Origin of the sequence: Dyadobacter koreensis (genome assembly GCF_900108855.1) — a bacterium.
Taxonomy (GTDB): Bacteria; Bacteroidota; Bacteroidia; order Cytophagales; family Spirosomataceae; genus Dyadobacter; species Dyadobacter koreensis.
Genome location: NZ_FNXY01000003.1, coordinates 807,402 through 865,072, shown reverse-complemented (window position 1 = coordinate 865,072; position 57,671 = coordinate 807,402). Strand labels below are relative to the sequence as shown.

The 57,671-nt window shown below is 40.5% G+C and carries 48 protein-coding genes (2 of these 48 cut by a window edge); 26 read left to right on the top strand and 22 right to left on the bottom strand.

Features of this window, described 5'->3' with window-relative positions:
* A protein-coding gene (locus BMY70_RS12255; protein ID WP_090335441.1) for a DUF5723 family protein crosses the window boundary here: on the bottom strand, positions 1–973 show its 5' portion. Its footprint begins 584 nt before the window's first position; the window shows 973 of its 1,557 coding nt (coding positions 1–973); it begins with the start codon at positions 971–973; the stop codon falls past the left edge of the window.
* A 355-nt stretch (positions 974–1,328) separates the two neighbouring features.
* Here BMY70_RS12255 and BMY70_RS12250 point away from each other — a divergent pair, with 355 nt between their 5' ends.
* On the top strand, positions 1,329–2,759 hold the full coding sequence (locus BMY70_RS12250; RefSeq protein WP_090335440.1) for a circularly permuted type 2 ATP-grasp protein: 1,431 nt from the start codon (positions 1,329–1,331) through the stop codon (positions 2,757–2,759).
* A 142-nt stretch (positions 2,760–2,901) separates the two neighbouring features.
* Positions 2,902–3,633, top strand: a complete 732-nt coding sequence (locus tag BMY70_RS12245) for an esterase family protein (protein ID WP_090335439.1) — start codon at positions 2,902–2,904, stop codon at positions 3,631–3,633.
* Positions 3,634–3,719: 86 nt separating this feature from the next.
* Here BMY70_RS12245 and pheS read toward each other — a convergent pair whose 3' ends face one another.
* Positions 3,720–4,760, bottom strand: a complete 1,041-nt coding sequence (pheS, locus tag BMY70_RS12240; protein ID WP_090335523.1) for a phenylalanine--tRNA ligase subunit alpha — start codon at positions 4,758–4,760, stop codon at positions 3,720–3,722.
* 401 nt (positions 4,761–5,161) lie between these two features.
* Here pheS and BMY70_RS12235 point away from each other — a divergent pair, with 401 nt between their 5' ends.
* Positions 5,162–5,560 carry a LytR/AlgR family response regulator transcription factor gene (locus BMY70_RS12235; protein WP_229209580.1) on the top strand — a complete coding sequence of 133 codons (399 nt, stop codon included), beginning with the start codon at positions 5,162–5,164 and terminating at the stop codon, positions 5,558–5,560.
* A gap of 108 nt (positions 5,561–5,668) precedes the next feature.
* Here BMY70_RS12235 and BMY70_RS12230 read toward each other — a convergent pair whose 3' ends face one another.
* A complete protein-coding gene (locus BMY70_RS12230) occupies positions 5,669–6,382 on the bottom strand; it encodes a porin family protein (protein WP_090335521.1) in 714 nt (237 codons plus the stop codon).
* 166 nt (positions 6,383–6,548) lie between these two features.
* Here BMY70_RS12230 and radA point away from each other — a divergent pair, with 166 nt between their 5' ends.
* Both radA and BMY70_RS12220 read left to right on the top strand, forming a co-directional pair.
* On the top strand, positions 6,549–7,922 hold the full coding sequence (gene radA / locus BMY70_RS12225; RefSeq protein ID WP_090335438.1) for a DNA repair protein RadA: 1,374 nt from the start codon (positions 6,549–6,551) through the stop codon (positions 7,920–7,922).
* Positions 7,923–8,289: 367 nt separating this feature from the next.
* Positions 8,290–9,105, top strand: coding sequence for a glycosyltransferase family 2 protein (locus BMY70_RS12220; RefSeq protein ID WP_090335437.1), 816 nt, complete (start codon positions 8,290–8,292; stop codon positions 9,103–9,105).
* Here BMY70_RS12220 and BMY70_RS12215 read toward each other — a convergent pair.
* Genes BMY70_RS12215 through BMY70_RS12205 form a run of 3 tightly spaced genes read right to left on the bottom strand, consistent with a single transcriptional unit; the run spans position 9,044 to position 11,626 of the window.
* Positions 9,044–10,189, bottom strand: coding sequence for a hypothetical protein (locus tag BMY70_RS12215; protein WP_090335436.1), 1,146 nt, complete (start codon positions 10,187–10,189; stop codon positions 9,044–9,046). The genes BMY70_RS12220 and BMY70_RS12215 overlap by 62 nt on opposite strands.
* 54 nt (positions 10,190–10,243) lie before the next feature.
* Positions 10,244–11,158, bottom strand: a complete 915-nt coding sequence (locus tag BMY70_RS12210) for a DUF58 domain-containing protein (RefSeq protein WP_090335435.1) — start codon at positions 11,156–11,158, stop codon at positions 10,244–10,246.
* A gap of 15 nt (positions 11,159–11,173) precedes the next feature.
* Positions 11,174–11,626, bottom strand: a complete 453-nt coding sequence (locus tag BMY70_RS12205; protein ID WP_090335434.1) for a septal ring lytic transglycosylase RlpA family protein — start codon at positions 11,624–11,626, stop codon at positions 11,174–11,176.
* Positions 11,627–11,896: 270 nt separating this feature from the next.
* Here BMY70_RS12205 and BMY70_RS12200 point away from each other — a divergent pair, with 270 nt between their 5' ends.
* Complete coding sequence (locus tag BMY70_RS12200; RefSeq protein ID WP_090335433.1) at positions 11,897–12,217, top strand: DUF3276 family protein; 321 nt, start codon at positions 11,897–11,899, stop codon at positions 12,215–12,217.
* Between the two features lie 185 nt (positions 12,218–12,402).
* A complete protein-coding gene (ychF, locus tag BMY70_RS12195) occupies positions 12,403–13,506 on the top strand; it encodes a redox-regulated ATPase YchF (RefSeq protein ID WP_090335432.1) in 1,104 nt (367 codons plus the stop codon).
* Between the two features lie 69 nt (positions 13,507–13,575).
* On the opposite strand, the gene BMY70_RS12190 is transcribed toward ychF, so the two are convergent.
* Both BMY70_RS12190 and BMY70_RS12185 read right to left on the bottom strand, forming a co-directional pair.
* Positions 13,576–13,968, bottom strand: coding sequence for a hypothetical protein (locus BMY70_RS12190; RefSeq protein ID WP_090335431.1), 393 nt, complete (start codon positions 13,966–13,968; stop codon positions 13,576–13,578).
* Between the two features lie 76 nt (positions 13,969–14,044).
* A complete protein-coding gene (locus BMY70_RS12185; protein ID WP_090335430.1) occupies positions 14,045–15,328 on the bottom strand; it encodes a type IX secretion system plug protein in 1,284 nt (427 codons plus the stop codon).
* A gap of 106 nt (positions 15,329–15,434) precedes the next feature.
* Here BMY70_RS12185 and BMY70_RS12180 point away from each other — a divergent pair, with 106 nt between their 5' ends.
* The gene (locus tag BMY70_RS12180; protein WP_090335429.1) at positions 15,435–15,656 is read left to right on the top strand and encodes a PDDEXK family nuclease; all 222 of its coding nucleotides are present in this window, start codon (positions 15,435–15,437) and stop codon (positions 15,654–15,656) included.
* A gap of 280 nt (positions 15,657–15,936) precedes the next feature.
* On the opposite strand, the gene BMY70_RS12175 is transcribed toward BMY70_RS12180, so the two are convergent.
* Positions 15,937–17,889: an ABC-F family ATP-binding cassette domain-containing protein gene (locus BMY70_RS12175; protein ID WP_090335428.1), complete on the bottom strand. Its 1,953-nt coding sequence runs from the start codon at positions 17,887–17,889 to the stop codon at positions 15,937–15,939.
* Positions 17,890–18,134: 245 nt separating this feature from the next.
* On the opposite strand from BMY70_RS12175, the gene BMY70_RS12170 reads away from it, so the two are divergent.
* From BMY70_RS12170 to BMY70_RS12160, 3 genes are read left to right on the top strand one after another with little or no spacing between them, the layout of a single operon-like run.
* Positions 18,135–18,359, top strand: a complete 225-nt coding sequence (locus BMY70_RS12170) for a type II toxin-antitoxin system HicB family antitoxin (RefSeq protein ID WP_090335427.1) — start codon at positions 18,135–18,137, stop codon at positions 18,357–18,359.
* A 20-nt stretch (positions 18,360–18,379) separates the two neighbouring features.
* Positions 18,380–18,556, top strand: coding sequence for a type II toxin-antitoxin system HicA family toxin (locus tag BMY70_RS12165; protein ID WP_262485743.1), 177 nt, complete (start codon positions 18,380–18,382; stop codon positions 18,554–18,556).
* A gap of 11 nt (positions 18,557–18,567) precedes the next feature.
* Positions 18,568–19,155 (top strand): precorrin-2 dehydrogenase/sirohydrochlorin ferrochelatase family protein, encoded by a 588-nt coding sequence (locus tag BMY70_RS12160; protein ID WP_090335426.1) that lies wholly within the window; start codon positions 18,568–18,570, stop codon positions 19,153–19,155.
* A 9-nt stretch (positions 19,156–19,164) separates the two neighbouring features.
* Here the strand turns inward: BMY70_RS12160 and BMY70_RS12155 are convergent, their stop codons facing one another.
* The 6 genes from BMY70_RS12155 to cobA form a co-directional block, all read right to left on the bottom strand.
* Positions 19,165–19,635 carry a nitrate reductase associated protein gene (locus tag BMY70_RS12155; RefSeq protein WP_090335425.1) on the bottom strand — a complete coding sequence of 157 codons (471 nt, stop codon included), beginning with the start codon at positions 19,633–19,635 and terminating at the stop codon, positions 19,165–19,167.
* Positions 19,636–19,646: 11 nt separating this feature from the next.
* Positions 19,647–21,107 (bottom strand): rubredoxin, encoded by a 1,461-nt coding sequence (locus BMY70_RS12150; protein WP_090335424.1) that lies wholly within the window; start codon positions 21,105–21,107, stop codon positions 19,647–19,649.
* 346 nt (positions 21,108–21,453) lie between these two features.
* Positions 21,454–25,020 (bottom strand): nitrate reductase, encoded by a 3,567-nt coding sequence (locus tag BMY70_RS12145; RefSeq protein ID WP_090335423.1) that lies wholly within the window; start codon positions 25,018–25,020, stop codon positions 21,454–21,456.
* A 22-nt stretch (positions 25,021–25,042) separates the two neighbouring features.
* Positions 25,043–26,356, bottom strand: a complete 1,314-nt coding sequence (locus BMY70_RS12140) for an MFS transporter (RefSeq protein WP_090335422.1) — start codon at positions 26,354–26,356, stop codon at positions 25,043–25,045.
* 66 nt (positions 26,357–26,422) lie between these two features.
* Entirely contained in the window at positions 26,423–27,784 is a 1,362-nt protein-coding gene (locus tag BMY70_RS12135) for an alginate export family protein (RefSeq protein WP_090335421.1), read from the bottom strand.
* A gap of 229 nt (positions 27,785–28,013) precedes the next feature.
* Entirely contained in the window at positions 28,014–28,772 is a 759-nt protein-coding gene (gene cobA, locus BMY70_RS12130) for a uroporphyrinogen-III C-methyltransferase (RefSeq protein WP_090335420.1), read from the bottom strand.
* 279 nt (positions 28,773–29,051) lie between these two features.
* Between cobA and nirB the strand changes: the two genes are divergently transcribed.
* The 8 genes from nirB (at position 29,052) to BMY70_RS12090 (ending at position 41,599) form a co-directional block, all read left to right on the top strand.
* Positions 29,052–31,568 carry a nitrite reductase large subunit NirB gene (gene nirB / locus BMY70_RS12125; RefSeq protein ID WP_090335419.1) on the top strand — a complete coding sequence of 839 codons (2,517 nt, stop codon included), beginning with the start codon at positions 29,052–29,054 and terminating at the stop codon, positions 31,566–31,568.
* Positions 31,569–31,668: 100 nt separating this feature from the next.
* Positions 31,669–32,022 (top strand): nitrite reductase small subunit NirD, encoded by a 354-nt coding sequence (gene nirD / locus BMY70_RS12120; RefSeq protein WP_090335418.1) that lies wholly within the window; start codon positions 31,669–31,671, stop codon positions 32,020–32,022.
* A gap of 3 nt (positions 32,023–32,025) precedes the next feature.
* Positions 32,026–33,453, top strand: a complete 1,428-nt coding sequence (locus BMY70_RS12115; protein ID WP_090335417.1) for an ATP-binding protein — start codon at positions 32,026–32,028, stop codon at positions 33,451–33,453.
* A 17-nt stretch (positions 33,454–33,470) separates the two neighbouring features.
* Positions 33,471–34,145 (top strand): response regulator transcription factor, encoded by a 675-nt coding sequence (locus BMY70_RS12110; RefSeq protein ID WP_090335416.1) that lies wholly within the window; start codon positions 33,471–33,473, stop codon positions 34,143–34,145.
* A gap of 282 nt (positions 34,146–34,427) precedes the next feature.
* Positions 34,428–37,799, top strand: coding sequence for a SusC/RagA family TonB-linked outer membrane protein (locus BMY70_RS12105; protein ID WP_090335415.1), 3,372 nt, complete (start codon positions 34,428–34,430; stop codon positions 37,797–37,799).
* A gap of 15 nt (positions 37,800–37,814) precedes the next feature.
* On the top strand, positions 37,815–39,296 hold the full coding sequence (locus tag BMY70_RS12100) for a RagB/SusD family nutrient uptake outer membrane protein (protein WP_090335414.1): 1,482 nt from the start codon (positions 37,815–37,817) through the stop codon (positions 39,294–39,296).
* A 57-nt stretch (positions 39,297–39,353) separates the two neighbouring features.
* Entirely contained in the window at positions 39,354–40,277 is a 924-nt protein-coding gene (locus BMY70_RS12095) for a zinc-binding metallopeptidase (RefSeq protein ID WP_090335413.1), read from the top strand.
* 26 nt (positions 40,278–40,303) lie between these two features.
* A complete protein-coding gene (locus tag BMY70_RS12090) occupies positions 40,304–41,599 on the top strand; it encodes a DUF4302 domain-containing protein (RefSeq protein ID WP_090335412.1) in 1,296 nt (431 codons plus the stop codon).
* 700 nt (positions 41,600–42,299) lie between these two features.
* Here BMY70_RS12090 and BMY70_RS12080 read toward each other — a convergent pair.
* From BMY70_RS12080 to BMY70_RS12060, 5 genes are all read right to left on the bottom strand, one after another.
* A complete protein-coding gene (locus BMY70_RS12080) occupies positions 42,300–43,067 on the bottom strand; it encodes a glycosyltransferase family 2 protein (RefSeq protein WP_090335410.1) in 768 nt (255 codons plus the stop codon).
* 25 nt (positions 43,068–43,092) lie between these two features.
* On the bottom strand, positions 43,093–44,430 hold the full coding sequence (locus BMY70_RS12075) for an RNA-binding domain-containing protein (RefSeq protein ID WP_177197009.1): 1,338 nt from the start codon (positions 44,428–44,430) through the stop codon (positions 43,093–43,095).
* Positions 44,431–44,456: 26 nt separating this feature from the next.
* On the bottom strand, positions 44,457–45,728 hold the full coding sequence (locus tag BMY70_RS12070) for a glycosyltransferase family 4 protein (RefSeq protein ID WP_090335408.1): 1,272 nt from the start codon (positions 45,726–45,728) through the stop codon (positions 44,457–44,459).
* On the bottom strand, positions 45,725–46,468 hold the full coding sequence (locus BMY70_RS12065; RefSeq protein WP_090335407.1) for a class I SAM-dependent methyltransferase: 744 nt from the start codon (positions 46,466–46,468) through the stop codon (positions 45,725–45,727). The genes BMY70_RS12070 and BMY70_RS12065 overlap by 4 nt, the downstream gene beginning before the upstream one ends.
* 139 nt (positions 46,469–46,607) lie before the next feature.
* Positions 46,608–47,105 (bottom strand): ORF6N domain-containing protein, encoded by a 498-nt coding sequence (locus BMY70_RS12060; protein WP_090335406.1) that lies wholly within the window; start codon positions 47,103–47,105, stop codon positions 46,608–46,610.
* Between the two features lie 669 nt (positions 47,106–47,774).
* Between BMY70_RS12060 and BMY70_RS12055 the strand changes: the two genes are divergently transcribed.
* From BMY70_RS12055 to BMY70_RS12040, 4 genes are all read left to right on the top strand, one after another.
* A complete protein-coding gene (locus BMY70_RS12055) occupies positions 47,775–49,043 on the top strand; it encodes a nucleotide sugar dehydrogenase (RefSeq protein ID WP_090335405.1) in 1,269 nt (422 codons plus the stop codon).
* A 180-nt stretch (positions 49,044–49,223) separates the two neighbouring features.
* Positions 49,224–50,435, top strand: coding sequence for a glycosyltransferase family 4 protein (locus BMY70_RS12050; protein ID WP_090335404.1), 1,212 nt, complete (start codon positions 49,224–49,226; stop codon positions 50,433–50,435).
* A 27-nt stretch (positions 50,436–50,462) separates the two neighbouring features.
* Positions 50,463–51,563, top strand: a complete 1,101-nt coding sequence (gene wecB, locus BMY70_RS12045; protein WP_090335403.1) for a non-hydrolyzing UDP-N-acetylglucosamine 2-epimerase — start codon at positions 50,463–50,465, stop codon at positions 51,561–51,563.
* Between the two features lie 9 nt (positions 51,564–51,572).
* The gene (locus BMY70_RS12040; RefSeq protein WP_229209579.1) at positions 51,573–53,072 is read left to right on the top strand and encodes a lipopolysaccharide biosynthesis protein; all 1,500 of its coding nucleotides are present in this window, start codon (positions 51,573–51,575) and stop codon (positions 53,070–53,072) included.
* Positions 53,073–53,075: 3 nt separating this feature from the next.
* Here the strand turns inward: BMY70_RS12040 and BMY70_RS12035 are convergent, their stop codons facing one another.
* Positions 53,076–53,957, bottom strand: a complete 882-nt coding sequence (locus BMY70_RS12035; protein ID WP_090335402.1) for an FkbM family methyltransferase — start codon at positions 53,955–53,957, stop codon at positions 53,076–53,078.
* Positions 53,958–54,132: 175 nt separating this feature from the next.
* Between BMY70_RS12035 and BMY70_RS12030 the strand changes: the two genes are divergently transcribed.
* Positions 54,133–54,777, top strand: a complete 645-nt coding sequence (locus BMY70_RS12030) for an FkbM family methyltransferase (protein WP_090335401.1) — start codon at positions 54,133–54,135, stop codon at positions 54,775–54,777.
* A gap of 2 nt (positions 54,778–54,779) precedes the next feature.
* Here the strand turns inward: BMY70_RS12030 and BMY70_RS12025 are convergent, their stop codons facing one another.
* Positions 54,780–55,577, bottom strand: a complete 798-nt coding sequence (locus tag BMY70_RS12025) for a hypothetical protein (RefSeq protein ID WP_090335400.1) — start codon at positions 55,575–55,577, stop codon at positions 54,780–54,782.
* Between the two features lie 832 nt (positions 55,578–56,409).
* Here BMY70_RS12025 and BMY70_RS12020 point away from each other — a divergent pair.
* Together BMY70_RS12020 and BMY70_RS12015 are read left to right on the top strand one after the other, a co-directional pair.
* On the top strand, positions 56,410–57,042 hold the full coding sequence (locus tag BMY70_RS12020; protein ID WP_090335399.1) for a response regulator: 633 nt from the start codon (positions 56,410–56,412) through the stop codon (positions 57,040–57,042).
* A 185-nt stretch (positions 57,043–57,227) separates the two neighbouring features.
* A protein-coding gene (locus BMY70_RS12015) for a response regulator (protein ID WP_090335398.1) crosses the window boundary here: on the top strand, positions 57,228–57,671 show its 5' portion. 204 nt of this gene lie beyond the right edge of the window; 444 of the gene's 648 nt are visible here — the first part of the coding sequence; its start codon is at positions 57,228–57,230; the stop codon falls past the right edge of the window.

Here is a 57,671-nt window from a genome sequence, read left to right as displayed (position 1 = left end):
CCAGGTCAGTCAGCGATACCGCAATGCGATATAAATATTTGTTCTTGCTCGCATCGTGCATTCGTATCCCTTTTTCGGTATATGAATATTTGTTAATGTCGGGCCGGTATTCGTAAACAGCACCAAGATCCAAACCCCAGCCGCTACCCGCTGGGCTATTACCCAAAAGCCAGGAAACACTTGGTCTGAAATCTTGAAAAGCTTCGTCTTTTGTGATTCCGTATTTAACGTCAATGTTTCCGGCATCGATCAGATAACGCCTGTTTGCCCAGGCAGGATCCGGTTGTATCGAATAAGATGAGTTTCTTACCTCAGCATTTGCATTGTATAACCCGACAAGTCTTTTTATGGTAACGCCAACTTTCAAAAAATCGGATTCGTTGTCAATTACAACACCGCCGATGGTCATAGCGACTTCTGCCAGTGCATTTACATTCAGTTTTCCGGACTGATCGGTAAAAGTTTGCCCCTGCAAATCAGTTTCTCTGGTTGTTTTGCTCAACAGGCGGGCAAGCGGTTCTGTAATTCCCGAACCATTTACATAATATCGTACTCTCGTGGAAAGCCCTACACCAATTTTATTTTTGAACAGCCCAAACATAATGGATGGAAGCCGGGTATCTCCGCCGGCATTTAACCATTTATCACGTCCGTTCAACCGTTCTTTAAGATAGGCTCTTGGAAACAAAACTGCTCCCTTTTCGCTTCGGTATTCGTTCGATACCTGATTTGTTATTAAACTAAGAAAAGAATAAGGTGCATTGTAGCGGACTCCGCTGTTCGCTGTGTAAAGCTGAGATCCGACCAAGTTTACATAAACGCTGTAACGCGAGTCTGAAACAAAGGCGGGATTATGATATAAAGCCTGTGTACCGGAATAGTTGCCCATCGCAATGCCTTGAAGGTGTTGTGATATAGCGCTATTCGTGATTCCCAGTAATATTCCTCCAATAAGCAACAAGTTTTTAGGCATGTGGTTAAAACGGTAAACCTTATGTTTCATTATTCCCTCTACAAATAAAACATGAAGTGGACTGACATGCAATGTTTGTTTATCTATCTATGTAATAATAACGATTGGCTAATATTCTGCCGTATTTATTTGAGGATATCTCGATTATCGTTTAAATCTTATTTTACGGAAAATTGTATTATTCTTTTTTGTAAGCATTTAAGAACTAAACTATTGCTAACTTAAAAGCTGTATTTTACAAATGGCATTATCAGATTTTGATTTCAGGTATTATATAAATGTTTTGCAAATTGAAAGATAGGCCATATATTGTTCTGTTAATAGTAGAAGTATACTTATTCAAATTTTGTATTGTATGAATTTTTCATTCTCTGATTATCAATGCGAGGATTTCTTCGATGAGATGTTTACTCCCGATGGACAAATCCGTCCGGGGTATGAACATTTAAAAAATAAATTTGAAAATTTAACTAACGAAGACCTCACAAACAGGCAGTTAGCTACGGAGCGGGCGTTGCTTTCAATGGGTATAACGTTCAATGTATATTCGGAAGGTGAAGGCACAGAGCGGATTATGCCAATCGATATTATCCCGCGTGTGCTGCCAAATGCAGAATGGGAATGGTTGGAAAAAGGTTTGAAGCAGCGTATCAAGGCGCTGAATATGTTTATACACGATGTTTATAATGAACAGAATATATTGAACGACGGCGTTGTCCCGAGAGATCTTATAGAATCCAGTAAATGTTTTCTGAAACCGTGCATTGGTTTGAATCCTCCGAAGGGAATCTGGTGCCATATAACAGGTACAGATTTGATCAAAGGGGATGACGGAACCTTTATGGTTCTGGAAGACAATCTGCGGTGTCCGTCAGGTGTTTCTTATATGATAGAAAACAGGGAGCTGTCAAAACAAATTTTCCCGGATGTGCTCGCGCGTACCGGAGTCCGTCCTGTTTCGGATTATCCGACCAGGCTTTTGCAAATGCTGCAGCACTTAGCGGACCGGCCAAACCCAACCGTGGCAGTTCTGACGCCGGGAATTTATAACTCTGCTTATTTTGAGCACTCTTATCTGGCTCAGCAAATGGGTGTGGAGCTGGTAGATGCCCGCGATCTTGTAGTTTCTGATGGTTATGTGAAGATGCGCACGACAAGCGGACTTCAGATTGTTGATGTTATCTATCGTCGTATTGACGATACATTCCTGGATCCGGAAGCCTTTAATCTGGATTCATTAATCGGTATTCCGGGAATATTTGAGGTTTACAAGAAGGGTCGGGTGGCCCTGGCCAATGCGCCCGGAACCGGCGTTGCCGATGATAAGGTTGTTTATGCCTATGTACCCCGCATCATCGAATATTATTTGAAGGAAGAGGCAATTATACCGAATGTAAAAACATATATCTGCCGGGAACCTGATGATTTCGAATACGTGCTTGCCAATATTCAGGATCTCGTTGTGAAAGAAGCGAACGAGGCGGGTGGTTATGGTATGATGATCGGTCCGAAAGCTACCGAGGAAGAACACGAAATTTTCAGACAAAAAATACGGGATAATCCGCGTAACTACGTTGCCCAGCCAACAATTTCTCTTTCACGGGTTCCCTGTATGGTCGATGGGCATGCAGAGGGGCGCCACGTTGACCTTCGCCCGTATATTTTATATGGGGATGAAATCAATGTGATACCGGGTGGGCTTACCCGTGTAGCATTAAGAAAAGGTTCACTTGTTGTCAATTCTTCACAAGGAGGCGGTGGTAAGGATACCTGGGTATTGTACTAAGTCGAGAATAAAAAGTTTTTAGAGAAGAATTTTGGAGAAATTAATGCCAGTGTCTGTTTTCCGGGCACTGGCATTAATTTTTTAATGTTGGACACCTAACAAGATCTGTTTCTAAAACTTTATTAACTTAAATGGAAACGAAATGCAACGTGAAGTAACCGGCTGGTATAGTCCGTCGCTGAATAAACAAATGGATATTGCCGTGTACGGGCATTACGGATTTGCTTTGTTATTAATTCCCACAGCAGCGTCAGATTACCTGGAATATGAAAAGAATGGATTGATAGAAAGTATTGCCCCATACATAAATTCAGGCAAGGTCAAGGTATATTGTATTAACAGTATCAATGGCGAAAGCTGGCTAAATCCACACATGCACGGATACGACAAGGCCGTTCGGCATCAACATTTTAACGACTACGTAATTAAGGAAGTTGTTCCGTTTATAAAGGATACAACAAGCCAAAAAAATGAAATTATCACCGCAGGAGCATCACTCGGGGCATTTCACGCTGCGAACTTATTTTTTCGCTATCCGGATTTTATTCATGGCGTAATTGGTATGAGCGGATGTTATGATTTGACTGAATATACGAATGGTTATTATGATGATAACGTATACTTCAATTCTCCAACTCATTACCTCTCACAATTAAAAGCTGAGTGGCAATTATCTTTATATCGCGAGAGCAGACATATTCACTTTGTTACGGGTTCGGGAGCGTATGAGCATCCGGAATGCTCTCAGCGGATTTCTTCTATTCTGGCTGCTAAAAATGTTCCGCATGAGCTTGATATCTGGGGAGAAGATATTCCGCATGAATGGTGGACCTGGAAAAGAATGTTGCCTTATTATCTGGAAACACGTTTTTAAAAAGAAATCCGATTTTCATGCTCGCCAGATAAACTGATCTGCAACACGAAAATCGGAATTATTTTAAACGAAATCTGTAAGACTTTTCACGCCCCTTCGAACTGCCGTAAGAAACGGACGTCGTTTTCAGTGAACAATCTTAAATCGCTGATCCCGTAGCGTAGCATTGTAATCCGTTCGATTCCCATTCCGAACGCAAAACCCGTAAATTCTTCACTATCAATTCCTGCATTTTCAAGAACAGCAGGATCAACCATGCCAGAACCTGCGATTTCTACCCATCCGGTATGTTTACATATGTTGCAGCCTTTTCCTTTACAGATAAAGCAGGTAACATCTATTTCAGCGCTTGGTTCCGTAAACGGGAAGTAGGATGGGCGGAGACGAATTTGGGAATCCTTGCCAAACATTTCCTTGGAGAAATGAAGCAAAGTATCTTTTAAGTCTTTAAAACTTACGTTACGATCAATATACAAACCTTCTACCTGATGAAATACGCAGTGCGCACGCGCCGAAATGGCTTCGTTCCGGAATACGCGCCCAGGCATAATCGAGCGGATAGGCGGCTTTTGTCTTTCCATCAAACGAATCTGAACGTTGGAAGTATGCGTTCTTAATAATACGTCATCTTTAACGGCACCCTCTCCTTTTGAAATGAAGAATGTATCCTGCATTTCACGTGCCGGATGATTATCCGCGAAATTTAATGCGCCGAAGTTATACCAGTCCGTCTCTATTTCAGGCCCGTAGGAAACATTGAATCCCATACGTTCGAAAATCTCGATAATACGACGACGAACGATTGTTAACGGGTGAATACTTCCCTGGAGGTTCGGAGCAACCGGCAGCGTCAGGTCGAGCTGCGCGTCTTCGTTATTTTCTGCAGCATTTTCCAGGTTTGCGGTAAAATCCTGAAAACGGGTCTGAGCAAGATTTTTTAAAGTATTTAATTCCTGTCCAACGGCACGGCGATCTTCCTGGGGAATATTTTTAAGTCCTTCAAACAATTCGGTAACAACGCCCTTCTTGCTTATATACCGTAAACGAAATGCTTCAAGTTGTTCTTTATTTTCAACCTGGCTTATTTCAATTTCTTGGAGTAATTCCTTAACCCGATCAGTAATCATAAATTTTATTGGTTGTAAAAGAAACGTAATCGGGTCCAGATCACTGGTTGCCAACTGCCGTATTCCGGTATTTTCTATTTATTCTAAACGGGCTGCCAAGCAGGTTGGTTCCGCATTGAAATCTGCTGCAAAGATAGATAAAGTTATGAGGCGTTAGAGGAGATTTTTTGAAGGCAAGCAAAAATATCCTTGAATAGAGCCTGAAAATGCCAATTCGGGCACTAAGTAAAATTACGTGTTTTGGTAAGTTCAGTTACGTCTTTTCAATTGGGTGTGCTTTGTTAATATATTGACTGACAGAAATTTAGCAAAAAATACCTATTTGTGGGTACTTTACTTGTCGGAATATTCCATTTAAATTTGAATCAGAAACAACGTCAGAAAAACCAGCCCCAAGCATCATGAAAACATTAGGAACTTTTACTCATCAAACATTGTCGGACAATTCCTCTGCCGACAGAACAGTTAACATCTCTGTTCAATCTATGGGCAGAACAATTTTTCTTACTCCTGACATTATTACATTCTTGGAAGGAGAGGGGAACTACACTTTTATATATACAAATGCAGGGAAAAGATTTCTGGTTTCCAAAACATTAAAATCCCTTGCCGAAATTCTTGCGAACAATTTCATCCGCGTTCATAAATCATATCTTGTTAATTCGGACTATGTTGTTGAACGTATGGAAGACGACCGTATGCTGAAAATGTCTTGTGGTAAAGAAGTGATTGTTTCCAGAAGAAAAATCAAAGAAATCAGCGGCATCCTGAATCACACCAACCGTCGTATCAGTGCTTAAAAGAAACTCTATCGGAAAAAATTTACTAGGTATTAAATTAGTGGGTTATTCAAAAGGACAGCAGCCATCGCCAGATCGACGGCTGCATGTTTTGTTTGCCTGTGGGTTCTAAAATAATTTCAGTCCGAGCGTAACTTGCCAGGAAGTAATTTTTTGGCGGACAGTTGCGCTGTTGCCTTCTATTGGCTTACCATTTAGTTTGAAAGTAGCCAAATCTGTGAATGTCCCTTCCTTGCGGACATCTAGACTAAAACTTCCGAGGTCAAGGCCAGCACCAAACTGATAGCCGACTACGGCGTTGGACAATGAATTATCGCGGTTTGAAGAGTATTGTTTGAAAGCATCACTCAACTTCTGATTGTCGCCTACACGGAAAGAAAATAACGGTCCCGCCAGAATTCTGATCGGACCGCCTTTTAATCCGATCAGGATCGGGACATCGATATTGCTATATTTAATTCTGACATTCTGCGCAGTTGTCGAGCCGTCAGGAATTATCTGGAATGTCCCGCCTTTGGTAGAAACCAAAACCTCCGGCTGGACAAATATGGTACGTCCGAAACGCATATACACCCCGCCAACCCAGCCGGTTTTTGTGTCAAAACTCTGTTTGATGTTATCTTTCACTTCTGAGCCGTCGTATTTCAAATACGCATTTCCATTGTCGTCATAACGGGTTGTAAAAACATTACCCATTGTCAGTCGTGATAAATTCACGCCTCCCTTCAAACCGATAGCGAAACCTTTGGTCTGCGCCTGAGCAGAAATAATGGTTGTCAGGAATAAAAGGCTTGTATAAATTGTTCTCTTAATTACGTTCATACCGAAAAATTGTTGATGACTAAAACCGATTGATAACGTCAGGATATAAAAAACGGTACGCAAACCTACTATTTTTTGATTTAACGGGAAAAACGGTTGCATATTTGACAAATTTAAAGACGTTTTTGTAACATCATATACGACAACAAACTAAGAAAGGACCCTTATGGCCAAAGCCAAAACAGCATATTTTTGTCAGGAATGCGGATATAATTCACCCAAATGGGTTGGCAGATGTCCTTCTTGCGGCGAGTGGAACACCATGGTGCAGGAGGTAATCGAAAAAGAAGATAAAAAGACAACGGTGTCCTGGAAGGCAATCAATTTAGCCAGCCGGCCCAAAGCGATCTCGGAAATCGAATATGCAAACGAACCCAGGATTGTAACGGACGACGGTGAGTTAAATCGTGTTTTGGGTGGTGGAATTGTGAAAGGTTCGCTGGTTTTGATAGGAGGAGAGCCTGGAATTGGGAAATCAACTCTAATGCTTCAGATCGCGCTGACGCTAACCAAGAAAAAAGTTCTTTATGTTTCGGGTGAAGAATCAGAACAGCAGATCAAAATGCGTGCGGAGAGGATGTCTTCGAAAAGCGAGAATTGTTTTATTTTAACAGAAACACATACGACAAATATTTTCAGACAAATAGAAGACTTTCAACCGGAAATTTTGATTATTGATTCTATTCAGACCATGCAGTCTGCTTACATAGAATCCGGTGCCGGAAGTGTATCGCAAGTACGGGAATGTACCGCGGAATTTATGAAGTACGCCAAGGAAACCGGCGTTCCGGTTTTTTTAATCGGACATATTACAAAAGACGGCTCATTAGCGGGCCCGAAGGTTTTGGAACACATGGTGGATACGGTGTTGCAATTTGAAGGCGACCGTCATACAACATACCGGATTTTGCGAACAGTAAAAAACCGTTTTGGAAGTACTTCTGAGCTTGGTATTTATGAAATGCACGCTGCTGGATTGAGGCAGGTGAGCAATCCTTCTGAAATACTTATTTCCCAACGCGATGAGCCTATCAGCGGAATTTCAATTGGTTCGATGATGGAGGGAAATCGTCCTTTATTAATTGAAATTCAGTCGCTGGTGAGTGTTTCTACATATGGAACGCCACAACGAAGCGGGACCGGTTTTGATGCTAAAAGGCTACAAATGCTGTTAGCAGTTCTGGAAAAACGCGGCGGTTTCAGGCTTGGTGTTCAGGATGTATTTCTAAATGTCGCCGGTGGTTTACGTGTAGAGGATCCCGCAATCGATCTATCGGTAGTGGCCTCTATTGTTTCGTCTTATGAGGATTCTTTTATCCCGCCCTCTGTATGTTTTGCGGCGGAGGTTGGACTGGGAGGCGAGGTCCGGGCAGTAAATAGAATAGAAAGCCGTATTTCAGAAGCTGCTAAACTGGGTTTTAAGAAAATTTACATATCAAAGTATAATGGTAAAGGTCTGGATTTTAAAGATGCTAAAATAGAGGTTGTAACAGTAGCGCATTTGGATCAGCTTTTTATGGAATTGTTTTTAAATAAGTAATAGTTATTTGAAACAAATTGCTGTTGTTTGTCGTATACAACTAAAAGGAATAATAATAAATCATTCTTTTTGCTCAACTATTTAATTCTACGTTATAAATCAGTCATTTCGGTCGTATGGAGGAAATATTAGTTGGCCATTCTATTACATAACGTAGAAATAGTTGGCTAAATTTGCAAATTGTGGTATATTGCACTAGTCAACTTATGTTTACATATATTTACGTATATATCCAGAGCAGATATCGCGTGAATTTGCTTTAAGCAATCACAATTGAGATTTATCCTAACGTTGTGAAAATTAAATCAATTCGAATAAGAGGTTTTAACACACATAAAACCACATTTTTAAGTTAACTCATCTCACTATGGTTTCAGTTATAATGCCTTGTTATAATTCCCAGAAATATATTTCTTCCAGCATCGAATCTGTTTTGGCGCAGTCGGTTACAGAATGGGAACTATTGATCATTAACGATGCATCAACTGATAACACGAAAGATATAATTAACGATTTTTCGAAACGAGATCCTCGAATAAAAGTATTTCATTTGGAAAAGAATAGCAGTGCTGCTGTTGCCAGAAATATTGGAATTGACAATGCGCAATATAAGCACATTGCGTTTTTGGATAGTGACGATCTCTGGCTTCCTGAAAAGTTAGATAAGCAGCTTTCTCTGATGGAAAAAAGAAATATGCCCTTTTCCTTCACTTCCTATTATGTAATCAATCATGAAGGCAAGGTATTGGAACTTCGGAAAGCACCTGAGATTGTAAACTATGATAAACTATTAAACCATGGAAATGAAATTGGCTGTCTAACGGTTATGTACAACCGTGAAAGATTTCAAAATTATCGCTTCAATGAGGAGATACGTATACACGAAGATTATAAGATGTGGCTTGATATGTTTGAAAATGTAGATACCGCCTACGCAATTGAAGAACCTCTTGCATTATACCGTGTTCATGCCGGCTCAAAAAATCTTAATAAATTCAGATCTTTGAAATGGAACTGGCTTTTATGGCGCAATTATCAAAAACAAAGTGTAATTTCTTCTTTAATAATTTCCCTTAGATGGATAAAAAATAAAGTTGTTCAGCGGTTAACGGTAAAGAAGCTTAATACTTCGCGTAATAATTCTTTAACCTTTCCGTCAGTCGATCAAAAATCGGTTTACTAAATTCAATAAAAAGCTGTTGAGGGTCGGGAGGTAACAGTTCCTGGCTTTTGCACATTCTTAGTTGAGCTGGGGTAAGTGCCCGCTCGTCTCCGTTAAAATTGGCCCACTCGCAAACCCAGTTGTATTCTCCTCCGAATTTTTCCTGGTTAACCTGCTGATTCGTTTTGAAATCCACGATTCGCATATCAAGCAAGCCGCTCGAATGTATGGTTTTTCGGTTTTTAGTGAGTTTCGCTGTCACTTTATCATAAAATTCTACCTTTCTCCTGTTAACGGTTTTTTCTCCAATTTTTACACTGTCCTTACTTACAACAGTTTCCGTATTTTTTTCAAGGAGTGTTTGCCCGACAATAAAATCGTCAAATTGAAGTGTGATAATATGATCAGGTTTTACTTTACTTTTTGTCGCTTCGGCAGGCGTATAAAACCTTACGAATTTATTCAGCCGTTGATTTGTTTGCAGAAACTCATAAATACGGTCCTGGAAATACGCATTGCTAAGCTGGTATACCTTCGAGGTTACCAAAACTTGCTCAACGACAACTTTGAACGAAGCTAGGTTATAAGAGGTTTCCAATCTGCGCTCGATATCATTATAATTTGGAGACAGCGCGCTCACCCGCTCGAAATGTTCGTAAGCAACTCTGGCATTACTGCGGTCTCCGGCAGCTATCATCTTTATTCCCTCAGAATAGTGAGATTCAACGGCTTTTTGCTTGCTATTTCTTTCTTCTTCATAGTAACTTCTTGCCTCCACAGTTTTCATACAGACCGGACAAGTTTTTACAGCTTCGTAAAGCTGATTTAGCTTTTGATAAGAAGCCAGCAGTTGTTCCCATTTAGGCAAGTCCGGTCCTGATTCATTTTTCTGAATATCATCAAGATGTTGAGCAACGGCGCTTGGAAAGGCTTGTCTTAAAATATCTAACGAAGAGCCATGTGTAGGATTATTGCGTAATTTGTCAGCCGCACGAAATACAGAATCGTCGAAATCTCCTCGTTTGAGGGATTTTTTAGCAGAATGGCAACCTCCTGCTACAATAAGAAAGATAATAAAAAGATAAAGAGAGGAAAATCTATTCATAAAATAGTTAGGCAAATCGGATACGGAGATTTGCGTAACAAATTTCTATAAAAATTATTTCATTTTCGAATGCTTTACTAAATACGCCATCAAAACCGGATCGAAACCTTTGGCAATATCGGCTTCAATAAAATCGATTTTATATTGTCCGCATTTTAGTTTTAGCTTTTGATAAAAATCACCAACGAATTTTTGATAAGATTCTCTGACCTGATCTGGCTGAACTTTTATTTTTTCTCCTGATTCAAGATCTATAAATTCATAAGGACGGTTTTCAAACGAAAATGTTTCTTCCGTTTTTTTATCCGTTACATGAAAAAGCAGCACCTCGTGAAGATTGTGTTTCAAATGTTGCAAGGCAGCAAAAATCAGCTCTGCTTCTTCAATATTCTCAAACATATCGCTGAAAATAACGACAAGAGAGCGTTTGTGAATTTTTTCGGCCAGGTGATGTAGAACTGTGGCAACAGAAGTTTTTTGCAAAGGACGCGTTTTTTGTAAAAGCGCGTTTAATTCCTGCATAATCTTGTGCACATGTGAAGGGGTAGATTTTACAGGTGTCTGCACTTCAATGGCATCCGAGAAAGTGCACAAACTGACAGCATCCTTCTGTCTTTGTAGCAAATAAGTCAGACTTGCCGCAGCCATCAGGCTGAACGTCATTTTGCCATAATTTTCTTCGGGGTAATACATCGAGGAGGAGGTGTCCAGTAATATGTGACACCGAAGATTGGTTTCCTCCTCGTAACGTTTTACATATAACCTGTCCGATTTGGCAAAAACTTTCCAATCAATATTTCTTGTTGATTCACCGGTATTGTACAACTGGTGTTCAGCAAATTCCACAGAAAATCCATGGAAAGGAGATTTATGAAGTCCGGTAATAAAACCTTCAACCAGCTGTTTGGCCAGAAATTCAAGATTCCCAAATTCTCTGATTTTTGCTAAATCCAGTTGTCTGTTATTCATACAGATAAAAACAAATTAATCTTTTGTACGCATGGAAATAATTTTACCTGCCTTGTGATCAACTTCCTCATTGGAGTCCAGCATTACCATTCCTTCCATACCTACAATGCGCATGGAAACGCTGGCTACACCACTGGAAATGATTCCGATTAAGCGGGCAGCTTCTTTACTAACATCGACCATCCTGTTTTTGGAATAAGGGCCGCGATCATTTACTCGAACTATAACTCTTTGATTCGTAGCCAGATTTGTGATTTCCAGCATCGTGTTAAGCGGTAATGTGCGGTGCGCAGCGGAAAGTTCCGTACTCTTGTGAATTTCTCCTGAGGAGGTTTTTCGCCCGTGAAAGCGTGATGAATAAAATGAAGCGCGACCAACTTCTGTTTTGCCTAGGCTTATCTGTGCTTCTGCATCAGGGAGTGCCGCCAGGGACAAAAATAATAGAATCAGAATCCGATGATAAGTCATATCTGAGCGTTTAGGTGGAACATAACAAGACTCCAAGAAGCCTTATCTTTTACCATAATTACGGAGTAGGGCAGACCCACATTCCCGCATATTATTCAAATGTAACGGAATAAACATAGAAATACATGTGTCATGTTGATAAAGTGCAACATAAATCGCAAAAGTTTTAATTTTTGGTGGCAAGGTATTTGCTAATATATGCCGGTTTTTTTGTTCGCAGCAATAAACTTTCTATTTTAGCGTTTGCAAACCTATTAAAAACTAAACATAGTGGAAGACAGAGAGCAAATCTACTCCAAAAGGGTCAGGGCGGGAAAACGGACTTACTTCTTCGATGTTCGCTCTACGCGATCCAACGACTATTACCTAACCATTACCGAAAGTCGCCGTCATCCGCAGGGAGAAGGCTTTACATACGAAAAACACAAGATGTTTTTGTACAAAGAAGACTTTGATAAGTTTGTAGAGGCTTTGAAGGATGCGGTAGATCACGTGAAAACGGAATTGATGCCAGAAGTTGATTTTTCTCAGTATGAGGCCAAAGCGGATGAAGTAGACGCGATCGGCGAGTCAGATCTGAAGTGGGAATAAAAAACTTTACTTTTTTAGAAGAGCCTTCGCAAATCATTGACGAAGGCTTTTAGTTTTTCTGTCAGGTAATTGGTAATTTTGCATGAAATTATCAAGGCTTGCTATTTAAGTGTGGCCATTTACCATTTTAATATGATGAGGACATTGGCTGAATATGCCTTCCCATCTCATTTGTCTTAGTTTTTATGAGCCTTCAATGTGGAATTGTTGGATTACCGAACGTTGGGAAATCCACTTTATTTAATGCTATTTCTACCGGTAAAGCCGAAGCAGCCAACTATCCTTTTTGTACTATCGAACCAAATGTCGGCGTCGTAACGGTGCCTGATGAGCGTATTGATGTACTGATCGGACTGGTTAAGCCTCAGAAAGTGATACCAACGATTATGGAATTTGTTGATATCGCAGGTTTGGTAAAAGGCGCAAGTCAGGGTGCTGGTCTGGGAAATAAATTCCTTGCCAATATCCGTGAAGTAGATGCAATCGTTCACGTCGTGCGTTGTTTTCAGGATGAAAATGTTGTACACGTTGAAGGAAGAGTTGATCCGGTATTTGATAAAGAAATTATCGATATAGAATTGCAATTGAAAGATTTGGAATCTATCGAGAAAAAAATGCAAAAAACGGAAAAAGGAGCGAGGGCAGGCGATGCAAAAGCAAAGGCCGAACTCGAACTTTTGAAAAAATATAAAGAAACGCTCGAAGCAGGAAAAAATGCACGGAGCCTTGTCGTTTCAGATCCTGATCTGAAAGAGTCCGCAGTTGGGGATTTGAAATTACTTACGGATAAACCGGTTCTTTACGTTGCAAACGTTGACGAAGGTTCCATGCTAACGGGTAATGAGTATTCCGAGAAGCTAAGAGAGGCAGTAGCGCACGAAGGTGCTGACGTTATTGTTCTTTGTGCTGCTATCGAATCACAGATTTCTGAAATCGAAGATGAGGAAGAGCATGAAATGTTCCTTGGAGAATACGGTTTGAAAGAATCGGGTTTGAGCAAGCTTATCAAAGCTTCTTATGCGCTCTTGAATCTTATTACTTATTTTACAGCCGGTGTTAAAGAAGTTCGTGCCTGGACAATCGTGAAAGGCTGGAAAGCGCCGCAGGCTGCCGGTGTTATTCACAGTGATTTCGAAAAGGGTTTTATTCGTGCTGAGGTTATCAAACTTGCAGACTACGAACAATACAAATCAGAAGCCGGTGTAAAAGAAGTTGGCAAAATGGCTGTTGAAGGGAAAGAATATGTTGTTGTGGATGGTGATATTATGCACTTTCGTTTCAACGTTTAATTTACATTGGTTAATAAAAAACGGGCTGCTTCTCATTCGAAAGGCAGCCCGTTTTTTATAATTATCTCGTTATTCAAAAAAATTGGGTTCATCTTTATGAATCATCGCCCGAAAGGTGTCCGTCATGAAAATAATATCATCAATCTGATTTTGGGCCTTACTTAAAATGTGTATACTAAGGCCGTCACTGATCAGTTTCGCAAACAACTGATGCAGCAAAATTAAATCTTCAACATTTACAGAAAAATCACGGACAACATACATATGAAATCCTCTGTCCTGCAACTGGGAAAAGTATAATACCAGGTGGAAATCCTGACCGTTGTAAAAAGATATTACGTGGTTTTCTTCAAATTTCGCCGGCATTTCACGATGATCTACCAGGCAATCAATAATCTCAACTTCATTTTTAGTGAGAAATAAATTGGGTGTCAGTGCCCAATCAGACGTAAACTCTCTCATACGGTCCGCTTTTAATTTGCAATCTAGCTAATCTACTATTCGAATATAAAACTATTTCTACAAAAATCAAGCCAGCCTATCTTCTTCTGTTCCATTCGATCGTTTTATAGCCAATTAGCAGATCAGAGCGGCTTGTTGGTGGGCGATGATAGATAAGAATGTCGTAGTCATTTTCTGTTGTCGCATAATTTCCTTCCACATAGCCGTCATCAACTTTTGGAGGATTCCCTTTTACAACGGTATATTCATAGTTAACGACGCCTTGTTTGATCAATATATCAGCCTGATAAGCTTTGGTGTCCTGATTGAATTCCATTCTGTTCCGGTCATTAAGCTGCCATAAATTAAAGGCACCATTTACATAAATCGTCGCATCAGGATCTTCTTCAATTTTAAGGGTAAATAAGGTAGGTGTGTAATCTGCTTCCACACTTCCACGTCCTGATTCTTTTTGATCAACGATATACTGACCATTTAAATCTTCTATTTGAATGTATCCATTATCTGCGCGCGATCGGTCTGGTGTGATTGTCAGGCTTGTATTCTCACCTGAACGCTCCAATGCGTAGACGCCATAACCTCGTCCCGATAAGGTTCTGCTATCGAAATATCTGAATTCATTACCACCGGGAAAAGTATTTTCCAGATCGAAAAAGGTGTATTCCAGTATCGAATCAAAGGGCCGGACATTGGTTGGTTTAAAATTAGATTTTGCCTGATCAAACCGGAAATTTTTGCGAAGTACGACTTTGAGATCCTGCTGTGGCGAGATCAGGTTATAGCCTTTGTAATCTATACTGAAATCAATCTGCTGATCAGAAAATTGTTGTTTGATTCCTTGAGAAAAGCGTGCTTCCGCCGTGATAGCAACTCTCGTCTCATAAATCATGAACCGTCTTGTCAGAAGTGTCCTTCTGCCCCGATCCGATGAAACAATAAGCACATAATTTCCTGAAAGTTTCAATTTTGGCACCTCAAACCGGTAATGTGTATAGGCGACCTTAGTACTGAAAGATTGCTCGTAATTAGTCAGCGGATAGTCGTTGTATTCGTAAGTGAATTCTATATCATTGAGGTTAGATTTTGTCCAATCAGCATTACAGTGAATAATTTTGGCACGAAGTCCGGTCATACTGGTTGTCATATCATCAAATTCGAGGACAAGCGGCAGACTGCTTTGTATCGGAATGATCGGAGGTGATATCAGACGCGTAGGGTTTTCTTTATCTTCGATACCGGGATAGAGTAATACGGTTTTTATATCGTCTGTATAAACGTAATCTTCCAACCGGATATCCGGATTTTGAGCCCGGCACAGAAAAAATGATAAACTGAAAAGAGTAAAAATAATATAGCGCATAAATTTATTTTGTTGCAAAAAATGTAAAGATCAAAAAGAAACAACGTATGAATGGCGACGATGTTTTTTGACATAATTAACTATTTTAGTTTAGAAGATAAACTTTATGTCTACTCCACCCAGAAAATATTATTCAATAGCAGAATATCTGGATATCGAACGTGACACCGATTATAAAAGTGAATATCATAAAGGCGAAATTTTTACAATGGCCTGGGCAGGTCATAACCAAAATCGGATTGTAGAAAATCTTTCAATTGAAATCGGAGGAGTTTTTAAGGAAGCCGTGAAGGACATATTCCAGCGACCAACGTATTCATATTTCTGAAACAGGTCTTTAAACTTATCCGGGGGATATGTTTAAATTAATTCGAGATCTTTTGTGGCAGAAGTTTCTAGGAAAAATGAAAAGGATTTTGGGGTTAGTCTCGGAAGCATATAACCTGAATGATCGGTTGGAAATGAGGAGTGTCGGTTTGACGTTGGCAATAACAGATATTGATGCTTAGACGGAAGATTTGATCTCAGAAGTTAATGAATAGAAAAAAAATGGTCATTTCAGTTTAAACCGAAGTGACCATTTTTTTAATTCTGTTAAAAAAATTATATCAACCTAATTCTTCAACCTCCATCATAGCAGTTTCCCATGATTCGGTTGCCTGGTCAAGCTTTTTCTTCACGTCAGCATAAAAACGATTTAATTCAGCAAGTTTTGCAGAATCATTATATATCGCCGGCTGAGCCAGTTTTGCTTCGGTTTCAGATTTTTTAGCTTCCAGATTGCTGATGGTTGCTTCAAGTTCTTCAACCTGTTTCTTCGCTTTTTTCAATTTCTGAACATCTTCGGAAGAAGTTGCTTTATTCGTATTCTTTTGCGCGTTTCCGTTATTATTGGCAGCCTGATTGCTTTTTACCTGCGGCGGTGCACTGCTCACGGTTGCTTTTTCACTTACCGCTGACTGTAATCCGCGCTCTTCAATCCATCTTTCGTACTCAACATAGGTACCAGGATATTCCTTGATCTGATGATCTTCGATATACCAGATTTTATTAGCGATGGATTCAACAAAATACCTGTCGTGGGAAACGACGATATAACTTCCTTCATATTGCTGCAAAGCCTGGATCAGAATGTTCACTGACTGCATGTCCAAGTGGTTGGTAGGCTCATCTAGCAGCAGGAAATTTGCTTGTGAAAGCAGAACTTTTGCCAAGGCAACACGCGATTTTTCTCCCCCTGAAAGTACTTTGATCTTTTTAAATACATCGTCTCCCGAGAAAAGGAAACAACCCAAAACTGTACGTAATTCCGTTTCAGTTTTTGTTGAATTTGCGTATTTAAGTTCTTCTAAAAGATTGTGGTTAATGTTTAGAGATTCGAGCTGATGCTGGGCGTAGAACGTAAACATCACATTATGACCTAATCTTCTTTTTCCTTCAATCGGTTCGGTACCGGCAACAACACGTAAAGCCGTAGATTTACCGCGTCCGTTTGCTCCGATCAACGCAATTTTATCACCGCGTTCCATGGTGATACTGGTATGGTCCAGAATTACTTTATCTCCATAGGCTTTCGAGGCATCTTCCAATTGGAAAACATGACGGCCAGGCTGCGTTGTAAATTGGAAACGGAAATGGACTTTTGCATTTTCGTCCACAACGGCATCCACAACTTCCATTTTATCAAGTGCCTTTACACGGCTTTGTACCTGCTTGGATTTTGTCGCTTTGGCTTTGAAACGTTCAATAAAACGTTCTGTTTGCTTAATTTTGGCTTGCTGGTTTTCGAAAGCTCCGCGTTGGATATCGTTACGCAAGGCTTTTTCTTCCAGATAGTAAGAATAATTTCCGGAGTACAAATTCAATTTTCCTCCTGAAACTTCAACAATTGTATCAACAGTATTGTCAAGAAACGCTCTATCGTGAGAAACAACGATCACAGCACCTTCATAACTTTGAACATATTTTTCAACCCACTGAATAGACGGTAAGTCCAAGTGGTTGGTAGGTTCATCGAGCATTAAAAGTGAAGGTTTTTGCAAAAGTAATTTTGCAAGCATAACCCGCATTCTCCATCCCCCTGAGAATAATCGTAATGGTCTGTGTAAATCGTCCGTTACAAAGCCAAGTCCTTCAAGGATTGCTTCCGCTTTCGACTGGATCGTATAACCGTCTAACGCATCAAATTCATCCTGCACTTTAGCAAGTTTGTCTACCAGCTCGTCGCGGTAGTTATGCTCCATTTCGTGCAGGATTTTATCAATCTGCACCTGAAGCTGGTTTTGGCGCTCAAATGCCTGCATAGCAACCGCCAAAATCGACTCATCACTTTGATAAGAAAGCAAATCCTGGTTCAGGAAGCCAATCGTGCAATCTCCTGATTTAGAGATGCGCCCTTCGTCCGGCTGGTATTCCCCATCGATCATCCGAAGCAGGGTGGATTTCCCTGTTCCATTCAGACCGATAAGGCCAATTTTCATTTTTGGCTTAATATGAAGCGACGCGCCATCGTAAAGTGCGCGGTCGCCAAGATAATAACTGAGGTTCGTAATCGCGATCATGCCGCAAAGGTACGGATAAGATAGAGATTGTGAAAATGCAACTTGTTGGAATAGTTATAAAATCAAATAGTTAATCCGAAATATGACATTAATCTTGTAAATTTGTGTTGTGGGTAACACAGAGTTTCACAGAGGGTTTAAGAGGGGCACAGAGTTTTCTCTTAACAAAGATAATTCTGTATCGCAAAAGATTCTTCTGTCTGCTATTGAGCCCTGGATGTTAATTTATCAAAATATTTTCAGATATGAACTATACATACAAGTTGAGGTTGGTGCCAGAACCAGAGGGAGGATATACGGTTTTCGTTCCGGCTCTTCCGGGATGTATTACGTATGGTGAAAGTATCGACGAAGCATTGGCAATGGCGAAGGAGGCTATTTCCCTATATGTTGAAGAGTTAGCAGAGCGAGGGGAGCCAGTTCCTGACGATAGTAATACGTTGGAATATTCTCTAAGTCTTGTTGCGTGAACTTATCACCGTAATATTTAATAAAACTCTTAGAGTCTAATGGTTTTATTTTCAAAAGAGCAAAGGGATCGCATCAGGTTTTTTTCAATGCACATTCTAACAAAACAGCGATCGTCCCTTTTCATGGAGGAAAAGATCTTAAAAAAGGAACGTTTCTGGCTATTCTTAAACAGGCTGGAATAGATATTAATAGTTAAAAATATAAATTTTGAACAATCTATTTCCCATATTTCTGAAACTTGAAAATCTTCATACGCTTATCATCGGTGGCGGTTATGTTGGTCTGGAAAAAATTACTGCGGTTTTGGATAATTCTCCCGAGGCTACCGTAACCCTGGTGTCGCCGGAAATCCGGCAGGAGATTCGTGAGATCGCAGCTGGTAATGAAAGACTTTCTTTAATCGAGCGAAAATTCGAGGATGAAGATTTGGTCGAAAAAGATCTGGTCATAGTTGCGACGAATGACAAGGAAGAAAATAAAAGAATAAAATCTGTCGCGCGGACAAGACATATGCTTTGCAATGTTGCCGACACGCCGCCGTTATGTGATTTTTATCTTTCTTCTGTTGTTAAAAAAGGTAATTTGAAAGTAGCAATTTCAACCAATGGTATGTCGCCGACGATGGCAAAACGCCTTAAAGAAGTGTTGAACGATGCATTACCTGATAATCTGGAAACCGCAATGGAACAATTAAAAGCAGTAAGAGATATGCTGAAAGGGGATTTTGCTTATAAGGTGGATGAACTAAACCGGATCACGTCTGTGCTGGTTGAAAAGTCTGAGATTAAGGAGTAACACGATTTATCACATCAGCCCAAATTCCCGCATCGCTCTTGGGAAATTCTTTCCTTCGTGTCCTGATCTGCTTAGTTTTACCAAGGCAAAACGCTGCAAAGTGTCAAGGTCGATCCATTGCTTTAATGTTGGAATCTTGCAATTCCATTCGGCTGCTGTTCGCTTTACTTCCTGCGGTATTTCATGAATTTCATTCCAGCTGTCGTTAATATCTGACAGTAAACTTGCTTCCTGACTTGCATATTTCCAGACCAATTCTTTTACAAATTGGCCGTATCGTTCAATTTCACAATCCAGATAGCAAGGCAGAAAAGCCAGTTGCGTTTTTTCTTCAACACTAATTTTTACCCATTCAGGAAGTTTTAATTTGATCCCGCAACTATCCAGTTTATAGCGCACAATCATCGGGATACAACGAAGCGATTCTACGAAATCACTTTCAAAATCAAAGAAAAAGGGAGCGATGGTTTCGGTTTTCATTTTGATATGATTTAAAATAAAACAGATGCAGGTAATTGAATTTCAATCAGTTCATCTTTCTCGGCACCACAGGTTGCACAGCAATAATCTGTGGGCAAGGAGTCAAATGTTGTCCCCGGGCAAATACTATTAAGTGTGTCACCATATTCAGGATGATAAATCGTAAGACAGTCTGGACATTGGTGAACGGTTGATGGCAAAGCAATTATTTCTTTTGGCTGTTCGTCAATATGGAAAGTCTCGGTGTTTTCCAACGAACGGCGGTTATTGAATTTTCTGCACAATTTTTCAAGCTGCCAAGGCAAATGGATTTTAAACAATCCTCTTTCAAACAGAATGTGTTTCCGGTTATTCGGATTGAAATTCTCAGTGTAATATAAATCGTAAACACTAAAAAGTGAGAGCTGTGCAATTTGAATAAGCGGCCTTTTGCGAATTAAAACAGAGCCGAAAACTTCTGACTTTGCGCGTGTTTGTATGCCAAAAGAAAGTCCGAAAGTCCGTGTATCGTTTTTCTCTATATATCGTACCAGGAAATCTTTCAAATGTGTCCCTTCTTCGGTGTGATCTTCTGTTTGCCAGGCAAGTTCGTTGGCCGCATGGCGTACATTGATATTGTGTTTACCAAGAATATTGCTCCATGATGAACGATGATCATCTTCGATTCCTTTGATAATCAGTGATCGCCATGGTGTCACGCATATTTCTCCAACTCGTGTTTTAAGGCATAACAGACACAAATCAATCAAAAATTCAACGGAAAATAATTCATCCCTGCGATACAATCCCAGCCATGTTCTTGATTCGTAGCGGTTAAATCCTTCATAATAAGGAAGGGAGAAGGAGGGAAGTTCAAGTTCCTGGCTCGCTGGAATCGAAATAATGGTTGTGTGTTGTTTGACTTTTTCGTATAATTTTTCGTCGTTTTCGCATGTTTCGTAAAGCATGCAGTTTTCTAAAACTTTTGAAAGTCTTCCTATTTCATTGGTATAAATTAATTCCGGCCACCGAAAGAGTGTATTGCTTTGTTTTAATCGTATATAAAGATACCAGTAATGCGGTTCCGGTGATGAAACAAAATTTAAATTCCCAGTGAAAAAAGGGGTGAAACTTTGGTTGGAATCAGAAATATTAATTTTTAATTGGGGCTGAAAATCGAAGCTATCCAGCACCGAATGATATTCATTACTGCCAAGCCATTGTCCGGTTCTGAAAACTTCTTCACCGCAATAGGAACTGATGATATTTGGATGTTTTTCAGTGTTAAGCTCGTAGTTAATGTTAAGTTTTTGGAGGTCTTTTTCGATAAAACGAACCACTTCGTAATGGACTGTCAGCAATAGTTGCTGGCGCGCTCCAAAACGGACTTTGCGAATACCCGATGCCCACGCGGCTGTCAGTATGTCTTTGAGATATCCCGGCGAAACGATGCCTCCGGGGAGGTTGATTTTTATGGTGTAATAATCGCGCATGGTTGTTGTTTGTAATTCGTTATTGTTCTCGTGATGTCTATTACAAATTTGCGATCGGGTCTGATTTTATCCTATCTGATCCGGGTTCGGGTTCGGGTCCGGCCCAATAGGGCGTTGCCCCATCCTAAAATATAGCGCCCTTTCAGGGCTAGGAACTTCCGACCATCGTAGCCCTGAAAGGGCGTTATATCTTAGCGGCGGGCATCGCCCGCCGTGTTTGTGCGATCGCCCGCCGTTTTTGTGCGATCGTCCGCCGTGTTTGTGCGCCGGCCCGCCGTATTTGTGCGATCACCCGTCGCATTTAGGTTATCACCCATCACATTTGGGTGTTTGTGATATTCATTTATTAAGCTGTCACCATTTCGATCCGCTCCAAAATAGCCCTGACCTCTGGCCGACATGAACCGCAACCCGTCCCAGCGCCTGTTTTCTGACAAAGTTTATGAAAATCACTGTAACCTTCATGAATGGCTTTTTCCAGATTTCCCTGACCAACATTATTACATGAACAAACCAGTTTTCCTTCCATCGGATCAGCTTTTTCGCTCGCCCTCAATAATTGTAGCCGTTTTTCCGACAGTTCAGTACCTTTTGCGATCAGATCCCGGAATTCAAGAAATTCATTTTTATCACCAATTAAAATGGCACCAACCAGCCTGTCCTGATGAACGATGCATTTTTTATAATATCTTTTCGATTTATCAATAAAGATAATCTCTTCATAAGCCGGATCGTTAGCTGGCGCTTCTGTCATCCCGATACTACTCATATGCAGACCTTCCATTTTCAAAATATTCATGGAGACGCTGCCTTGGTAAGGCTGAGAAATATCACCCGCTATGAAATGCGCCGCAACCTCCGCCTGTTGTTCAGCAGCTAAAGTTATTCCCCACATTTGTCCGCGCCACTCTGCAATTTCTCCAGCGGTAAAAATAGACTCATCTGAAGTTTGCATATAGTCATTGACTAAAATTCCCCGCTTGTTTTCAATTCCCGCCTCGCGAGCCAGTTCAATGGTCGGGACAGTTCCAATGGCTAAAACAACAACCTGACAAGCTATTTTTCGCCCCGATTTCAATAGTATTCCTTCAACTTTATCGATTCCTTTATACGTTGAAACTTCATCGTTAAAGAAAATTTCGATACCTCGATCTGTTAAATCCTGGTATAATAATTCACTAGCCAGCGGGTCTAACTGTCTCTCCATCAATCGTCCGCTGCGTTGAACAACGGTTACGCGTACATTCATTTTACGGAGAGATGCAGCGAGTTCCAGACCTAAAATTCCGCCGCCGACAATTACCGCATGAGCATCAATTTGATTCACAAAAGGTAAAAGTCTGTCCGCGTCCATTCTTGAACGCATATTGAAAATGCCGGGTAATTCCGGAACTCCTTTTGGTTTGAAAGATCTGCTGCCCATGCCCAGAATCAGTTTGTCATACCCATGTTCATGTCCTTCACTGTCAGTTAAGATTTTATTTTTACGGTCAATATGGACGATGCTGATTCCTTTATGAACAATAATATTGGCGTCAGAAAATTGTTCTTCCCGCAGTTTTACAAGCTGCTCCCAGCTTTGCTCGCCGCTGATATAATCCGGGAGCAGGACACGGTTGTAGAAAGGATATATTTCTTTTGAAAAAACATGGATTTCGTCATCCTGATTAAGCGTCCGGTAGGTATTGACAAAACCTAAACCAGCCGAACCCGCACCGATAATGATAATTTTTTCAACAGGTTTTTTATATAATGAAACTTCAACCGCTGAAAATTTAAAATCCGGTTCTTTGGAACGTGGATCAACCAGCGAATTGGTAAGGTTATTAGCTCTTCCTAAATTACTGCCCAGGATTTTTCCCCAATGCATGGGCAAAAAACATAATCCCTGACGCACATCTTCACTCAGTTGTGCTTTCACGCGAACTTCCCCGCGGCGCCCTTTCACGACAACCAGTTTTCCCTCTGTTACATTTCTTGCTTCTGCATCCTTCGGGTGAATCTGTAAAAATGGCTGCGGTATATGCTGTTTAAGTTTTGTGACCCTTCCTGTTTTGGTCATAGTGTGCCATTGGTCACGGATACGGCCGGTTGTCAGCACTAGTGGGAAATTCTCATCCGTTGGTTCGGAAGTATTTTCATCCGCAATTGCGAAAATTTGAGCTCTTTTGTTAGGGGTGTAAAAGTTGTGGTCCGTAAAAAGTCGTTTTGTTCCTGTTAATGAGGATGACGTAATGTCCTGATCTTCGCTTGTCGATATGATCTCATTATCTGTTATTTTTTTTGCTGCTAAAGGCCACTGAACGCTGCGTTTATTTTTCAGCAAATCATAACTGACGCCCGTTACATCAACATTAGTATTGGCTGTAATTTTTACATATTCGTCATAAACTTCAGATGTATTTTTGTAATTAAAAGCATCTGCAAAGCCCATTTTTTGAGCAAACTTCCAGATAATTTCTGAATCGGGTAATGCCTCTCCCGGGGCTTCCAGTGCTTTTGGAAGATAGGTAATTCTTCTTTCCGCATTGGTCATCGTTCCCTCCTTTTCCAGCCATGCTGCTGCTGGTAAGACAACATCTGCGAAATGAACGGTATCAGCCAGGTTTGAAACATCCTGAACCACTACAAATCTTGATTGTTTTAAAGCCTTTTCTGCCATGTTGATATCCGGCATGCTTACCAAAGGATTAGTATTGATAATCCAGATCGCTTTCAAACGATCATCAGCAAGTGCCTCAAACATTTCTGTGGCCGTAAATCCTGGTTTATGCGCGATTTTTACGGGGCTATCCCAAAATGTTTCCATTTCTTCCCTGTGTGTAGCATTGGTCACATCACGATGTGCAGGAAGGATATTGGCAAGTCCGCCTGTCTCGCGGCCGCCCATCGCATTGGGTTGTCCGGTCAGGGAAAATGGTCCGTTACCAGGCGTTCCAATTTTTCCTGTTATCAAATGAAGATTGATCAGCGAAAGGTTTTTATTCACGCCAAAGACAGACTGGTTCAAACCCATCGTCCATAGTGAAAGAAATCCTTTGGATTCACCAATCCATTCGGCTGCCTGGAAAATATCTTTTGCTTCAATCCCGCAAATTTCCGCGGCTTCGTTAATTGTCCTTTCAAAAACTTTTTCCTTGAAAAGCGAAAATCCGTCGGTATGGTTTTCTATGAAATCTTCATTGATATAATTTTTTTCGATCAGTATGCGTCCGATTGCATTATTTAAAACAATATCAGTGCCGGGTACAATTCCTAAATGGAGATCTGATGAACGGGCTGTATCGGTGCGACGTGGGTCCACACAAATTATTTTAACATTCGGATGTGCCGCCTTATGTGCCTCAATCCGTCGCCATAAAATCGGATGGCACCAGGCCGGATTTGCACCTGTTACATAAAAAACATCCGCTTCTTCAATGTCATCATAACATACCGGAACACAATCTTCGCCCAGCGAAAGTTTGTAACCAACCACAGCAGAACTCATGCACAGCCGGGAATTGGTATCGATATTGTTGGAGCCGATAAATCCTTTGATCAGCTTGTTGACGAGATAATATTCTTCCGTCAGGCATTGTCCGGAAACGTAAAAAGCTACTGAATCAGGGCCGAATTTTTTAATTAATGTTTTAAAAACTGCCGCTGTTCTGTCCAGTGCCTCATCCCAGGTAACACGCTGCAATGGCATCGAACGGTTAAGCCGCATTTGGGGATATAACAATCGGTCAGATTGATCCATCACTGTGTAATGCAGATTCATCCCTTTTGAACAAAGCATACCTTTGCTGGAAGGGTGGTCTTTATCCCCTTCCAGACTTAACCGACCATTATGCTCCTTTGTTACAACCACGCCGCAACCCACGCCGCAATAGCAACAAGTAGATTTAAAGGTATCAGACGAAGTTTTCATAGCAAAGGCAATTAATTAGTGATTATGAATTTGCAGTTTCAAGGGTAGCTGGTTCAGTAATTGTAGTGCGCATTTTATCAAAGTTCACCAGAGCAACAACCGCGGCAACACACGCAATTGCGACGCCGATGTAGACAAATGCCTGAGAATAGGATATAGAACTGGATTTGAACAGAAAACCTGCCAGCACAGCACCAACATTTCCACCAGCGCCGACGATTCCGCTTACGGAGCCGATCGCTTTTTGATTGACAAAAGGGACAATCGCATAAGTGACGCCGTTGGCCATTTTCAAAAACATCGCAAAACATAACATACTGATGACGGCGATTGTTAATGTTGAGCTTTGTGCAAAAAGTGCGATACCAATTCCTTCCATCGCTAACAAAAGTGCCAGTAATCGTCCTTTTCCCAACATTCCATATTTTAATCCAACTTTATCAGCGACAATCCCACCCAAAGCACGGGCAAATAAATTCATGAAGCCGAATGTTCCGGCAAGTATTCCGGCCACTGCCAGCGTCGTATCAAAATTTTCAAAAAAGTATAAAGCGGCGATATTGTCAAACGTGATTTCTATACCAAAACAAGCTCCGTAAGCAAGAAAAAGCGCCCACGTACGGGGATCTTTCATGGCCATTGTCATCGTTCCTTTTACCTTGGCTGTTGAGTTTTGAGTCGATTCCGGCAGTTCATCAAAGTTTCCGGCAGGTGTGTCCTTCGTATAGAAATAATATACAAAAGCAAAAATCAGAAGCGCAACACCGGGAATAATCATCGCCAAACGCCATGCCGATTCGGGTAAATAACCTGCTCCGATAAAACCAGCAAAAATTAAAGGCATTACCATATTGGTAACACCGCCCCCCAGATTTCCCCAACCGCCTGCAACTGCATTTGCGGTACCCACAATTTTCTTGTCAAACATGACCGAAGTGTGGTATTGCGTAACTACAAACGAAGCGCCGATAACGCCAATCGCCAATCTGAATAATAAAAATCCTTCGTAGGAATGAACCAGGCCGACGGTCATGACTGGTATGGAACAGATTCCTAAAAGTGCTGTATAGGTTTTTCTCGGACCCCAGGAATCGCAAAGTTTTCCAACGGCGATGCGGGCAATAACAGTAGCGGCTACGGAAGCGATGATAATATTTCCGATCTGTCCTTTTGTCAAACCTAAATCAGTTTTAACAACAGTCATCAGCGGAGCCAATCCGAACCATCCGAAAAAGCAAAGGAAAAAAGCCATCCAGGTTAGGTGAAAAGTACGCATCTGTACGCCTTTTGCACTGAAAATATTTAATTTCTGTAACGGTTTATTCGACATGTCCATAGTTCAATACGTTTAAAACTTTTGATAATAAGATTGATGTAGAATTTGAAATCGATAGTATTCTGATTATTTCAGGAAATCAGGTTTGATGCTGATCATCAGGTAAGCCCAGTTGGCCATTTTTTGAGGATCTGTTATTGATTTTGCCTGAGCAAGAGAACTGGTTGGCAAAAATGTGCAGTACCCGCCCTGAAAACTTATGGTTTTCGTTAAGTTATAAGTTGCGATAATATCAAGTTCTTCGCCAAAATTGCTGCTGAGCTTTTCATCTTTCGCGTTCATAATCTGTGCCGCACTGGAAAACTGATGCAGATCAGCCTGGATGGAAAGTTTGGAAGATGCTTTAATTGTGCTGCTTAAAAACAGGTCCGATAGTCCTCCTTTCCCAAAACCATTTGCCGCATAGAAGTAATCCATCTGTCCCCAAAACTTATGCGGTGTCCCATAAAGCGGGTCGAAACTTCTGTTTTTTGAACTTCCGGAACCACCTCCTGAGGTATAATCAAAGCCCGGTCCAATTGAAATAAATCTGCTTACTTCGAAAATTCCTTTGATCGAATACATGTAAGCTGATAAGCTTTGTCCGTCTTTGTCTTTTCCATTTTGTAAATATGCGCTCGCCGTCAGATTTGTCCTTTTTCCAAATTTGGTTTGGAAAAACGGGCCTAATGTCAGGCGGCTGTTTAAGCCCTTTTCAGGCGTTTTTACACCTGCCTGTGTCAGGCTGTATTTTTGGAAATCGTCTTTTAAAATCAAAAATGAAACATTACCCTGGCTCAGTTTTTTGCCGAAATATCCAAACTGCATCGACTTGTACATTGTTCCGATTCCATTCGTACCGGCAGCATATCCGTTGGGAAAACCGTTGTACAATGTTCCCGTTTTTAGCTCACTGTTCTGGTTATACGCAAAGCCAAGATGGGCGGTAAAACCTTTGTCGCTATACTTGATTAATGCAGCGTCATGACGCCTTGCTTGCTGTAACCAATCAAGATTTCCCAATAACCGGCTGTCATCATAAAGTAATTCCTGGCGACCGATTTTTAGTGAAAATTCCTTTCCAAGTTTCGTATGATTAGTGTCCAGCAAACTGATTTCTCCCCAGGCTTCGTGTAACATAAAGCCGTTTAAATTGGCATTTACGACACGATTGTTAGTAGAAGCGTCTTGTCCCCAGACTCTTACATCCTGAGCTGAAATATAAAATTGTGTGCGATATCCTTTGTATCCAACATTTAAACGTGTGCGCTGTGAAGTGAAAAATGCTGGTTTGCTTCCTTTGGAAAGGGGAGAACCCTGGCCGTGAAGAAGCTCTGAGCGTGTGCGAAGCTGGCCGGAAATACTTAATTGTGCCATAGACCTGGATGGGACAAAAAAGCACAAAGCCAGCACAACTCCTGCAATCAGGAGGTAGTGAATTGTTTTCATTTGAATCGTTGATAAAATGAAAAAAAGATACTGATGTAACCGTGTGACAGGACTCGATCTCAGACACAGCTCCGTGCGTCCGGATATTCAGGAATTTGCTTTACGTTCTTTTTTCCATTTTATTTGAAGCGTTTGTGTGATACATAAACAATATCCCTTGGTTTGAATAGCCCTGTTGGGATAATACATGAGCCGATTTTGGTGTCCCCACACCAGATCGGCTTTTATTTTAAGAGGCTAGATTCGCGCTCTGCAAATAATCCATCGCATAGGATGGGTGCAATCCGACAACTTCTCCAAGCACAATGATTGCCGGCGTGCCCAGGTTATTTTCTTTTACTAATCGCGGCATTTCCCAAACCTGGCCGATCACACTTTTTTCGTCCGGGCGTGTACCGTTCTGGATTACGGCCATAGGTAAATGTCCTCGGCCAAAATATTTATACAGATCACAAATTTCATTCAGTTTATTCATTCCCATCAAAACCACGATCGTAGCTTTCGATTGAGCAGCCAAGCGCATATCATCAGATAATTCTCCGTTCCGGGTTGTCCCGGTGATCACCCAGAAGCTTTCGCTCACACCACGGCGGGTAACCGGAATTTCCAAAGACGCAGGAACGGCGATGCAGCTTGAAACGCCTGGCACTACTTCGCAGGCAATATCGAAGTCGCGGGCATATTCCATTTCCTCGTGACCGCGACCGAACACGAAAGAATCGCCGCCTTTCAACCGGACAACGTGACCGCGCTTACGGGCAAGTCTTACGATCAGGCCATTTATTTCATCCTGAGAAAATGATGCGGCACCTGCCTTTTTTCCAACATATATTTTCAATGCAGTTTCTGGTGCAAAATCCAGAATTTCCATACTGACAAGTTCATCGTATAAAACAACGTCTGCCGTTTTAAGTGATTTGATTCCTTTTAAAGTAATCAGCTCCCCGTTTCCCGGACCTGCTCCCACGAGTGTAAGTTTCGGCTCCATCTCTTATATATATGTTCTGGTGAATATTGGAAATGTACTATGTGTAGTAAAAATTAACTATATCGATTTGTTGGATCAAAATTAGCATCAATATTTTATAAAACAACACTTTTGCCAAAAATTAAGTATGAATTTTAACTTAAATTAGAATTAAAAGTTAGGAATTGATAAAAACACGTTTTAATTTTGACATGTACTATTAGGTAATTATATATAGTAATTATTAAAATAGTACAACAAAACAACAGGGTTATTCAAAATTAATAGTTACTTATAACTATGAAAGCAAACACAAACACACATATTGTTGTCATTGGCAATGGTATGGTTGGCTACAAATTCTGCGAGAAATTGCTGGCCAAGAAAAAAAATGATCAGGAATTCATGCTGACGGTTTTTGGGGAAGAACCTCGTGTGGCTTACGATCGCGTGCATTTGAGTGAGTATTTTGCTGGTAAAACTGCGGATGATCTTACCATGGCCAGTAAGGAATGGTATGATCAGCACGGCATCAGATTATTTCTTTCAGATCCTGTTGTTGACATCGATACAGAGGAAAAACTGGTTCGTTCTCATCATGGACATGTAGTGCATTACGACTATCTGATCATGGCAACAGGTTCCGGAGCTTTTGTGCCGTCAATTCCAGGTGTGGAAAAAGATGGTGTTTTTGTTTATCGTACGATTGAGGATTTGGAGCTGATCCAGTCTTATGCCCGCAAGGCAAAAAGAGGAGCTGTTTTGGGTGGAGGTTTGCTTGGTCTCGAAGCGGCGAAAGCACTGCTGGATCTGGGTCTCGAAGAAGCGCATGTTGTTGAATTTGCATCCCGTTTAATGCCTAGACAAATTGACGACGCCGGCTCCAAAATCCTGCAAAACCAGTTGGAATCTCTTGGTTTGAATATTCATTTGGCGAAAAGTACGCAGGAAATTATTGGTGATGATTGTATTAAAGGAATGCAGTTTAACGACAATTCTTTTCTTGACGTAGATATGCTGGTCATTTCTGCCGGAATTCGTCCGCGCGATGAACTGGCTAAAATCGCAGGACTTGAAACACATCCCCGTGGAGGAATTATTGTCGATAACGCATTAAGAACTTCTGATCCCTACATTTTTGCTATCGGAGAATGTGCTTTGGCGCATCACATGATTTATGGTTTAATTGCTCCTGGCTATGAAATGGCCGACGTAGTTGCCAGTGCGTTGACCGGTGTCGATAAGGAGTTTCTGCCCTATGATATGTCAACGAAACTGAAACTGATCGGAACAGATGTGGCCAGTTTTGGTGATCCGTTTGTTGAAGAACCGGCTTGTAAAACAATTAGATACGAGAATAAAGCAAAAGGAATTTATAAAAGAATCAATGTTTCGCCTGATGGTAAAGAGCTCCTGGGTGGAATTCTGGTTGGCGATGCGGAACAATATAATATGCTCCTGCAAACCTGCAAGAATAAAACAATTCTGCCTCCTGATTCTGAGGATCTGATTTTAGGTTCAAGAGGCGGAGAAGAAGCCGGCGGGGGCGTGATGAGTTTGCCGGATGATGCCCTAATCTGCTCTTGTGAAGCAATTACCAAAGGGATGCTTTGTAAGGAAGTGGGTGAAAAGGGACATAACACGATCGATCTGCTGAAGAAATCATGCAAAGCCGGGACCGGATGCGGTGGCTGTGTTCCGCTGGTAAAAGATATTATCCAGGGCGTGATGAAGCAAAATGGCCAGTATATTAAAACGGTTATTTGCGAACATTTTGATCATTCGCGCCAGGAATTGCTGGATCTGGTGAAAATGAACGGATTAAAAACCTATGGTGAAGTATTGAATGAATTTGGGCATGGAGATGGCTGCGAAGTTTGTAAGCCACTCGTGGCGTCCGTTTTGGCCAGTCTTTGGAACGAAAATGTTTTAACGAAAGACCGTGCTCCTATTCAGGATTCGAACGACCGCTATCTGGCAAATATTCAAAAGGGAGGTACGTATTCTGTCGTTCCGAGAATTCCGGGTGGAGAAATTACACCGGATAAGCTAATCGTGATCGGTCAGGTAGCTAAAAAATATAATCTGTATACCAAAATTACAGGTGGACAAAGAATTGATCTTTTTGGTGCACACGTCAATGACTTGCCGCTGATCTGGGAAGAATTAATTGATGCTGGTTTTGAAAGCGGCCATGCATATGGAAAAGCATTGAGAACCGTAAAAAGTTGTGTTGGATCAACCTGGTGTCGTTTTGGTGTTCAGGATTCTGTTTCTTTTGCGATCGAGATTGAAGACCGGTATAAAGGAATTCGAGCTCCGCATAAGTTCAAGTCCGCGGTGTCTGGATGTATCCGGGAATGTGCAGAAGCGCAAAGTAAGGATTTTGGTATCATCGCGACGGAAAAAGGCTGGAATTTGTATGTCTGTGGGAATGGCGGTTCAAAACCTCAGCACGCACAATTGTTAGCTTCCGATGTTGACAAAGAAACCTGCATCAAACTGATCGACAGATTCCTCATGTTTTATATCAAAACCGCAGATCCGTTAACCAGAACGGCTACATGGCTGAATAAAATGGATGGTGGATTATCTTACTTAAAAGCGGTTGTGGTCGATGATTTATTAGGGCTAGCGTCTGCATTCGAAGAAGAGATGCAAGCCCTGATCAACAACTACAAATGCGAATGGAAAGAAGTTGTGGATAGCCCCGAGCTCAGAAAACGTTACAACCATTTTGTAAACGTCCCCGACAAAGATCCAACCATAGCATTCGAAGAAATGCGCACTCAAAAACGAGCTAAAGAATGGGTCTAATCAAAAAGGCCTGAAAGGCCGGCATATCTTAGCATCGGCCAACGCCCGATGGTGCCGGGATGTGGATGTTATTGATAAATCATTCCTATAAAAAATCATCATGGAACCAACACAAAATACAAAAGACAGAATAACCTGGCATCTTGCCTGCAACGTAAATGATATTCCGGAAGACGGCGGAGGTTGCGCATTAATTGAAGGCAAACAAATTGCTATCTTTAACTTTACACGAAGAGGTGAGTGGTATGCAACAGACAACGAATGTCCGCACCGACAGCAAATGGCCATAGGGCGCGGTATGATCGGAAGTCAGGGTGAAGAGCCAAAAGTGGCCTGTCCTTTTCACAAAAAGACATTTTCTCTAAAAAGCGGCGCCTGCCTGACTGATGAAGATTATAAAATTAATACCTTTCCCGTTATCGTAAAGGAAAATAAGGTTTACATCGGTTTGTAAATAATGCATAAATTAGAAAGTCAGGTTGCGGATCGTTTGACACGTTATTATATAGTCGCGCTGACCTTGGTCGCAGTGCTGACAGTCAGCGGACTTTTTTTAATAAGGAGAACGATTAATAACTTAAACCATGACAGCCGTGTTGTAAATGTTGCCGGCCGCCAGCGGATGTTGAGTCAACGGCTGACCAAACTTGCTATTTTACATACTGAGGGCATTCCAACAGATGATTCTGTCAAAATAGATTCGTTACTTAATATCTGGAAAACCAGCCATGAGCAATTACTTCACGGACGGATCAAGATGGAAAGCGAATTTGTGGTTCTGAAAAGCGATTCTATCAAGGAAATGTACCGGAATCTGGAACCGGTTTTTCAAACAATTTATAAGAATCTGTCGATTATAGACAACGCGGAATCTTCGGTTTCGGCAAAGAAAGATGCCCTGGAAATCATTTTGAAAACAGAACCCATTTTTCTCAGTCAGATGGAAACCATCGTTTTTCAGTTTGATTCTGAAAGTTTCAGGCGCATAAAAATTCTTGAGCAGATAGAGTGGATACTGGATATTATAACACTTCTCGTTCTTTTAGCTGAAGGGATTTTAATTTTCCGTCCGGTCGTCAACACGACCCGCCGGGTTGTTCGTCTGCTAGCGGAATCTGAGGATGCTGTGAAGCTGGCGAACGATAAATTGAAAGTCACAAATGCTCAGCTGTTACGTGCACAGGACGATCTTGTAAGAAGCGAGGAAGAAAAATATCAGCTGCAATTGGCAGAAGACAGAGTTCGGACGGCCGCGTTGATAGAGGGGCAAGAAGAGGAGCGAAAGAGATTTGCTTTGGAACTACATGATGGAATCGGACAGATGCTGACTGGACTAAAACTTCACGCCGAAAAATTAAAACAAGCACAGTTTGCAGATGAAAAGCAGCGGCTAAGATTTGATAAATTGGTATCGCTGATTCAGGATACGATCCAGACTACCCGGCAGGTTTCCTACAACCTAATGCCATCTGTACTGAGCGATTTTGGTTTAAGTGCGGCGCTAAATCTATTATGTCAGCAGACTGCCGAATTGTCGGGAGTAAATGTAAAATATGCAGGTCCGAAGGAACGGATTACCCTGACCCGGCCTATGGAAATCGGCCTGTACCGAATTGCGCAAGAGGCTCTTAATAATGCAATTAAGCATTCAGAATCGGATAATATAAAGATAAAATTAGAACAAAAAGAGAATCATATTCTTTTGGAGATTGAGGATGATGGGAAAGGATTTTTAATTAGTAATTTGAAAAATAAAAGCGGACCTTTTTTATCACAAAACGGAATTGAAAATATCCGAACGCGTACTCAATTGCTCAACGGTGAAATGAAAATTATATCAAAAGTGGATGCAGGTACTAGGCTGGTCATAAATCTTAAAATGTAACTCATAACCCTGGCGAGATGGCAATACGTATACTGGTCGTTGATGATCATTCAGTTGTTAGGCAAGGCATCATTACTTTGCTGGAAGATGAAGAAGATATTCTGATTGTCGGGGAGGCTTCCGATGGCGACGAGGTGCTGGAAAGTGTGAAAACATACAGTCCGGATGTCGTTTTGCTTGATCTTACAATGCCTCGTATGTCCGGCCTGGACGCCATCAAAGCTCTGGTGCCAGCTTATCCGTTCGTCAAAATTCTTGTTTTCAGCATGCACAACAATCCGGATTATATCATCTCGGCGGTAAAAAACGGAGCGGCGGGTTATCTGCTTAAGGATACAGGCCGGGAGGAAATTCTAAAAGCCGTTCGAAGTGTTGCTGCAGGTGAGTTGTATTATCCGCCTAACGCATCTTCAATTATCATCAGAAATCTTGTTCTTCAGAAACAGGAGGAGGAAGAACCTGAAATTAAATTAACAGCTGGTAATCCTTCTGTCTGGAATAAAATGACTCCAAGAGAGCAGCAGATTCTTCAGTGCCTTACCGAGGGAATGAGTAGTAAAGATATTGCTGAACATTTTGCGATCAGTTCCAACACAGTGGCAAACCAACGCGCTAGTATCATGCGAAAAGCAAATGTTAAAAACACGGCTGAGTTGATAGGAATGGCTTTAAGAGATCGGCAGAGAGTGTAAGTCACCGAAATAAATTAAATAACTCTTTATTGCAAATGGGAATATTTTTAGTACATTTAAAAGTTCCCGCCCCTACACATTCTGAACTTGGATAAATAAGTCCTTTATTTATTACAAATTTGGTATTTTGACCAATAATAAAAATATTATTAGGCCAAAATTATATTCTCGGTAAAAAGATACTCCGCCGAAAAAAATCTCGTTTATTATTTTGTTTAGTTGTATAATTGGATTCATTAAAGTCAAGACCTATTTAATAAAGAACTTTACTTTCATTCATGTATGAGGATTTTTTATCGGATTAGTGGCTTCCGGCCATTCTTTGCGTTCTTGTTAAGTACTTTTTTTTGTGCCGTTTTTACGATTATTTCAACGCAGGCCTCAGCTGCAAATATCGAAGTACGTGGAGTGGTGAAGAGCAAGACTGGTGAATTGCTTATTGGCGCTACGATCCGGGTCAAAGGTGTCGCAAAAGGAACGGTGAGTAATGAGCGAGGCGAGTTTGTCTTATCAGACGTTAATGAAGGCGCAACACTCGTTGTGACCATGATCGGATTTCTTCCTGCAGAAGTTCCCGTTTCCCGAACAGTGTTGATAGAACTTTCTGAGGATGCAGTAGGGCTTCAAGATGTCGTTGTTACAGGTTTTCAACAGATCGACAAAAGTAAATTTACCGGATCTGCGGTGACACTTAAAACAGATGATGTCCGGATCGATGGGCTTCCCGATGTGAGCCGTATGCTGGAAGGCCGGGCTGCCGGGGTTTCTATCCAGAACGTTTCAGGCACATTTGGGGCTGCGCCAAAAATCCGTATTCGTGGAGCAACTTCATTGAATGGTGATAATAAGCCGCTTTGGGTGGTTGACGGAGTAGTTTTAGAAGATATTGTCAATATTTCCAACGACCAGCTTTCCAGCGGTGACCCTACAACTTTGCTTGGTTCTGCCGTTGCGGGACTTAACCCAAACGATATTGAATCTTTTGATATCCTGAAGGATGCCGCAGCCGCAGCTTTGTATGGCGCACGTGCAATGAACGGTGTGATTGTGATCACTACGAAAAAAGGAAAGTCTGGCAAGCCAGTGATCAGTTATTCCGGTAATTTCAGTACCCAGCTAAAACCCTCTTACCGGAATTTCAATATTATGAATTCCGCGGAACAGATGTCTGTCTTAGGCGAATTGGAAAGAAAAGGATATCTGAATTCTAATGTTCTTGATAATCCTGATTATGGAGTTTATGGCAAATATTACAGCTTGTTAAACGCAACGGACGACGGTTCTTTTGGGATACCTAACACGCCACAGGCAAAAAAAGATTTTCTGCTTCGTTATGCCGGTGCGAATACTGACTGGTTTGATGTATTATTTAAAAATAATTTTGTGCAGGAACATTCGCTGAGTGTGTCCTTCGGAACAGATAAATCGCAATCTTATTTTTCTACAAGTTTTCTGAATGATAACGGCTGGACTGTAGTTGACAAGGTGAAGCGTTATACACTCAATTTCAGGAATACCTACAATTTATCAGACAAACTCACTCTCGGATTTTCAACATTGTCGTCTGTTCGTAATCAGCGCGCCCCGGGCTCTCTGACCCGTCAGGCTAATCCGGTGGATGGCACTTACGGACGAGACTTTGATATTAACCCTTTCAGTTACGCTTTAAATACCAGTCGCACGCTTACCGCGTTTGACGAAAATGGCAACCGCGAGTTTTTTAGAAGAAACTTTGCACCATTTAATATACTTTCAGAACTTGAAAATAATTACATCGACCTGGACCTGGTTGACATCCGCTTACAGGCTGATCTGGGTTACAAAATTACGCCTCACCTGTCTTACGATTTTGTAGGGGCCCTCAGGTATATCAAAACTGGTCAGGAACATCAGATCACTGAGAATTCCAACATGGCCAACGCTTACCGCGCGGCAGGAAATTCTACCATTGCGCTCAAAAATAAATTTCTATACAGAGATCCGGATGATCCTGATGCTTACCCGGTAGTGGTTTTGCCAAGAGGTGGTTTTTACAACCGCAATGAGGATGAAATGAGTTTTTATAACGTAAGAAATAACTTGCGCTACAATAAAACTTTTTCTGAAAGACATGCCATTAATGCGTTGGTTGGTCAGGAAATTAAATTTACCAACAGACAAAACGCGAACAATACCGGTTACGGATATCAATATGACCAGGGCGGAACTCCATTCGTTGACTATCGGATTTTAAAACAAACCATTGAAAGTAATTTTCAGTACTTTGAAATGGAAAAAAGCTTCGACCGTTTTGCGGCATTTTATGCAAGTTTGGGTTATACGCTGGATGATAAATACAACTTCACTGCCTATGCGCGATATGATGGGTCCAATCGTTTCGGTAAATCTGCTATTGGTCGCTGGTTGCCGACATGGACAGTAGCTGGCTCCTGGAACCTTGACCGCGAAGAATTTATTAAAAATCTCACATGGGTCAGTTATGCAAAGCTTCGGGGAAGTTATGGACTAACTGCCAGTACCGGCCCTGCAACCAATTCGGCAGTTTTGCTTAAAAGTTTGGTTACCAATCGTCCTTATACAGATGAAAAGGAATCTGCGATTGACCTGGCTTCTCTGGCCAATCTCGAACTTACATGGGAAAAGTTATACAGTGGAAACATAGGTCTTGATCTTGGACTTTTAGGAAACCGCTTCAACATTACTGCCGACGTGTATCTGCGAAACAGTTTTGACCTGATCGATAGAATTAAAACTTCCGGTATCGGCGGGCAGACGTATAAAATTGCCAACTACGCGGACATGCAGTCAAAAGGAATTGACCTTTCGCTGGAGGCCGTGATTTATAAATCGAAAGACTGGTCGTGGCGGTCGCGTTTTACCGCGGGGTATGCGCATACAAAAATCACAAGTGTGGATAATCTGCCAACTATTTTTGATATGGTAAAAGCAGAGGGTGCCAATATTCAGGGGTATCCTGTCAGGGGTTTGTTTTCTGTGGATTATCGTGGCTTGAATCCTGCAACAGGCGTTCCAACTTTTTTGAATGAAAAAGGCGAAGTTAGCTCAGATGTATATCTTCAGGATTTGAATACAGCTTATCTAAAATATGAAGGACCTGTCGATCCTCCACTCACAGGTGGTTTGAACAATGCGTTTACTTACCGCGATTTTACCTTGAACGTATTTTTAACAGGACAGGCTGGAAATAAAATCCGCCTTAACCCGCTTTACAAAGGCACAGATAATTCGCGGCCATCTTTTAGCGATCTTGATGCTTCTCCCAAAGAATTTAACGATCGTTGGGAAATGCCGGGCGACGAAAAAATTACAAATATCCCATCGATCCCGGACATTTTACAGAACCAGTATCTGGCAGGAATTTATCCTTATACAACCTACAACTATTCCAGCCAGCGCGTTGCGAGTGGTAACTTTGTTCGTCTGAAGTCAGTTTCTCTGGCTTACCGTTTCCCTTTGACAACAATTCAGAAATTAGGTATGACAGCCGCTTCCATTCAAATTTCAGCGATTAATCCTTGGCTTATATATGCCGACAAAAAGCTAAAAGGGCAGGATCCGGAATTCTTTAATACCGGGGGTGTGGCGCAGCCTATTCAAAAGCAGTTTACGGTAGCGCTTAAATTTACTTTATAACAGAAGAGATCAGATATGAAAACGAAATATATAAATCGAATTTTCTTATTGACACCCTTGCTTGCCCTGCTTGGTTGTAATGACTTTTTGTCAACCGAACCAGATAGTACCCGAGCCACGCTTAAAACCCCTGAACAGGTTTCTCAACTACTGACCACAGCTTATCCGCAGGGGGGCTATGTAGGATTTAGTGAGGCCATGAGCGACAATTCTGATGATAAAGGGGTAGGGCAGGACGACCGTGTCAACCGTGGATCTTATCTTTTTGAGGTAGTAGATGCTCCGGTAGATATTCCGGATTCTCCTGACATGTACTGGGCGAGAGCCTATAAAGCCATTGCAGCAGCAAACCTGGCGTTGCAGGTAATCAGTGAAGCACCCGATCCTTCGATTTTTTCAGCGCAAAAGGGAGAAGCACTGGTCGCGAGAGCCTATGCACATTTTATGCTGGTGAGCTTTTTCTCGAAATTTTATGATCCTGAAACAGCGTCGACCGATCCGGGAATACCCTACGTGACTGTCCCGGAAGATGTGGTAATCAAACAATATGAGAGGAGAACGGTCGCCTACGTATATGAAATGATTGAGAAGGATTTGGTGGAAGGATTACCTTTGATCAAGGATGTCTCCTACACAGTCCCCAAATATCATTTTAACATTGCCGCGGCTAATGCTTTTGCTGCGCGTTTTTATTTAGTAAAACGTGATTATGCCAAGACGCTTTCTTACGCAAACAACGTTTTTCCATCTGGTGATATTGCTGCAAATTTAAGGCCTTGGAATACAGATTATTTGTCTTTAACGCCTGAAGGGCTATTTAATCGATACTCGCGAGCCAGCGAACCGGCTAATTTGTTACTTGTTGAAACCAGTTCTGTATATGGTCGCTATGTAGCGCGATATCGTTATGGACTGACTAATTCGAAGTGGAACGAGATCAGCCAGGTCTCCGGACTGACCGGAACGAATGCCAGCTGGGCATATCCCGTTTATACGCAGGGCGAAGGCAATTTATTGATTCCAAAATTTACAGAATATTTTGTTAAACAATCTGTAAATGCCGAGATTGGAGATCCTTACGTCATGGTTCCGCTGTTTACTGCGGAAGAAGTTCTTTTCAACCGTGCTGAGGCTAACTTGTATCTGGGAAATGGTACTGCTGCATTGGCAGATATCAATTTATTTATGAGCAAACGATTAAGAAATTATGATGCAGGAACACAGGCCGTGACGCTTCAAAAAATCCGTAGCTATTATGGTTTGAGTAATTCGACTCAAAATAATTCTCTCGGATTGTTAATATCCATTGCTGATCTGCGCCGAATTGAATTTACACAGGAAGGTATGCGTTGGTTTGATATGCTTCGTTATGGCATTGGTGTAACACATGCAACCCGCAACGGTCCTGTTATCACGGTAGATATCGACGATCCCAAGAGATTGCTGCAATTGCCACAGTCAGTTGTTCAGTCGGGTATACAGTTAAATCCAAGATAGATATTATCAAACGTTCAAATTCACTAGGGCTTTTGAGCATGATTTAAATTAAAAAAAATGAAGATAAAAATAACATTCAGTCCTTTTCTTGCGGCCATGGCGTTGACCTTGCTATTAGGTTCATGCAAAGAAGACAAGCTTGAAAATGTGGAAGAAATTTCTGGCCTGGGCGGTGAAGTGATCCCTCCGACTGCCATTGATAAATACATTTCCGATAGTCTGACAACGCCGTATAACATCATCATGAAATACAGGTGGGATCAGTTTGAATTCGGAGATGTTACCAAAACGCTTGTCCCACCAAAAGAGGAGCAGATCGTTCCGGTTACAAGGGCGGTCCTGAATACCTGGATCAAGCCATATATTGCCCAGGCGGGAAGCGTATTTTTTAATAAATATTCGCCAAAAACTTTTATTATGTCAGGTAGCGTACAATATCTTTCTGACGGATCAGTGGTTCTTGGACAGGCGGAGGGTGGAAGAAAAATTGTTTTGTTTGATGTGAATAATTTCCGGGTAAGGGGAATGAGCGGTTATGTTCCAGCACGGGACTCTGCTAATGTGAAACAATCAACGCATACTTTACAGCACGAGTTCGCGCACATTTTACACCAAACAATACTGTACCCTGTTGAATTTAAGGAAATCGGCAGAGGTTTGTATCAGGGTCAAAACTGGATCAATGTCTCTGACGCTGAGGCCCGCCGGGATGGCTTTATTACGTCTTACGCGAGTTCGGCTTTTGATGAAGATTTTGTAGAGACAGTCGCGATGATGCTTGTTGAGGGCAGGTCCGGATGGGACAAGATGATTAATTCTATTCCGGCTGGTTTTAGTGTGAATGGAACAAGCCAGGCAGACGCTCAGGCAAAATTGAGGCGAAAGGAAGCCCTTGTCGTGAACTATTACAAAACGGCGTGGAATATTGACTTTTATGAATTGCAAAAGAAAACCCGCGCCGCCTTGGTTCCGTTGTTATAATCACTGTCCGTTCAAAGAAAATCACGATGAAAAATAAATATCTTTCCTATCTGTTATTGGTTTTCATTGCAGGGCTTTGGTCTTGCAGCGAAGATAATGATGTTTTTGAACAGACGGCAGACCAGCGCATTAACGAAACAGTTGCGACCTATCAGCAGGAATTAGTGGCAGCGCAATATGGCTGGAAGGCTATCATTTATCCGGCTGGCGGAGGCGTATATAGTTTTTATTTCAAATTCAATGATCAGAATCGGGTAGTGATGTACTCTGATTTCGCTTCCGAATCTGCGGTTACATCTAAGGAAAGCAGTTATAGGCTCAAAGCGATGCAGACGCCTTCACTGATATTTGATACCTACTCTTACCTTCATGTATTGGCCGATCCTGACGGCAGTGTAAATGGTGGATCTAATGGCGACGGATTAAGGTCCGACTATGAATTTTCCTTTAACAATGATTCCTTAAATACCGAAAATATAACTTTAACAGGAACGAAAAACCAGAGTAAGCTCATCCTAATAAAAGCTACGCAGGAAGAGGCCGCTGCTTATGGAAACGGTGGACTGGCGAAAAGTCTTCTATTTTCCAATATTTCGAAGTATTTGACATATTTTAAACGCGTCACCATCGGTGGTGTCGTTTACGAAATTGCAGTGAACCAGTCGGCAAGAACCGTTACTTTGAACTGGCTAGTCGGTACAACGGTCAATTCATTTACTACCGATTATTATTATAGTTCAACCGGCGTTTCATTCATCACCCCTTTTGTGAACGGTTCTCAAACGATTACCGGATTTACGGACCTTACCTGGGATGAGTCAAGATTATCCCTCGGAATGACTGCCGCCGGGAATAAAGTAACGGTTGTTGAAGCCGCAAAACCTTTAAAAGTGGATATTGCAGCGGCTAGGAGATGGTGGACTTTTGCTGCGGAAAAAGGGTCGTATTGGGTATCATTGACAGGCTTCACTTCGGAAGGAAAGGAGGATTTCTTTGGCGTTACGTCAATACCTAATTTTTACTACTTACTCTTTTTTCCAGCCATTGCTTCATCTTCCGGCACAACCTACGATGCTTTTGCAGCTTATGACGGAAATGATTTAATGGGCCCTGCCGTTGTCCCATCGTTTAAAACGGATGGGAGAGTTACCTTTTCAGTTTTGGGTCAATACGGGACAAATGAACTTATGAATACAAAAGTTCAGGCACAGGTCGAGGAAGTGAATGGTTACTATTTAATTCAAACATCAGAGATAACTTACGATATGGTAAGTGCAAAGGATGGTAGAACCTGGATTACGTGGTTATATCCATGGGAATAATAATCACTTATAGCTTTGAAATTTGTGTAATAAATGCTAGACGTTGATGATCCGTAAACGATAACTTCTACTTTTTTAGTTAAAACAGAAAAGATCTTTTGGACTCCAAGAGATCTTTTCTGTTTGTGTGACTCTTTGATGAATTGGTAGTATACAAAATAATTTTATTAAGTAAAGCCCGCTGTCACTACAATGCGAAACAAACTTGTATTTTATGGATTGATCTTTCTCCCACTTGCGGCGATGATCACAGCTACAAAATTCGGCTTTATCACTTCCGGTATTTTTGCAATGTCCCTCGCGGTTTACGTATTTCTTTACCATCCCGGTATAAGCGGCATAAGACTTATTCATTTAGATAAGTTAACTAGGAAGAATTTTTGGAAAATGTTTATTCCGTTTTGGAGTACAAAGTATTTTAAAAATCTTTTTCTGGATTCTTAATTTTTGGGATTTGACAATTATAAAACTTCAACCGACGAATTTAAGTGTGTCCCAATGAAGTCTGTAAACAAGTTCTTTCCGTATCCAATTTTAACTTCAATTATCAGTAATACGGTGATAGGCTTTTGCGATATTGATCAGAAATAAAAAAAATATATTATCGTTTCTGGCTTACGGGGCCAGATATATCTTTCATAATATAGAATATTTATTTGTGGAAGGTTAAAAAGCAAATACTTTGAATATTATCTAATTTCTACCAATATTTCCCATTCTTCCTCGCAAACCAAAATCCTCGCCAGAAAATAATTCCATGATTCCAAAGTGAAGGAATCAGGCCAAAATGCTTTTTCAAAACATTAAAACGATCTAATAAAGAGCGACGATGATTTTGTATTGACAGCCCGCCCATTAAATATCTACAAAGAACAAAATCCAGATACTGTGTCTTTTTTGAATTTTTCAGACAGGAAATTTCCCAGTCAATATCAGCACTGAGATTGGTATAATCATATTGCGGGGCAATTTCCTTTTTTGCTATAAAGGATTGGTGGCAAACTTTCATTCCCAGCGCAAAATCTTTCCAGGTCAGATTTTTAGGCAAATCGTGTGGAGTAAATTTGCTTCGCAAACCAACCTCGCTGCCATCTTCGCGAACAAGTAAAGCATCGCTGTAATAGACATCTGCATTACTTTCAAAAGCAGAAATTAACTGACTTAAAATATTTTCATCCTGAACTTGATCACCAGCATTTAAAAACCATAAATATTTTCCCGTTGCGAGATTTAAGCCTTTATTCATCGCATCATAAAGTCCACGGTCCGGTTCAGAAATTACTTTTGCGATAAAATCAAATTGACTGGCAATGGTTAAAGTGTTGTCCTTTGAACCTCCGTCAATGATCAGGTATTCAACCACAGTTTTATCCGCCAGTTTTGACAATGCTTTTTCGGCACTTTTCAGGGTTCTGGGCAGATATCGTTCAGCGTTGTATGTGATGGTTATGATTGTTAGTAAAGGCATTCGCGTGAATTTTTGAATGAGTAAATCATTCTTTTATTATTTCCCAATGACCGCCTTTATCAGGCCCGATCCGGTTAATTATTTTTTGATCTTTTAGCTTTTGTATCTGCCATTCAATACCTCGTCTGCTTAATCCGGTAATTTGTTGAATGGCTTTTGTCGTTATTCGGGAATCGGATTTAATCAGGTTCAGGATAATTTCCTCGGTTTTCTCCACAGTTTTCTCCACAGTTTCCTCCACAGTTTTCTCCACAGTTTTCTCCACAGTTTGTGTAGAAACAGTAACTCTAAATCCGTGCTGAAAATTTTCAAAAACTGGCGCATCCAAACCATAACTCAGAAAAGCATTTTGAATTCTTTTGATACCGGAACCATATTTTTCAATAACACCAGCTTCTTTAAAAATTGAAGATACCTTTTTATTTCTTGCCTGCGAAGTGTAATCGCCACTGAGTAATTGTTCAATGGAAATAGACTGTGGTAATGGACCCGGATTGAAAAATTCGATATAATGATCAAAAACTTTCACAGAAGAATCGCCGTAATGCATATAGTCGCGGTGAACGATCATGTTGATAATAATTTCCCGAATTGCGTTCAGAGGATACTCCCATCGTTCTTCGCGCTGAGGATTTCCGGTTATAATGTATTCCTTATTAATATGCTTTTTGACGAAAGTTAATACATCTTCGATCTGGGAAAACAAATCACTCCGGAGCGTTAAGCCGTCTTTTATTAAGGTTGGTGCAGAAAATCTTCCCAATTCAATAGTTGCCAGGAACAAGTCATTTTTCGCAAATAATAAATGACAGGCATTGACAATTTTTGACTCTTTGATCAGTTCAAATTTATACAAAACCGTTAACGGATCATCCTGTATCGGACTTTCTTTGAGTAAGTTGGATTTATCTATAAACGAACTTACTTTTTCCAGCGAAATATCGTCGAGTTTGTAATCGTTCGTTGCATAGCTATCCCAACTTGTATTGAAAGTTTTAAGATGCATATCCGAAATCTCACCCAGATTTAATTGATGATTTGAGTTCTGGACGCGTTTGAAATAACGCCCGCGAAAGGATACTGGCTTAACCGGGAATTCTTTAATCGAAAGTACGACAACTTCATTTCCATCTATTTCAACTGTTTCAGAATCGGGAATGACAGACGGCTGGGTCTTGTGTTTAATTTCATTGAGCCATTGCTGAACAGTCTCTTCCCGGATGACGAAATTTTTGACGGGCTCTCCCTCATCATTCAAGCCAATAAAAATCTGTCCGCCCTTGGTATTGGCAAAGGCTACCAACGTTTCAATCACAGCGTCACTGAAACTGCTTTTATATTCTGTATTTGAGTTTTCAGACATAAGTAAAAGATATGAAAACTGCCTTGTCATTTGTTTTTCAATAATGATTTGTACAGTGTTTCATATTGAGACGCGACAATATTTTCCGCGTAACTTCCCAATACTTTTTCCCGCGCTTTTTTAGAAATTTCTCCGTCTTCGTTATTTCTCAAAACCCACTGAATTCCTGTCGCCAATGACTCAACAGATTTGTATTCTGAAAGATATCCGTTTTGCTGATGATCAATCATTTCAGGAATTCCGCCTATGCTGAATCCTACGGCTGGCGTTCCGCAGGCGAAAGATTCCATAATCGTATTTGGCAAATTCTCTTCCAGCGACGGCGTCACAAAAACAGATGCAGCATTGTAGGCAAGGACTATTTGTTTTACATCGGACAAATGTCCAAGTTTATGTGTCTTAAATGGTAATTGATTTAACACCTCTTCTTCCGCCTGACCGAAAACCAGGAGCTCAATATTTTCAGATAGCTCTGGGTGCTGATTTTTTAGCATATTTAATGCCTCCTGAAAATAGGAAAAGCCTTTCATCAGCGCATTGACACGCATGGCTGCGAAAAGTATTAAATGTTTGTTTGTTGGTAGGTTTAATTTTTGCCTCGCTTCCGATTTTGAGATCGGTGAAAATAAGGTTATATCAATCGGATTTGGAATCGATTCAATTCTAAATCCATTAAGCAAACTGCTGTTTCGGGCTCGTTTGGATAACCACTGACTGCAACCAACTGCTGTAAAATGATTGGGTTGATAAGCTGATTTTTTGGAAAACCAGTCCTTCCTGGAAATATCATTCCCACCCGGATTTTTTAAAAACTTACAGTTTCCGCATTCAATCTGGTAGTTTTCGCATTCGCCGCTATGATGGCAGCCGCCCGTAAAAGGCCACATATCATGGAATGTCCAGACGATTGGTTTTCCTAAGGCCAATAATTTTTTTATCGAACCAGTTGATAGAAATCCAAAGTTAACCCAATGTAAATGAATGATATCCGCATTTTTAATAAGCGGATGTTGGCTGATATCTACACCAACAATACCACGATTAAATAGAAAACGAATTTCTTTGGACCGCTCGTAGGGTAAAAACAAAAGCCTTTCAGTGATAAATCTTGCCCAGACAAATTGTTTTTTTAGAGGATTGTTAGCAATTGTCGTAACGGCCGGATTTTCTGTTTTTTTCTCCTGAACCAGTATATTACCCTTGACAGACGAATGTTTTTCCAGAGCTTTTTGAAGCCGGGAACATGCAATGGCAGCGCCGCCGCTACTGTCGCTGGTATTGATGAAAACTACGTTCATGCACGGGCTGTAATGACGATGTAAGGTGATAATGCCTTTGTTTCAAACGGGAAAAACTTGGAGAAAACTTTAAGTGTAAACCAGGTCGATTTGCGGAAAGCTTGAACCCAGGCAGGCTGTTTATTCTCGTTTTCCAACCAAAGCATGAAGCGACCGGAATAATATACTTCAATATCTTTCAATCCAAGATTCTTACAAATATTTCGAAGGTAGACAAGATCCATACTTTCGATATAATGCTTGTCGTAATTATCGCGGTCAAATGTCTTTTGAAACCAACCATTTAATCCCTGAAAATTTGGAAGGGAAATAAAAAGGATACCATTTTCAGAAAGAAACTGGGTATGTTTTTGGATAATTTCTGTGGTGTTTTGAAAATGTTCGATCAAACCGTTTGACATGACGAGGTCATATTTGCCAACAGGAGTATAACTGAATAAATCCGCTTCTATCGTCCCAACCGAACCTTCGGCTATTTGATTTGCTTTTTCCAGATCATGCAAAATCTTTGGATGAATCACGAAATCCAGCAGATCCGTTTTGATCTTTAAATTTTTATGTGCCCAAACCGAATAGTAACCTGGAAATCCACCGATTTCAAGTAGGTTTTTTACCTGATTTGTTGGTGCCAGTTTTTTTAAAAGAGATAGGAACGGATAATTATCGGGGATGCTAAAAACGAGTCCGGTTTTACTTTCCCAATAATTCAACCAAAATTCTTTATCCGTCAGGCCATTCATATATTTTAAAAACAGATTATACTTATTCGAAACTTTGCAGAAAGATCAAAGTTACAATTTCAGAATTAAGATGTCTTTAAAAAATATGAGCGGAGTAGATTTTCTTCAATCTTGAGGTCACAAACTGTGACCTCAAGATTTATTCACGGCTATTTTTAAATCCTATGGCTTTGCGTTCAGGGTTTGGGGGATTTAATAGAAAATTCAGCGCTTCATAAATGTCTTTAAATTTCACCTGCATCTCATTTTCCAGACTTTGAATACGTTGTTTCAATTCTGTTGAATCGGAATAATATTGACGAATCATAACAAAGGCCCGCATAATAGTGATATTTACTTGCAATGCTTTTTGACTTTTTAAAACACTGGATAACATAGCCACTCCTTGTTCGGTAAAAGCAAAGGGTAGAAAGCGGAGACCTCCCCAACTTGAGATCACATTTTGTGATCTCAAGTTTTCTAATTCTGTTTTGGTCAATTCAAACATAAAGTCTTCGGGAAATCTATCAATATTCCTTCTAACAGCCTGTTTCAAAGATCTCGTTTCAACTTCATACATTTCTGCCAAATCGAAATCCAGCATAACTTTCTGTCCACGAAGCGTGAACACTTTGTCTTGTATAGCAATCAGTTCCATAAATTCAGTTTTTTGAAATTGTCTAGCCAAGTCACAGTTTTTGCCGGTTTGCCAGCACTATGAGAAAATGTAGATATTAGTCACGAGGCGTTCCTTCAGGAACGCTTGACTATGCTGCAAAGAATAATTACTACCCACAAATTATGCCAAGGGCATATTGGGACGAGCAATGAAATAAAAAGCAAGAACGAATTTATTAAGATTTATTCGCAATGAATTTCAAAACTGAGAATGACAGGATCTTCCCATTTGCCTGTACCGGTGGTACATTTCGTTGGTAGGAAATAGGAAATTTTTGATGCCTGGCGTTCTTCGGGAACGCTTGGCTATGCTGCAAAGAATAATTACTACCCACAAATTATGCCGAGGGCATATTGGGACGAGCAATGAATTGAAAAGCAAGAACGAATTTATTTAGATTTATTCGAAGTGAATTTCAAAACTGAAAATGACAGGATCTTCCCATTTGCCTGTACCGGTGGTACATTTCGTTGATAGTAAATAGGAAATATGTGATGCCTGGCGTTCTTTCGGAACGCTTTGTGCTCTGGACTGCCAAATTTCCACTGATCAATCAAACCACAGACCTACCGGAACAAGATTCCTCCAAAATTTTCTGATCATAATTAATATGGCTAGTTTTATGTCCTCGTTTTAAATTTTACCAGAATGTTGTCAGAAATTGCTGCAAGTAAAATTGCAATTATTGGTCTTGGTTATGTTGGTTTGCCGTTGGCGGTGGAATTCAGCCGGAAATATTCGGTGCTTGGTTTTGATATCAATAAGGAACGCGTCGCTGAATTGAAGCGCGGCTACGACCGAACGCAGGAGATTTCTTCTGAAGACTTACAACGTGTTCAGGATCTGCAATTTTCGGATGAATTATATGCACTGGCAACTTGCAATATCTTTATCGTAACGGTTCCGACGCCGATCGATAATTATAAAAAGCCGGATCTTGGTCCACTTTTGAAAGCGAGTGATACCGTTGGTAAAGTTTTGAAAAAAGGTGATATTGTTATTTATGAATCCACAGTTTATCCGGGTTGTACCGAGGAAGATTGTGTCCCTGTTCTGGAAAGAGTAAGCGGCCTGAAATTCAATGTTGATTTCTTCTGCGGATATTCTCCGGAGCGTATCAACCCGGGCGACAAAGTAAATACGTTAACTAAAATCAAAAAAGTTACTTCGGGTTCAACACCGGAGATCGGTGAATTTGTCAATACTTTATACGGAACCATTATCACAGCCGGAACGCATTTGGCATCCAGTATCAAAGTTGCCGAAGCTTCAAAAGCCATCGAAAATGCCCAGCGTGATGTGAATATTTCTTTTGTTAATGAACTGGCATTAATCTTTGACCGGATGGGAATTGATACGACAGAGGTGCTGGAAGCCGCCGGAACGAAGTGGAATTTCCTGAAATATAAACCCGGTCTGGTTGGCGGACATTGCATTGGTGTCGATCCTTACTATCTGGCTTACAAAGCTGAATCTTTGGGTTATTATCCACAAGTTATACTTTCAGGCCGTCGCGTGAATGATACCATGGGTGTCTTTGTAGCCAACAAACTTGTCAAACTTTTGATCAAAAAAGGACATAAAATTGAAGGTAGCCGTGTTTTGATTTTGGGTATCACGTTCAAAGAAAACTGCCCGGATATTCGCAATACGCGTGTTGTTGATGTATATAAAGAATTGAAAGATTTTGGTATGGAAGTCGATGTGTATGATTCCTGGGCTTCGGCGGAAGAGGTCAAGCATGAGTATGACATCGCTCTTGCAGATAAACCAAATGGAAAATATGAAGCCGTTGTATTGGCCGTTGCGCATGATACTTTCAAAGAATTAAACCTGACCGATTTCACAAATACGAATTCAGTTCTTTTTGATCTTAAATCAACTTTGCCAAAGGATTCAGTTGATTCCAGACTATAATTTAATCCATAACCGGAATCAGTTTTAAAATGATTCCGGTTATTTTGCTTCTAAAATAATTTCAAATTTTCGTCTTCGGCGTGACCCCAATTGCATTAAAGTAAGCGAAACATTTCTTCCGTTCTTAAAATTGTCTGCGAATGTGTACTTTTGCAGGAATTACCACAAGATTTCTGACGCATGCGTGTTTGTTTTGTTATGGCGGGGTTGCCGCATTATTTTGCCTTGATATTGAATAAAATGGTTTCCGACTATGGAATCGAAGTTATTCTCGTCAAACCAACCCAACAAAGCAAAGCCCTGGGCGCCGGTGTGAAGGAAGATAAATCAGCTGCGAACTTCCGGTTGGTGGAACTTCCTGAGTTTACAACCTGGTACGGAAAGTCTTTTTTCGAAAATCTTATCCCGACTTTACAGGAAATAAAACCGGACATTATTGTAATGTCGTCCTGGCCATATTTTTTGCAACTGGTACTTAATCCTCCATTTTATTTCAAACTAAAAAAAATCGGTGCAAAATTAATTTGCCGGGATATTCCCTTTAATACGGCGTATTGGGGGAAAAGTCAGGAGTATTATTATTCGGGACAAAACATTACCGAAGATCTTGATGCAAATAAAAAAAACTGGAAAGGTGCACTTTATTTCCGCGCAATTACCTGGCTACGAAAATTATATCTTCCGCTGGCCGACGCCCATATCAATTATTATGACGAAGGCCGGGATATCATCGGAAGTTATGGCGTGCCTAAGGAGAAAATATTTATCGCTGCAAATTCTCCGGATACCGATGAATTGCTGGCTGCTTACGAAGAAGTTTTAAAACAACCTGAAATTCTGCTTAAAAATCCGCACCGCGTTATTCATGTAGGAAGACTTGTAAAATGGAAACGCGTCGATATGCTGATTCAATCAGTTAAAGATTTAAAAAGGTTTTTCCCTGATATTGAATTGGTCGTGGTAGGTTTTGGTCCGGAGGAGGAAAATCTTAAAAAGCTGGCGGGAAAACTTGGTGTTTCTGACAATGTAAAATTTGTTGGCGGAGTTTATGACGCATTAACGTTGGGTAAATATCTGCATGTTTCGTCAATTTATTTGCTGGGCGGAATGGGTGGATTATCCATCAATGACGCCATGTGTTTTGCCAAACCGATTATTTGTTCGGTTGCGGATGGAACGGAAAGACGTTTGGTGAGAGAAGGATACAATGGATTTTATTTTGAAAACGGAAATCAGGAAAGTCTGAACCTGAAAATGAAAACATTGCTTCAGGATCCCGAAAAAATCAGCACCTTTGGTGCAAATTCGTTACGAATAATAAAAGAAGAAATCAATATACACAGTGTGCTGAAAGAATACATGGTTGCTTTCAATTATGTATTGGCGCACTGATCCGTTTAAATTCTGGTTGATTAAAAAATGAAAATCCTGAGTATTGTTGGTGCCCGTCCAAACTTCATGAAAGTGGCTCCGTTGCACCGCGCTTTTTTACAACATCCTGAAATCGATTCAAAAATCATTCATACCGGTCAGCATTACGATGCCCGTATGTCGGATGTGTTTTTTAATCAGCTGGAATTACCGAAACCGGATTATTTCCTGGGTATCGGTGGCGGTTCACATACGCAGCAAACAGCTAGGATCATGATCGAATTTGAGCAGGTTATGCTGGCTGAAAAACCGGACGTGGTGCTGGTCGTTGGTGATGTGAATTCAACAATTGCCTGTGCGATGGTAGCTGTAAAAGAGCATATTCCTGTTGTTCACGTGGAAGCAGGTTTGAGAAGCGGCGACCGTGGAATGCCGGAAGAAATTAACCGGATCATGACGGATTGTATCGCTGACGATCTTTTTGTTACGGAACAAGCAGGTATAGACAACCTGAAAAGAGAAAGTATTCCTGATGAAAAAGTCCATTTTGTCGGTAATGTGATGATCGATTCTTTGGTATATTACCGCCAGAAAGCTTCGACTTTAACGCTGCTGAAAGATCTTGGTTTGGAGTCAAAATCTTATGTTTTGATGACCATGCACCGTCCGAGCAATGTGGATTTTCAGGAAGGATTATCCAATATTTTGAAAATCATTAAAGAAACTTCAAAAAGTAAAACCGTACTTTTTCCCGTTCATCCAAGAACGCTGAAAAATATGGAAACCTGGGGTTTGCTGGATGAATTGCAAAGTCTCGATAATGTGATTTTGATGGAACCGCAGGGTTATCTTGAATTTTTGCATTTGATGGAAAATGCTGCTTTGATCATCACTGATTCAGGCGGAATTCAGGAAGAAACAACTTATCTGCAAGTGCCTTGCCTGACTTTCCGTGCAAGTACAGAACGCCCGGTTACGGTGGAGTTGGGAACCAATATTTTGCTAAGTGACCTAGACCCGGTTTCTGTGGCTGAAAAAGTGCAGGATATCCTAGCCGGAAGAGTGAAAGAAGGCGTAATTCCTCCATTCTGGGACGGACATGCCGCTGAACGTATCGCAGAAATATTGATACAAAAATACGCTAACTAGACTTTCAGAGTGGGAATCGTTGTTCGTCAGAGTCTTAAAGCAGGTCTTGGATCGTACATTGGGGTAGGGATTGGTATCGTGAACCAGATGTATGTTTCTACGAAATTTTTATCCGTAGAGCAATACGCACTTTCACGTTTGCTTTTTGAAAATAGTTTACTTTTTGCAGCATTTGCACATTTAGGAACTCCCTTTATAGCGGACAAATTTTTCAGTCTTTTCCGAAATGACGAGGAAGAACATCATGGAATTCTTGCTTTTCTTCTTCTTCTCCCTTTTATAGGCGCAGTGATGTTCGGGATTATCTATCTCGTATTCACACCGGCGATCCATGCTTATTTCGCAGAGGAGTCGCCGATGTTTTTGAAATATCATTTTCTGGTTATTCCCTTAACGACGTTCTGGATCTATATTTCCGTTCTTGAAGCTTATTGCAGAAATAATTCCCGAATTGCTGTTCCAAATTTTATTAGAGAAGTATATCTCAAATTAGCCAATGTCTTGCTGATTTTGATGTTTGGATTGGGCTGGCTAAGTTTTGAAGCCATGTTGTATCTGGTCGTAGCATCTTATGGTTTAGCGGTTGTCATTTTGCTTGGTTATATCAAACAGCTTGGCAGATTATATTTCCGGTTTCCTGATACAAAAATCCTGACACGATCGTTAATCATACAAATGCTTGGTTATGGCGGATTTACATTGCTTGGTGGGGTAGGAGTAAACCTGATGCTTTTTATTGACCGAACGATGGTGGCTGGGAAAAAAGGACTGGTCAGCGCCGGGATTTTTATCATCGCTTCTTATATCGCCGGAATTATTGAAATTCCGAAAAAAGCAATTGCTCAAATATCGATTCCGTTACTGGCGGCTTCTTTGGTGAAAGGTGATTATGATCATGTGCGGACCATGAATCAAAAGTCAGCGTTGAATCAGCTTATTGCGGGTGGGGTTGTATTTTTATTGATCTGGGCCAGTATCGACGATATTTTCTTTTTAATACCAAAAGGAAGTACGTATGGAGAAGGCAAATACGTGGTGCTGTTTCTTGCTTTGGTAAAGGTGTTCGACATCGCAACAGGTTTGAATACAGAAATTATCATGTATTCGAAATTTTTCAGATTTGCTACATTATTTATTGTTGCGTCGGCTATTCTAGGTTTTTTGCTGAACCTATGGTTGATCCCAATCCACGGTTTTGTGGGAGCAGCCATTGCAACTGCCTTTACCACTTTGGTTTACTCGATTGTCAGAATGACTTTCGTTTGGTGGAAATTTGGTGTGCTTCCCTTTACAAATAAAACGTTACAGGTTGCCTTAATTCTGGCTTTTTTGTATGCAATTACTTTCCTGATTCCGGAGTATACTAGAACCATTGTTTCGGCCATGTTGATGATGGCTTTGCGCTCAATAATCATCATACTCTTGTTTATTATTTTAATCGTAAGGTTTAAAATATCTGAGGAGATCAATGATCTGGTAAGCGGCTTACAGACAAGATTTTTGAAATAAATTTCAAATCAAATTATCGCCTAATTTAATTTTCCTCGACGTTTTTACACGATTCTCAACAAAAGCCAGGTCACGGATATAAATGGTATTTTCAGGATTTGTAGCGGTTATTTTAGTAAGTTTTCTTTCAGAAGGAAAATAATTATACGGCATAAAGCCCAGGCTCAAAAGTTTGTCGTGGATGTAATTCTGGCCGAATTCATATTGATCGGAAAGTCCGTTGGTTTCCATAATAATAATTTTCAGCTCCGGCCTTTCAAGTGTTTTTGAAGCCCCGTTGATGACATTGGCTTCAAAACCTTCCACATCGATTTTTAGTAAATTGATGTTTTTATCAACCAATAAATTATCCAGCGAATTTACCGGAACTTCTGTAACCGGACCGCCAAAAGTGTTATCATTGATCACATGATTGATCGCATCCAGTGAATTTGAAAAAATCAACGTTTCCTCCTTATCACCAACACCCAGATTATAAAGCTCTGATCTGTCTTGAAGATTATTGTAATTGATATTGCGTTTCAGGTTTGCAAATGTAGATGGGATCGGTTCAAACGATAACGATTTTGCGCCGGTTATCCCTGATGCCAGAACAGAATAAACACCAATATTAGCACCCACATCCACAAATGTATCTTCCGGACGCAGGTAATGCATCACAAAAAGCATCTCATTTGTATCGTATAAGCCGGTATAAATTTGCAGTTCCGCGCTCGACATACCCTTATCCACAACCAGAGAAACATGTTCAACAAACGGGTAGACCATCGGATGTTTATGTAAGCGAATGACCAGGCCTCTTTTGAAGAGTGTCATCAATGCTTTTACCTTTCTGTTTTTGTTTAAAGGGTGGCCCAGAACCGTCTTTATCGTTTTTAATTTCATTCTAAAACTGAGGGATTTTGAAATTATTCCCGCTATCAATACAAATATTAAAATTGAATGCTAATGTAGTATATTTGCAGCCCCTGTGCAAAATTGGCGTTTCGTAGCTACGCCGGAAACCAGAATATTTCAGGGTTAAAATTGTCACAAATATCTTTCGGAATAAGCGGATAAAATGGTTAAGTTTTTAAAAAAGCAGGGTTGGGGAATTCTAAATTCAGTTGGTTTTGGCGGGGCTGTTCAGCTATATTTAAAAAGTGCTCTGAAAGAATACGGTTGGTTCAGAAGTTTTCACTCTAAACAATCCGTTGATGCTGCCGGAAATCCGTTGCCCTGGTATACTTACTCATTTATCTTTTTTCTTGAACCAAGAATCAAACCAAATTTCGAAGTTTTTGAATACGGATCGGGAAATTCTACGCGCTGGTATGGTGCACGTGTAAAACATATCGCTGCCGTTGAACATGATGCCCAGTGGATTGAAATAATCAAACCGAAACTTCCTGCAAACTCCATTGTTTATTCCCGCCCGCAAGGACCTTCTTATGTGGAGGCTGTGAAAAATGAAGGAAAAAAATATAACATCATTGTTGTAGATGGCCGGAATCGGGTAAAGTGCACTGCTTTCGCTGCCGAATATTTAACGGAAGATGGTGTTTTAATTCTGGACAATTCAGAACGTGACTGGTATCAGCCGGCAAAGGATCTTATGACCAATAAAGGCTATAAAAGCATCGATTTTCGGGGAATGCTGCCAATTGTTGGTCATGAAAGCTGCTCTACGGTTTTTTACAGAGACGGAAATTGCCTGGGGATTTGAGCTTACAAATATTTTTTATATGTAATTTTCAGGGATTCCTGCCCGCCAAGATTTTTCTTAAAACGAATCAGTTCTGGTTTTTCCAGTCCATTGTGATCAACAGAGATACCCTGATCCAGTATGATTATTTCTTCCTTCTGACAATAAGTATAGATTCCCTCGTAGAGCAGCACACCTGGACTGAAACTTCTATACGAATGAAGATCGGCCATTAAAAAGTTATAAAGGACTCTTTCATTGACTCTGACTGCAATGCTGACAGCAATCAGCCTGGATTCGCTATGTACAGCAAAAACTAAAAATTTATCAGGGAACCGATTAAACAGTGTATCTAATTGACTTCCTGAAATCGATAATGGATATTGTTTTTGTTTGAAAGAATTTTCAAGAAAGAGATATATTGTTGACATAACAGGATTCATCACCTGCGCAACTTCAAAACCTTCCCTTTTACACTTGTTTAATCTCCTCGATTCTTGCTTGCAGATAATATCAGAAAAAGGAAGCTGTCTGACCTCGATATGGAAGTTGCGTTGGTTTAAGAAATGTATGAAGCCGGCTTGCAGGTAAATTTTGTCCGTTACTTCATGAAGCGCTTGATTATAGCAGGATGGCCGTGCTGTGATCGTTACATATTTTATTTTCTCACAAATGGCGGTTTTATTGACACAGCAAAGAAGAAAATTAAGCTCTTCAGCAGTACAGTCTTCACTGCAGTTTATTCCGCCGAAAGGTGCTCGGTACGGCGAATGGAAGTTCAATCCTCTCTCTTTGTAAAAATGGATTAAAGCTGAAATCATGGGAGAATTGATTCTGGACAAACAAAATAAAAATGAGTCCTTGTGTCCCTGTGTACTGAGATGATCCGGAGTGTTAAACAGGTCTGGTTTAAAGCTATGGGATTCATCTTTGAAGGAATATAGCGTACCCCGCCTGACCTCATGCAGGCCCTTAACCCATCTGAAATTTCGTTTTTCCAAGTTTTTCTAAGTGTGTGTGTAAGTAATTATAACAATTTTATCAGAATGTAATGTCAACTTTTTAACATACCGTTGGATAATATTCTCATTTCATTATCAACAAAATTGGTTTGATTTCAATTCTAAAATTAATTGCTTCCTGTTTTAAATAGATAGATTACTATAAAATAATATTGTTAATTGGTTGTATAATAGATATTTAATATTAACTCTGATTTTTTTTCACATTTTTCCTATAAACGTGTAGAGTAAGCTTCCAATTTTTGTAGGAGTTAGATGATTTTTTTTATCGAATTATCTTTGTAATTTAATCTTTGTAATTTCATCTTTAAAATAAAGTTTAGGCAAAAAACGAATAACGAGACTTTAATAAGCTGTTTTTTAACTAAAATATCTAACTTGTACCTCTAATCTAAAATGACGCGGGTTTAATCATTAAAAAGCATATGTTCCGTGATATGACGGTACGTCGAACTTAAATTCAAGGTTATTTTATTATAGTTTAATCATCTTTTCACCATCTATTAGGGAAGTTATTACGTCTATGTACCAAGTATTTAGAATTATGATGACAATTTCGTGTTTTGGTTCGTAATTAATTCTAACTTTGGAGTAATACTATTTCTAGTGTCATCTAGTATATAAACTTTTCATGAAGCACATACTTATTGCCGAGGATCACGCAGTTGTACGAATCGGAACAAAACACCTCCTAAAATCTCTGATACCGGAATCTCAAATTACCGGCGTCGATACGTTTCAGAAAGTGCTCTTAGAATTAAGTAGTCAAAATTTCGATTTACTTATTTTGGATATTAATATTCCAGGTGGTAATAACACGAAAATGATTGAGACAATTCGAATCAAGCGCCCTGATATTCGTATTCTAATGTTTTCGAGTTATGATGAACAGCTGTATGGCTTGTTATATCTTCAAGCCGGGGCAGATGGTTACTTGTCAAAAGATGCAGCAGAGGATGAGTTTAAGACTGCAGTCCTGAGCGTGCTCGATAACAAGAAATATATGAGTGCTGACATGCAGCAGATCAATATTAACAGGCTTATCAACCCAAAAGAGTTTTTGCCGGACCCAATTGTAAGTCTTTCTCCGAGAGAAAAAGATGTTATGAATCTCCTTAAGGAAGGTTTTGGGACAGCAAAAATTGCAGAAAAGCTTAGTTTACAGTTGTCAACCGTAAGTACTTACAAGGCTCGGATCTTTGAAAAGATGGGCGTTAAAAATATTGTGGAATTGATCACGAAGATCAAACTCATCGACAGTTAAATTATGGGTTCGTCCCGAATGTGAGACAGATGCCGGAAATTCCGGCATCTGTTTTTTTATGAATCAGGTAGTATCATGCAGCGATTTGTAAACTTAGTTCTTATTTTCAGTAGAAAAATTTTTATAATAAGGTTTGCTTAAATTCTGTAATTTTGTGTCCCCCGCTTAAAAGTATCTGATCTGTTATGAAAAGAATATTGATTGTTGAAGATCACGCCATCGTTCGTATGGGCATTGAGTTTTTGATCACAGATATGTTTTCAACAGTTGAAGTACAACAGGCCGCAACTTTCAGCACAGCTCTTGACATTCTCTCGAGATCAGCTTTCGATATGGTTTTGTTGGATATTAATATTCCGGAAGGTGAAAACAACAGAATGATCCAAATCATTCGTAAAATTCAGCCAGTTGTAAAGGTTCTGATTTTCTCCGGCTTGGAAGAGGAAATTTATGCGTTACACTACCTAAATGCCGGAGCTAACGGATATTTATCAAAAGGAGCCTCAGAGGACGATTACAAAGCTGCCATCATGTCTGTTCTGAACGATGGTAAGTATGTGAGTGCCAAAGTCCAGAGGTTGATGGTGAAAAACATTCTTGACAATAAATATATCAGTTCTAATCCACTT

Excerpts from the sequence above, each read along its gene's own strand:
- BMY70_RS12035 (WP_090335402.1), bottom strand. The coding sequence starts at position 53,957 with ATGAAATTAAAAACGATAAAGACGGTTCTGGGCCACCCTTTAAACAAA.
- BMY70_RS12110 (WP_090335416.1), top strand. The coding sequence starts at position 33,471 with ATGGCAATACGTATACTGGTCGTTGATGATCATTCAGTTGTTAGGCAA.
- BMY70_RS12245 (WP_090335439.1), top strand. The coding sequence starts at position 2,902 with ATGCAACGTGAAGTAACCGGCTGGTATAGTCCGTCGCTGAATAAACAA.
- BMY70_RS12075 (WP_177197009.1), bottom strand. The coding sequence starts at position 44,430 with ATGTCTGAAAACTCAAATACAGAATATAAAAGCAGTTTCAGTGACGCT.
- wecB (WP_090335403.1), top strand. The coding sequence starts at position 50,463 with ATGAAAATCCTGAGTATTGTTGGTGCCCGTCCAAACTTCATGAAAGTG.
- BMY70_RS12020 (WP_090335399.1), top strand. The coding sequence starts at position 56,410 with ATGAAGCACATACTTATTGCCGAGGATCACGCAGTTGTACGAATCGGA.
- BMY70_RS12205 (WP_090335434.1), bottom strand. The coding sequence starts at position 11,626 with ATGACTTATCATCGGATTCTGATTCTATTATTTTTGTCCCTGGCGGCA.
- pheS (WP_090335523.1), bottom strand. The coding sequence starts at position 4,760 with ATGATTACTGATCGGGTTAAGGAATTACTCCAAGAAATTGAAATAAGC.
- BMY70_RS12155 (WP_090335425.1), bottom strand. The coding sequence starts at position 19,635 with ATGAAAACCGAAACCATCGCTCCCTTTTTCTTTGATTTTGAAAGTGAT.
- BMY70_RS12080 (WP_090335410.1), bottom strand. The coding sequence starts at position 43,067 with ATGCCTTTACTAACAATCATAACCATCACATACAACGCTGAACGATAT.
- BMY70_RS12055 (WP_090335405.1), top strand. The coding sequence starts at position 47,775 with ATGTTGTCAGAAATTGCTGCAAGTAAAATTGCAATTATTGGTCTTGGT.
- BMY70_RS12140 (WP_090335422.1), bottom strand. The coding sequence starts at position 26,356 with ATGGACATGTCGAATAAACCGTTACAGAAATTAAATATTTTCAGTGCA.
- BMY70_RS12235 (WP_229209580.1), top strand. The coding sequence starts at position 5,162 with ATGAAAACATTAGGAACTTTTACTCATCAAACATTGTCGGACAATTCC.
- cobA (WP_090335420.1), bottom strand. The coding sequence starts at position 28,772 with ATGGAGCCGAAACTTACACTCGTGGGAGCAGGTCCGGGAAACGGGGAG.
- BMY70_RS12105 (WP_090335415.1), top strand. The coding sequence starts at position 34,428 with ATGAGGATTTTTTATCGGATTAGTGGCTTCCGGCCATTCTTTGCGTTC.
- BMY70_RS12185 (WP_090335430.1), bottom strand. The coding sequence starts at position 15,328 with ATGCGCTATATTATTTTTACTCTTTTCAGTTTATCATTTTTTCTGTGC.
- BMY70_RS12090 (WP_090335412.1), top strand. The coding sequence starts at position 40,304 with ATGAAAAATAAATATCTTTCCTATCTGTTATTGGTTTTCATTGCAGGG.
- BMY70_RS12175 (WP_090335428.1), bottom strand. The coding sequence starts at position 17,889 with ATGATCGCGATTACGAACCTCAGTTATTATCTTGGCGACCGCGCACTT.
- ychF (WP_090335432.1), top strand. The coding sequence starts at position 12,403 with ATGAGCCTTCAATGTGGAATTGTTGGATTACCGAACGTTGGGAAATCC.
- BMY70_RS12210 (WP_090335435.1), bottom strand. The coding sequence starts at position 11,158 with ATGAATAACAGACAACTGGATTTAGCAAAAATCAGAGAATTTGGGAAT.
- BMY70_RS12250 (WP_090335440.1), top strand. The coding sequence starts at position 1,329 with ATGAATTTTTCATTCTCTGATTATCAATGCGAGGATTTCTTCGATGAG.
- BMY70_RS12215 (WP_090335436.1), bottom strand. The coding sequence starts at position 10,189 with ATGAATAGATTTTCCTCTCTTTATCTTTTTATTATCTTTCTTATTGTA.
- BMY70_RS12135 (WP_090335421.1), bottom strand. The coding sequence starts at position 27,784 with ATGAAAACAATTCACTACCTCCTGATTGCAGGAGTTGTGCTGGCTTTG.
- BMY70_RS12070 (WP_090335408.1), bottom strand. The coding sequence starts at position 45,728 with ATGAACGTAGTTTTCATCAATACCAGCGACAGTAGCGGCGGCGCTGCC.
- nirB (WP_090335419.1), top strand. The coding sequence starts at position 29,052 with ATGAAAGCAAACACAAACACACATATTGTTGTCATTGGCAATGGTATG.
- BMY70_RS12145 (WP_090335423.1), bottom strand. The coding sequence starts at position 25,020 with ATGAAAACTTCGTCTGATACCTTTAAATCTACTTGTTGCTATTGCGGC.
- nirD (WP_090335418.1), top strand. The coding sequence starts at position 31,669 with ATGGAACCAACACAAAATACAAAAGACAGAATAACCTGGCATCTTGCC.
- BMY70_RS12230 (WP_090335521.1), bottom strand. The coding sequence starts at position 6,382 with ATGAACGTAATTAAGAGAACAATTTATACAAGCCTTTTATTCCTGACA.
- BMY70_RS12065 (WP_090335407.1), bottom strand. The coding sequence starts at position 46,468 with ATGAATGGCCTGACGGATAAAGAATTTTGGTTGAATTATTGGGAAAGT.
- BMY70_RS12180 (WP_090335429.1), top strand. The coding sequence starts at position 15,435 with ATGTCTACTCCACCCAGAAAATATTATTCAATAGCAGAATATCTGGAT.
- BMY70_RS12170 (WP_090335427.1), top strand. The coding sequence starts at position 18,135 with ATGAACTATACATACAAGTTGAGGTTGGTGCCAGAACCAGAGGGAGGA.
- BMY70_RS12220 (WP_090335437.1), top strand. The coding sequence starts at position 8,290 with ATGGTTTCAGTTATAATGCCTTGTTATAATTCCCAGAAATATATTTCT.
- BMY70_RS12100 (WP_090335414.1), top strand. The coding sequence starts at position 37,815 with ATGAAAACGAAATATATAAATCGAATTTTCTTATTGACACCCTTGCTT.
- BMY70_RS12115 (WP_090335417.1), top strand. The coding sequence starts at position 32,026 with ATGCATAAATTAGAAAGTCAGGTTGCGGATCGTTTGACACGTTATTAT.
- BMY70_RS12095 (WP_090335413.1), top strand. The coding sequence starts at position 39,354 with ATGAAGATAAAAATAACATTCAGTCCTTTTCTTGCGGCCATGGCGTTG.
- radA (WP_090335438.1), top strand. The coding sequence starts at position 6,549 with ATGGCCAAAGCCAAAACAGCATATTTTTGTCAGGAATGCGGATATAAT.
- BMY70_RS12050 (WP_090335404.1), top strand. The coding sequence starts at position 49,224 with ATGCGTGTTTGTTTTGTTATGGCGGGGTTGCCGCATTATTTTGCCTTG.
- BMY70_RS12030 (WP_090335401.1), top strand. The coding sequence starts at position 54,133 with ATGGTTAAGTTTTTAAAAAAGCAGGGTTGGGGAATTCTAAATTCAGTT.
- BMY70_RS12150 (WP_090335424.1), bottom strand. The coding sequence starts at position 21,107 with ATGCGCGATTATTACACCATAAAAATCAACCTCCCCGGAGGCATCGTT.
- BMY70_RS12060 (WP_090335406.1), bottom strand. The coding sequence starts at position 47,105 with ATGGAACTGATTGCTATACAAGACAAAGTGTTCACGCTTCGTGGACAG.
- BMY70_RS12025 (WP_090335400.1), bottom strand. The coding sequence starts at position 55,577 with ATGATTTCAGCTTTAATCCATTTTTACAAAGAGAGAGGATTGAACTTC.
- BMY70_RS12190 (WP_090335431.1), bottom strand. The coding sequence starts at position 13,968 with ATGAGAGAGTTTACGTCTGATTGGGCACTGACACCCAATTTATTTCTC.